At 56.3% G+C, this 56,022-nt stretch carries 55 protein-coding genes, 1 tRNA gene and 5 pseudogenes (1 of these 61 only partly in view); 31 read left to right on the plus strand and 30 right to left on the minus strand.

Annotation, left to right across the window (positions count from 1 at the left end; translation table 11 throughout):
- The coding region (locus ACP7E4_RS18480) for a transposase (RefSeq protein ID WP_426116770.1) at window positions 1-586 on the plus strand (586 nt) is incomplete at its 5' end.
- 421 nt (window positions 587-1,007) lie between these two features.
- Here ACP7E4_RS18480 and ACP7E4_RS18485 read toward each other — a convergent pair.
- Entirely contained in the window at window positions 1,008-1,928 is a 921-nt protein-coding gene (locus ACP7E4_RS18485) for a LysR substrate-binding domain-containing protein (protein ID WP_426116772.1), read from the minus strand.
- Between the two features lie 111 nt (window positions 1,929-2,039).
- On the opposite strand from ACP7E4_RS18485, the gene ACP7E4_RS18490 reads away from it, so the two are divergent.
- The 3 genes from ACP7E4_RS18490 to ACP7E4_RS18500 all read left to right on the plus strand — a co-directional run bounded on the left by ACP7E4_RS18490 (window position 2,040) and on the right by ACP7E4_RS18500 (window position 3,808).
- Complete coding sequence (locus ACP7E4_RS18490) at window positions 2,040-2,480, plus strand: carboxymuconolactone decarboxylase family protein (protein WP_426116774.1); 441 nt, start codon at window positions 2,040-2,042, stop codon at window positions 2,478-2,480.
- Window positions 2,481-2,485: 5 nt separating this feature from the next.
- A complete protein-coding gene (locus ACP7E4_RS18495; protein ID WP_426116776.1) occupies window positions 2,486-2,905 on the plus strand; it encodes a cupin domain-containing protein in 420 nt (139 codons plus the stop codon).
- Between the two features lie 255 nt (window positions 2,906-3,160).
- Window positions 3,161-3,808 carry an HD domain-containing protein gene (locus tag ACP7E4_RS18500; RefSeq protein ID WP_426116778.1) on the plus strand — a complete coding sequence of 216 codons (648 nt, stop codon included), beginning with the start codon at window positions 3,161-3,163 and terminating at the stop codon, window positions 3,806-3,808.
- A gap of 66 nt (window positions 3,809-3,874) precedes the next feature.
- Here the strand turns inward: ACP7E4_RS18500 and ACP7E4_RS18505 are convergent, their stop codons facing one another.
- Window positions 3,875-4,324, minus strand: coding sequence for a chorismate--pyruvate lyase family protein (locus ACP7E4_RS18505; protein WP_426116780.1), 450 nt, complete (start codon window positions 4,322-4,324; stop codon window positions 3,875-3,877).
- A gap of 241 nt (window positions 4,325-4,565) precedes the next feature.
- Window positions 4,566-5,153 (minus strand): TetR/AcrR family transcriptional regulator, encoded by a 588-nt coding sequence (locus tag ACP7E4_RS18510; RefSeq protein ID WP_426116782.1) that lies wholly within the window; start codon window positions 5,151-5,153, stop codon window positions 4,566-4,568.
- 100 nt (window positions 5,154-5,253) lie between these two features.
- Between ACP7E4_RS18510 and ACP7E4_RS18515 the strand changes: the two genes are divergently transcribed.
- The 3 genes and pseudogenes from ACP7E4_RS18515 to ACP7E4_RS18525 form a co-directional block, all read left to right on the plus strand.
- Window positions 5,254-6,012 carry an SDR family oxidoreductase gene (locus ACP7E4_RS18515; RefSeq protein ID WP_426116784.1) on the plus strand — a complete coding sequence of 253 codons (759 nt, stop codon included), beginning with the start codon at window positions 5,254-5,256 and terminating at the stop codon, window positions 6,010-6,012.
- A 237-nt stretch (window positions 6,013-6,249) separates the two neighbouring features.
- Window positions 6,250-6,990 (plus strand): NADPH-dependent F420 reductase, encoded by a 741-nt coding sequence (locus ACP7E4_RS18520; protein ID WP_426117011.1) that lies wholly within the window; start codon window positions 6,250-6,252, stop codon window positions 6,988-6,990.
- Window positions 6,991-7,192: 202 nt separating this feature from the next.
- Window positions 7,193-7,375: pseudogene (locus ACP7E4_RS18525) on the plus strand (integrase); the annotation flags it as partial.
- A gap of 410 nt (window positions 7,376-7,785) precedes the next feature.
- Here the strand turns inward: ACP7E4_RS18525 and ACP7E4_RS18530 are convergent.
- Together ACP7E4_RS18530 and ACP7E4_RS18535 are read right to left on the minus strand one after the other, a co-directional pair.
- On the minus strand, window positions 7,786-8,559 hold the full coding sequence (locus ACP7E4_RS18530) for a YkgJ family cysteine cluster protein (RefSeq protein WP_426116786.1): 774 nt from the start codon (window positions 8,557-8,559) through the stop codon (window positions 7,786-7,788).
- A 464-nt stretch (window positions 8,560-9,023) separates the two neighbouring features.
- Window positions 9,024-10,142 carry an NADH:flavin oxidoreductase gene (locus tag ACP7E4_RS18535; protein ID WP_426116788.1) on the minus strand — a complete coding sequence of 373 codons (1,119 nt, stop codon included), beginning with the start codon at window positions 10,140-10,142 and terminating at the stop codon, window positions 9,024-9,026.
- A gap of 102 nt (window positions 10,143-10,244) precedes the next feature.
- On the opposite strand from ACP7E4_RS18535, the gene ACP7E4_RS18540 reads away from it, so the two are divergent.
- Window positions 10,245-10,628, plus strand: a complete 384-nt coding sequence (locus ACP7E4_RS18540; RefSeq protein ID WP_426116790.1) for a winged helix-turn-helix transcriptional regulator — start codon at window positions 10,245-10,247, stop codon at window positions 10,626-10,628.
- Window positions 10,629-10,994: 366 nt separating this feature from the next.
- Window positions 10,995-11,105, plus strand: a complete 111-nt coding sequence (locus ACP7E4_RS18545) for a hypothetical protein (RefSeq protein WP_426116792.1) — start codon at window positions 10,995-10,997, stop codon at window positions 11,103-11,105.
- A gap of 296 nt (window positions 11,106-11,401) precedes the next feature.
- Here the strand turns inward: ACP7E4_RS18545 and ACP7E4_RS18550 are convergent.
- The 5 genes and pseudogenes from ACP7E4_RS18550 to ACP7E4_RS18570 all read right to left on the minus strand — a co-directional run.
- A pseudogene (locus ACP7E4_RS18550) lies at window positions 11,402-11,701 on the minus strand (transposase domain-containing protein); the annotation flags it as partial.
- A gap of 111 nt (window positions 11,702-11,812) precedes the next feature.
- Entirely contained in the window at window positions 11,813-12,220 is a 408-nt protein-coding gene (locus ACP7E4_RS18555; RefSeq protein ID WP_426116794.1) for a YybH family protein, read from the minus strand.
- Between the two features lie 212 nt (window positions 12,221-12,432).
- Window positions 12,433-12,684, minus strand: a pseudogene (locus ACP7E4_RS18560) (transposase domain-containing protein); the annotation flags it as partial.
- 154 nt (window positions 12,685-12,838) lie between these two features.
- Window positions 12,839-15,043, minus strand: coding sequence for a TonB-dependent siderophore receptor (locus tag ACP7E4_RS18565; protein WP_426116796.1), 2,205 nt, complete (start codon window positions 15,041-15,043; stop codon window positions 12,839-12,841).
- Window positions 15,044-15,496: 453 nt separating this feature from the next.
- Entirely contained in the window at window positions 15,497-16,354 is an 858-nt protein-coding gene (locus ACP7E4_RS18570; protein ID WP_426117013.1) for an AraC family transcriptional regulator, read from the minus strand.
- A gap of 153 nt (window positions 16,355-16,507) precedes the next feature.
- Here ACP7E4_RS18570 and ACP7E4_RS18575 point away from each other — a divergent pair, with 153 nt between their 5' ends.
- Entirely contained in the window at window positions 16,508-16,906 is a 399-nt protein-coding gene (locus ACP7E4_RS18575; protein ID WP_426116798.1) for a hypothetical protein, read from the plus strand.
- Window positions 16,907-16,978: 72 nt separating this feature from the next.
- Window positions 16,979-17,586 (plus strand): annotated as a pseudogene (locus ACP7E4_RS18580) (transposase); the annotation flags it as partial.
- Here ACP7E4_RS18580 and ACP7E4_RS18585 read toward each other — a convergent pair.
- The 6 genes and pseudogenes from ACP7E4_RS18585 to ACP7E4_RS18610 form a co-directional block, all read right to left on the minus strand.
- Window positions 17,554-17,778, minus strand: a pseudogene (locus ACP7E4_RS18585) (Arm DNA-binding domain-containing protein); the annotation flags it as partial. The pseudogenes ACP7E4_RS18580 and ACP7E4_RS18585 overlap by 33 nt on opposite strands.
- Window positions 17,779-18,014: 236 nt before the next feature.
- Window positions 18,015-18,090 (minus strand) — tRNA-Gly (locus tag ACP7E4_RS18590).
- A gap of 61 nt (window positions 18,091-18,151) precedes the next feature.
- Window positions 18,152-18,712, minus strand: a complete 561-nt coding sequence (gene pgsA / locus ACP7E4_RS18595; RefSeq protein ID WP_020290071.1) for a CDP-diacylglycerol--glycerol-3-phosphate 3-phosphatidyltransferase — start codon at window positions 18,710-18,712, stop codon at window positions 18,152-18,154.
- A 32-nt stretch (window positions 18,713-18,744) separates the two neighbouring features.
- Window positions 18,745-20,568 (minus strand): excinuclease ABC subunit UvrC, encoded by a 1,824-nt coding sequence (uvrC, locus tag ACP7E4_RS18600; protein WP_426117016.1) that lies wholly within the window; start codon window positions 20,566-20,568, stop codon window positions 18,745-18,747.
- Between the two features lies 1 nt (window position 20,569).
- Window positions 20,570-21,214 (minus strand): response regulator transcription factor GacA, encoded by a 645-nt coding sequence (gene gacA / locus ACP7E4_RS18605; RefSeq protein WP_020290069.1) that lies wholly within the window; start codon window positions 21,212-21,214, stop codon window positions 20,570-20,572.
- Window positions 21,215-21,396: 182 nt separating this feature from the next.
- Window positions 21,397-21,765: a helix-turn-helix domain-containing protein gene (locus ACP7E4_RS18610; protein WP_020290068.1), complete on the minus strand. Its 369-nt coding sequence runs from the start codon at window positions 21,763-21,765 to the stop codon at window positions 21,397-21,399.
- 81 nt (window positions 21,766-21,846) lie between these two features.
- Between ACP7E4_RS18610 and ACP7E4_RS18615 the strand changes: the two genes are divergently transcribed.
- From ACP7E4_RS18615 to ACP7E4_RS18660, 10 genes are all read left to right on the plus strand, one after another.
- A complete protein-coding gene (locus tag ACP7E4_RS18615) occupies window positions 21,847-22,080 on the plus strand; it encodes a DNA-binding protein (protein ID WP_065836543.1) in 234 nt (77 codons plus the stop codon).
- A gap of 619 nt (window positions 22,081-22,699) precedes the next feature.
- Entirely contained in the window at window positions 22,700-23,782 is a 1,083-nt protein-coding gene (locus ACP7E4_RS18620; RefSeq protein ID WP_426116801.1) for a 3-deoxy-7-phosphoheptulonate synthase, read from the plus strand.
- A gap of 208 nt (window positions 23,783-23,990) precedes the next feature.
- Window positions 23,991-24,272 (plus strand): peptidylprolyl isomerase, encoded by a 282-nt coding sequence (locus ACP7E4_RS18625; protein WP_341523901.1) that lies wholly within the window; start codon window positions 23,991-23,993, stop codon window positions 24,270-24,272.
- A 387-nt stretch (window positions 24,273-24,659) separates the two neighbouring features.
- Window positions 24,660-26,528, plus strand: coding sequence for an extracellular solute-binding protein (locus ACP7E4_RS18630; protein WP_426116803.1), 1,869 nt, complete (start codon window positions 24,660-24,662; stop codon window positions 26,526-26,528).
- Window positions 26,529-27,605, plus strand: a complete 1,077-nt coding sequence (locus ACP7E4_RS18635) for a microcin C ABC transporter permease YejB (RefSeq protein WP_426116805.1) — start codon at window positions 26,529-26,531, stop codon at window positions 27,603-27,605.
- The gene (locus tag ACP7E4_RS18640; RefSeq protein ID WP_426116807.1) at window positions 27,605-28,627 is read left to right on the plus strand and encodes an ABC transporter permease; all 1,023 of its coding nucleotides are present in this window, start codon (window positions 27,605-27,607) and stop codon (window positions 28,625-28,627) included. Before ACP7E4_RS18635 ends, ACP7E4_RS18640 begins: the two co-directional genes overlap by 1 nt.
- A gap of 1 nt (window position 28,628) precedes the next feature.
- Window positions 28,629-30,212, plus strand: a complete 1,584-nt coding sequence (locus tag ACP7E4_RS18645; RefSeq protein WP_426117018.1) for an ABC transporter ATP-binding protein — start codon at window positions 28,629-28,631, stop codon at window positions 30,210-30,212.
- Between the two features lie 52 nt (window positions 30,213-30,264).
- Complete coding sequence (locus ACP7E4_RS18650) at window positions 30,265-31,677, plus strand: sigma-54 interaction domain-containing protein (RefSeq protein ID WP_426116809.1); 1,413 nt, start codon at window positions 30,265-30,267, stop codon at window positions 31,675-31,677.
- 321 nt (window positions 31,678-31,998) lie between these two features.
- Window positions 31,999-33,390, plus strand: a complete 1,392-nt coding sequence (locus ACP7E4_RS18655) for a GntP family permease (RefSeq protein WP_426116811.1) — start codon at window positions 31,999-32,001, stop codon at window positions 33,388-33,390.
- Between the two features lie 10 nt (window positions 33,391-33,400).
- Window positions 33,401-34,171, plus strand: coding sequence for a 3-hydroxybutyrate dehydrogenase (locus tag ACP7E4_RS18660; RefSeq protein ID WP_426116813.1), 771 nt, complete (start codon window positions 33,401-33,403; stop codon window positions 34,169-34,171).
- A 1-nt stretch (window position 34,172) separates the two neighbouring features.
- Here the strand turns inward: ACP7E4_RS18660 and ACP7E4_RS18665 are convergent, their stop codons facing one another.
- Window positions 34,173-35,348 carry a PilT/PilU family type 4a pilus ATPase gene (locus ACP7E4_RS18665; protein WP_426116815.1) on the minus strand — a complete coding sequence of 392 codons (1,176 nt, stop codon included), beginning with the start codon at window positions 35,346-35,348 and terminating at the stop codon, window positions 34,173-34,175.
- 201 nt (window positions 35,349-35,549) lie between these two features.
- Between ACP7E4_RS18665 and ACP7E4_RS18670 the strand changes: the two genes are divergently transcribed.
- Entirely contained in the window at window positions 35,550-35,825 is a 276-nt protein-coding gene (locus tag ACP7E4_RS18670; protein WP_020290056.1) for a peptidylprolyl isomerase, read from the plus strand.
- Window positions 35,826-35,840: 15 nt separating this feature from the next.
- On the opposite strand, the gene ACP7E4_RS18675 is transcribed toward ACP7E4_RS18670, so the two are convergent.
- From ACP7E4_RS18675 to ACP7E4_RS18710, 8 genes are all read right to left on the minus strand, one after another.
- Entirely contained in the window at window positions 35,841-36,785 is a 945-nt protein-coding gene (locus ACP7E4_RS18675; RefSeq protein WP_426116817.1) for a sugar kinase, read from the minus strand.
- Between the two features lie 19 nt (window positions 36,786-36,804).
- Window positions 36,805-38,010 (minus strand): amino acid deaminase, encoded by a 1,206-nt coding sequence (locus ACP7E4_RS18680; protein WP_426116819.1) that lies wholly within the window; start codon window positions 38,008-38,010, stop codon window positions 36,805-36,807.
- Between the two features lie 17 nt (window positions 38,011-38,027).
- Complete coding sequence (locus ACP7E4_RS18685; RefSeq protein WP_426116821.1) at window positions 38,028-38,792, minus strand: IclR family transcriptional regulator; 765 nt, start codon at window positions 38,790-38,792, stop codon at window positions 38,028-38,030.
- A 105-nt stretch (window positions 38,793-38,897) separates the two neighbouring features.
- Window positions 38,898-39,284: a RidA family protein gene (locus tag ACP7E4_RS18690; protein ID WP_426116823.1), complete on the minus strand. Its 387-nt coding sequence runs from the start codon at window positions 39,282-39,284 to the stop codon at window positions 38,898-38,900.
- A 31-nt stretch (window positions 39,285-39,315) separates the two neighbouring features.
- Window positions 39,316-40,107, minus strand: a complete 792-nt coding sequence (locus tag ACP7E4_RS18695; protein ID WP_426116825.1) for an amino acid ABC transporter ATP-binding protein — start codon at window positions 40,105-40,107, stop codon at window positions 39,316-39,318.
- The gene (locus ACP7E4_RS18700; RefSeq protein ID WP_426116827.1) at window positions 40,104-40,766 is read right to left on the minus strand and encodes an amino acid ABC transporter permease; all 663 of its coding nucleotides are present in this window, start codon (window positions 40,764-40,766) and stop codon (window positions 40,104-40,106) included. Before ACP7E4_RS18700 ends, ACP7E4_RS18695 begins: the two co-directional genes overlap by 4 nt.
- 12 nt (window positions 40,767-40,778) lie before the next feature.
- Entirely contained in the window at window positions 40,779-41,441 is a 663-nt protein-coding gene (locus ACP7E4_RS18705; RefSeq protein WP_426116829.1) for an amino acid ABC transporter permease, read from the minus strand.
- Window positions 41,442-41,504: 63 nt separating this feature from the next.
- Window positions 41,505-42,305, minus strand: coding sequence for a transporter substrate-binding domain-containing protein (locus ACP7E4_RS18710; protein WP_426117020.1), 801 nt, complete (start codon window positions 42,303-42,305; stop codon window positions 41,505-41,507).
- A 375-nt stretch (window positions 42,306-42,680) separates the two neighbouring features.
- Here ACP7E4_RS18710 and ACP7E4_RS18715 point away from each other — a divergent pair, with 375 nt between their 5' ends.
- Entirely contained in the window at window positions 42,681-43,010 is a 330-nt protein-coding gene (locus ACP7E4_RS18715) for a DUF6388 family protein (RefSeq protein ID WP_426116831.1), read from the plus strand.
- 99 nt (window positions 43,011-43,109) lie between these two features.
- The gene (locus ACP7E4_RS18720; RefSeq protein WP_426116833.1) at window positions 43,110-43,445 is read left to right on the plus strand and encodes a hypothetical protein; all 336 of its coding nucleotides are present in this window, start codon (window positions 43,110-43,112) and stop codon (window positions 43,443-43,445) included.
- 68 nt (window positions 43,446-43,513) lie between these two features.
- On the opposite strand, the gene ACP7E4_RS18725 is transcribed toward ACP7E4_RS18720, so the two are convergent.
- From ACP7E4_RS18725 to ACP7E4_RS18735, 3 genes are all read right to left on the minus strand, one after another.
- The gene (locus ACP7E4_RS18725; protein ID WP_426116835.1) at window positions 43,514-43,858 is read right to left on the minus strand and encodes a 2-oxoacid ferredoxin oxidoreductase; all 345 of its coding nucleotides are present in this window, start codon (window positions 43,856-43,858) and stop codon (window positions 43,514-43,516) included.
- 82 nt (window positions 43,859-43,940) lie between these two features.
- Window positions 43,941-44,384, minus strand: a complete 444-nt coding sequence (locus ACP7E4_RS18730) for a hemerythrin domain-containing protein (RefSeq protein ID WP_426116836.1) — start codon at window positions 44,382-44,384, stop codon at window positions 43,941-43,943.
- Window positions 44,385-44,475: 91 nt separating this feature from the next.
- On the minus strand, window positions 44,476-44,616 hold the full coding sequence (locus ACP7E4_RS18735) for a hypothetical protein (RefSeq protein WP_426116838.1): 141 nt from the start codon (window positions 44,614-44,616) through the stop codon (window positions 44,476-44,478).
- A gap of 106 nt (window positions 44,617-44,722) precedes the next feature.
- Here ACP7E4_RS18735 and ACP7E4_RS18740 point away from each other — a divergent pair, with 106 nt between their 5' ends.
- The 4 genes from ACP7E4_RS18740 (at window position 44,723) to ACP7E4_RS18755 (ending at window position 47,524) form a co-directional block, all read left to right on the plus strand.
- Window positions 44,723-44,926, plus strand: coding sequence for a hypothetical protein (locus ACP7E4_RS18740; protein ID WP_426116840.1), 204 nt, complete (start codon window positions 44,723-44,725; stop codon window positions 44,924-44,926).
- 128 nt (window positions 44,927-45,054) lie between these two features.
- Window positions 45,055-45,333, plus strand: a complete 279-nt coding sequence (locus tag ACP7E4_RS18745) for a type II toxin-antitoxin system RelE/ParE family toxin (protein ID WP_426116841.1) — start codon at window positions 45,055-45,057, stop codon at window positions 45,331-45,333.
- A gap of 8 nt (window positions 45,334-45,341) precedes the next feature.
- Window positions 45,342-45,647, plus strand: coding sequence for a HigA family addiction module antitoxin (locus ACP7E4_RS18750; protein WP_341523880.1), 306 nt, complete (start codon window positions 45,342-45,344; stop codon window positions 45,645-45,647).
- Window positions 45,648-45,934: 287 nt separating this feature from the next.
- Window positions 45,935-47,524: an ABC-F family ATPase gene (locus ACP7E4_RS18755; RefSeq protein WP_426116844.1), complete on the plus strand. Its 1,590-nt coding sequence runs from the start codon at window positions 45,935-45,937 to the stop codon at window positions 47,522-47,524.
- Window positions 47,525-47,598: 74 nt separating this feature from the next.
- Here ACP7E4_RS18755 and ACP7E4_RS18760 read toward each other — a convergent pair whose 3' ends face one another.
- Window positions 47,599-48,732: a lactonase family protein gene (locus ACP7E4_RS18760; protein WP_426116846.1), complete on the minus strand. Its 1,134-nt coding sequence runs from the start codon at window positions 48,730-48,732 to the stop codon at window positions 47,599-47,601.
- 166 nt (window positions 48,733-48,898) lie between these two features.
- On the opposite strand from ACP7E4_RS18760, the gene ACP7E4_RS18765 reads away from it, so the two are divergent.
- From ACP7E4_RS18765 to ACP7E4_RS18775, 3 genes are all read left to right on the plus strand, one after another.
- Entirely contained in the window at window positions 48,899-50,098 is a 1,200-nt protein-coding gene (locus ACP7E4_RS18765) for an MFS transporter (RefSeq protein ID WP_426116848.1), read from the plus strand.
- A gap of 126 nt (window positions 50,099-50,224) precedes the next feature.
- Window positions 50,225-50,983 (plus strand): endonuclease/exonuclease/phosphatase family protein, encoded by a 759-nt coding sequence (locus ACP7E4_RS18770; RefSeq protein ID WP_426116850.1) that lies wholly within the window; start codon window positions 50,225-50,227, stop codon window positions 50,981-50,983.
- Window positions 50,984-51,188: 205 nt separating this feature from the next.
- Window positions 51,189-53,789, plus strand: a complete 2,601-nt coding sequence (locus tag ACP7E4_RS18775; RefSeq protein WP_426116852.1) for an autotransporter outer membrane beta-barrel domain-containing protein — start codon at window positions 51,189-51,191, stop codon at window positions 53,787-53,789.
- Window positions 53,790-53,847: 58 nt separating this feature from the next.
- On the opposite strand, the gene glgB is transcribed toward ACP7E4_RS18775, so the two are convergent.
- Window positions 53,848-56,022: the 3' portion of a 1,4-alpha-glucan branching protein GlgB gene (glgB, locus tag ACP7E4_RS18780; protein WP_426116854.1), read on the minus strand. The gene runs 51 nt beyond the window's last position; only the last 2,175 of its 2,226 coding nucleotides appear in the window; its start codon lies off the right edge, out of view; its stop codon occupies window positions 53,848-53,850.

Consider the following 56,022-nt stretch of genomic DNA (forward strand, 5'->3'; position numbering starts at 1 on the left):
GCCGGATCGGCTCATCGGCGATACCGCTTACGGAACCGCACCGATGCTGGCCTGGATGGTGAACGAAAAAGACATCGAGCCACATGTGCCGGTTTGGGACAAAACCGAGCGCAAGAACGGCAGCCTCGCGATCAGTGATTTTCAATGGGATGAAGAAGCGCAGGAATATCGTTGCCCCGCCGGACACGCTCTGCGTAGCGAGTGGCGGGCCTTCAAGAACCAGCGCTCACATGTCACGAAAGCCGACACCATCATCTTTCGATCCCGGCAAACAGACTGCTCTAAATGCTCAATGAAAGAGCGCTGCTGCCCAAACACCTCGTTCCGAAAAATCGCCCGTAGCGTCCATGAGGCGGCACGCAATGTTGCTCGGCGAATTGCCGCAACACCGCAATACGTGTGCTCTCGCCATGAGCGCAAGAAGGTCGAAATGTTGTTCGCTCACCTCAAACGAATCCTGAGACTGGATCGGTTACGACTACGAGGAATGACCGGTGCGAACGACGAATTCACCTTGGCGGCTGCGGTACAGAATCTAAGACGACTGGCGAAACTGACCTCACAAGGCCCACCGGCCACGGGATAGGTACGCCCGGAATCAGCAAAAACCCTCAAATCAACCCGCCGACCAAGCTGCAACGATCAACGCAGAACCAAAAAACCACGCAACGTGGTGAATAGGTTCTGAAGTGAGGACCAACGTCGACCTCTGCCAGCCTGAAATTCCGACTTTTTCAACAGAATCGTCCCCTAGCGGTCGTTCGGCGAGCTTGGTTTCAGGATGATGGTGTAGCGGCTACGGCGAAGTCGCCCGGTCACTCTCGCCAGTCTCTGCGCCAAATGATCGATGAATGTGGCACGTTGTGAACTAAAAAACACGTCGGATCGCTGGATGCTGCGTCGCTGTATCCAGCGCACACCCCAAGACCTGTCAGAGACAAGTTACCGCGCAAGTTCATCTGCTCGATGCTTGCGCCAAATTAGAGCTGCATCGAACTACTGGGTGGTCATGCGTTTATCTTCCAATGAGGATCGTCTGCCATCAGCGCTGCTGCCCAGTCTGCAAAGACCCTCACCCTGGCTGATAAATGCCGCGAGTAGGGATAGACAAGACTGATGGGCATGCCGCCTAAGATCCAGTCAGGTAGAACCGGTACCAGCTGTCCCGACTGAAGGTGCGGGTTTGCTTGCGCCAGAGGCACGGAAATAATTCCAAGTCCTGACAGCCCTGCCGTCATGTAAGCGTCCCCATGGTTAAAACGCATTGCCGGAAGTTGATCAATCGCGAACGTTCTATCCCCGTTCCGCAGCACAGGGGTCAGCTGTTTTCCAGAACCTGGAAATGTGAAACCAAGGTACCGGTGATGCATTAAATCCTCAGGCCTCAATATTGGGGGAGTATTCCTGAGGTACGTGGATGATGCGCATAAGCAGAAGCGCATCTGTCCCACCCGCCGGCAGACCAGTCCGTCATCCGTGATCGGCCCGCCTCGAAATGCACAATCAATGCCCTCCTGTATGAGATCGACCACCCGTTCACTACAGCCGATGTCCAGTTGAATATTCGGATGCAACTTCGAAAAGTCAGGTAGGGATGGAATAATGAGGCATGTCCCGACTGGAGAAGGCATCTCCACTCGCACCCTCCCGCGCGCCTCAGTACGACTCTGCGAAATGGACACTTCCAGTTCGTCGATATCATCGAGCACGGCGCGGGCACGCTGATAGTAAGCGGCACCATCTGTGGTAGGAGTTACCCTTCGAGTGGTCCTGTGCAACAGCTTTACCGACAACAGCGACTCAAGGCCCTGTATCTGGCCGGATATGGTCGTTTTCGCCACGTTCAACGCGTGCGCCGCGCGCGTAAAGCTTCCAGTTTCGACGATTCGGCAAAACGCACGCATCGCCTCCAATCGATCAAAAGCCATGATTATCCGAGTTCTCGTACAATGAAGTCGATTTCCCCCAGTTTATCTCGTTAGTTTCAGCCAATACAGTTGCTTCAGGACCGAAACCTTCGGTTGACTGGAGATAAAGAAATGACTTCAAAACGCCTTAACTATTACGCAGCTGCTCCACAGGTGATGAAGGCCATGATGGGGCTGGAAAAAGCCATTTCGGAATCGGTGCTTCCACTCGCTTTGCGGGAGTTGGTACGGATCCGGGCATCACAAATCAACGGCTGCGCCTACTGCGTTGATATGCATACCACCGATGCCGCTAACCAAGGTGAAACATTACGTCGCCTGACAGCTTTGAGTACCTGGAAGGAAACACCTTTTTTCAATCAGCAGGAACGTGCCGCCCTGTTATGGACCGAGACGCTGACGCTGGTCGCGACGACTCATGCACCAGATGACATCTACGAAGAAGTCGCCGCCGCCTTCAACGACCAGCAGCTGACCGAATTGACCTTTGTGATTGCCACGATCAACGCCTGGAATCGCTTTGGCGTTGGCTTCGCAATGCAGCCGGAGTAAACATCATGAACTTGCTCATCAAGGTAATCGGTGCAACTTTAGTAGGCATGCTCAGTACAGCTGCCCTGGCTCATGGAGGTGGCGCGGGAGATGAAATCGTTACTCCGATCGCTCAAGCTGTGTTGCCTCCACAGGCTTTTGAGAAGGCCACTGCCGTTCGTGTCGATTTCGCGTCCGGCGCTACTTCCACACCCCATCGACATCCAGGGCATGTTTTTGTTGTTGTACTGAGTGGTGAAATTGAGTCTGCGCTCGACGGCCAGCCGCCGCAGCTCTACAAAGCTGGACAAGCGTGGTATGAGGAGCCAGGTCAATTGCATCGGGTAACGCGCAATCCAAGCACCTCCCAGCCCGCCTCCCTCGTCGCCTGGTTGCTCTCCAATGATAAGGAGACACTCGTGCAACCCTCCGAATCAAAGCCATAAACCTTGGCGCCAGTGGCGGGGATTACGTCCTACACCCTCGACGTAACTCCGCCCGTGGCACTTTTTCGTAGCTGCTTGCCGCTGGCTTCTGAAGAGTTGGTGGTCTGCGGCATGGCGATGGGGTTTGGTGATCCGGCCCGGCGGTGTCCGCAAATGCCAAAGGCTTCAATCGAAGAGTTTGCTTCGCTTCACGGCTTCTAAACTTTTGTTAAGACCAACCAACACCTGTTTTGGCGTATTGGAGAGATAGCATTCATGCCACTGACCGAACGTTTCGATGTAAGAATTCCCGACAGCCAACTGGCCCGGGAAGTGACTCAACTCATTCGCGACACCGAAAGTGATTTACTGTTTTCACACTCCACACGCGTCTACTTTTGGGGGGCAATGACAGGTAAACGCAAGGACCTGATTTTTGACCCTGAACTGCTCTATACCGCGGCGATGTTCCATGATGTCGGTCTGACGTCGAAGTACAACGACAGCCAGCTCCGCTTTGAGGTAGACGGCGCCAATGCAGCGCGTGACTTTCTGCGCAGTCATGGAATTTGCGCCACGGACGTGGAAAAAGTCTGGAACGCAATCGCGCTTCATACCACTCCGGGCATTCCGGAACACATGCATTCCGAGATCGCCCTTCTACAGGCGGGTGCAGGAATGGACGTTGCGGGACGTGGATTTGAGGAGTTTACCGACGACCAACGAAATGAGGTGATTTTGGCCTATCCGCGGGAAGCCCGATTCGCTCACAAGATGATCGACGAATTTTACCTTGGAATGAAACATCGTCCCCAAACTACCTTCGGCACTTTCAACGATGACTTCCTCGCCTATAAGGACCCGGAATTCAAGCGCACGGATCTGTGCAGCATCATCCTCTGTTCACATTGGGAACATGGATAAGCAGACTGCTTCGCCCCGCTGTTTCAAAAAGATGTATTGAGGCGCGTAATAATCCATACGCGCTTCTTACTTCATAAACTCTGTCTTTCGCAGTTCATCCCAAAGTTCTGGCAGAACATTTCCTGGACAAGAATGCGATTTTTTTTGCCGACTGAATATTGATCGCCTGGCCCAAAGCGGTTCATCGTCTGGTTGACCGGTTTGACCGTTTTCCATGTACCGGCACACCTCAATCTCGCTTCTCTGATAAGGGGCGTTGCCAAATAATACAGTTCCAAAGGGAACCTCCCCTAATCCGAATAAAGGCGAATCACCCGCTTCACGATCAAGAGAAGTAATGATAGACCGTGCAAAAACCCAAGGACGCCCCAGCCCAGCCAGATACACCTCGCGTATCCAGCAGATGGCACCTGTTTCCAGCTCCAGGAGCTTGCACTCTTCTGGCAGGAGCGGCCCGGCCTCGTTCCGCAACAGAATGATTTGAAGTTCGTTACCGGACAAAAGCGTAATGGTCATTAAGCCAGCGTTCTATGTTTGCGCCAGCAGTCTTGTCTTTGATTTCAGACAGAAACTCAACACACCGCCTGATCAGTTCATCACGCTGTTTCATTACAATTACTCTCTCATGGGACGGTTTGGGCAATCTCCCATACATTCGTCATAACCAAAAGAGAACTTCCGGCACGATGCAAAATGCATAGCGTTCAGTCGATGCTGTACATAATTCAGGTCGCTGGCAATAGGGCCGTCCTAAAGGCTACACGTTTTTCTTCAGGCTTTCGGGGCTGCCAGCGCACAGACCATCCATCACCAGGTTCATCAATCTGGCGAGACGCAAGCGCCATTCGCTCTGGGCATCCATTTGCCATATGCCAGCAATGGCTAGAAAGAAATCGTCGTTAGTAATCCCGCTACGAATAGTTCCGGCCTTTTCATTCGCTCTCAAAAGCAACTCGGCAGCTGCCTGGACTGGAGCGTATCCCGACTTCCCTGGGAACTCGTAAACAGACGCAGCTTGTTGAATCGCAGCAGCGAGTCCTGCCTTTGTCATTGCGTATTCAGCGAGGCTGTCCATCCATTCCCGGAGGGCCTCCTTGGGCGGTTTTGTCGCGAGGAGCTGTTCCGCCAACGATGCCACCTGTTGCATCTCGAATTGATAGACCTCGAATACCAGCTTCTCTCGGGTGGCGAAGTGGCGATAGAACGTGCCCTGCCCCACCCCAGCCTTCTTCGCAATCGTGCTCAACGCAACTGCAGGATCGCTGGTCAGTTCTAGCACAGCGACCTCCAGTATGCGTTCCCGGTTTTTCTTGGCGTCAGAACGCATCACCAATTCGTCAGTCATGAGCAAAGTTGTCCTTCAATGCATTGCTAATCGGACAATTGTCCGGTAATTTTCTTCAAACGGACATCTGTCCGCTTAAGCGTCGCTTCTGGAGTTTACTATGAACAGCACTGGCAACACGATTCTGGTTACTGGCGGCACCTCAGGCATCGGCCTCGGTCTGGCGCTCAGGCTTCACAAGGCAGGCAACACCGTCATCATCGCGGGACGTCGCAAGGCTCTGCTCGACAAGATCGTGTCGGAGTATCCAGGTATCGAATCAGTCGTGCTGGACGTCTCCGATCCACAATCCATCCAATACAGCAGCAAAGCGCTTGCGATCAGCCATCCGAATCTGAACGTTCTCATAAACAACGCCGGGATCATGCACTGGGAGGATCTGACTGATCCACAAAGCCTGAGCACAGCCGAAGATATCGTGACAACGAACTTACTGGGAACGATTCGTATGGTTTACGCGTTCACTCCCCATCTGATCAAGCAGCCCAGTGCAACGATTGTGAATGTCAGTTCGGCCTTGGCATTTGTCCCGCTGCCTGCAACACCGACCTACAGCGCAACCAAAGCTGCAGTTCACTCGTTCACTCAAAGTCTTCGAGTGCAGCTAGAGAACTCGCCGATTGAGGTTATAGAGGTTGTGCCGCCGGGTGTGCGTACCACTTTACTTGGGCAGGAAAACGACGAACACGCCATGCCCTTGGAGGAGTTTCTGGATGAAATCTTCGAACTGCTCGAGATCTCTCCGACCCCACGCGAACTTGTCGTCGAGCGCGCCAAGCCCTTACGATTTGCTGAAGCGAGCGGGTCACATGATGATGCGTTGAAAATGCTTGCGGGATACAAACCAACGGCAGAATGATATCAACCGTGCGAGTAGCCTCTGCTACCATCGCTGTAACCCGATGGCATCCGCTTACCTGGGCACTCAGTGGGTTCTTGCTCAGCGTGCTCAAGTTTTAAACAGAGAAGTTCGACGTCGCCATGATGGATCTCGAGATGGGTGCTATGGAAAATCAATTTGAAGCTCTCATTCGCAGCGCTCAAGGATTGATCGGCCCCCTTAATAGCTTGATTATTGTTTGTAGGTGAGGATGCGATTGAAATGAAAATCGGAATTATCGGCGCAGGCAACATTGGGGCAACTCTTGCCCGTAAGCTCGCTGCGTGCGGCCATGAAGTCAAACTGGCAAACTCGAAGAGTCCTCATACCCTTGAGAACCTTGCCAACAAAATCGGTGTACACGCGGTGACCAAAGAAGACGCAGTGTCCGACGTGGATGCCGTAATCCTCTCGATCCCCTTTGCAAAGTACCAGGATCTGCGGCAAACATTGAGCAGTGTTCCCGAGAAGGTCGTCATCATCGACACCTCCAATTACTATCCAGGACGAGACGGGGCGATCAAAGAAGTGGACGACGGCAAGCCCGAAAGCGTATGGGTAAGCGAGCAGATTGGCCGCCCGGTTGTTAAGGCATGGAATGCCGTCCTCGCAGCAACTCTTGCCGACCACGGCCAACCGGTCGGGTCTTCCTCACGCATAGCCTTACCTGTCGCTGGCGGTGACATCAATGCTGAGGCAATCGCGCAAGATCTGGTAGAGGATACCGGCTTCACCGCGCTTGCCGCTGGTAGCCTTGAAGACTCATGGCGTCAGCAACCCGGTACACCTGCCTATTGCACCGAACTTAAGTTGCCAGAGTTGAAGTCGGCCTTGTGCGCGGCAGATAAGTTGAGGGCGCCTCAAAACCGGGATGCCCTGATGGCCAAGTTCATGACTCCCGGTGGCAATTTCACACACAAGGAAATTGTTGCCATGAATCGGGAACTGACCGCCTGACTATCGAGAGCCCCGCTAACCTCCATTTAGTAGCAGTCGGGAAGTACACTGAAAGCCACCCAGTTCCTTCTTGGTTTTCTGTCAGAAATCGCCGTTCGCGATCGCTTCTACACTCGGTGCGAATGGGGGCAAAAGTGGCGGCATAAATCGCTTTTTTCGAGCTTAAACTACCGCCCTAGAGCCCAGTCAAAATATTTTTTGGACAATAGCGCACGAGCATCTGGGTATTGACCCTATCGTGCTAGAGCTTTCACTGTCGCACCGGATGCCAGGTGCACCGGGCGCAGTGTACGCACGCGCCCCGCTGCTTAGTCAGCGGCAGGAGACGGCGCAATTGTGGGCGGACCATCTGGACCAACTGCGGAAAATCGCGGCGTTCAATTGATGTTCCTTAATTCTATTGATCAGTTCATGCCCATCTATGCGTCAATTCGCCACCAAGGGTGTCCAGATAAATTGCCCACATCTTGGACACCACATCCACCTCCTGATCGAAGTCACCAATCGTTAAGGCTGCTGCTGAACGACATTAATGAGCGCGGTGGAATGGGAAGCCCCCAAACAACACCCCTCCGACTAACAATGCCATGCTGGCTAGCACGGCCCACTTCAGAGCAAATTTCTGGTGGTCACCAAGATCAAACGTTGCAAGCGCAACCAACAGATAGAGCGAACCCTGAGCTCCGAGTACTGAAAGTACAATTTCACGGGTTAGCGCGTGCATCAGCCTGTACGCGACCTCAATAAACATCCTGTTCTCAAGAATAAAACCAGACACATAACTGAGCTCGTGGATTATACCGAGTGAAAGATATATTCAGTCTGTGCGCGAAGATCCAGTTCAAGGTCTGCTACATGCAGACGAGCGTGAAGGTCAGCATCGTCGACACGTACTTTCCAAGACACAGTTTCGGGTACATCCCCCCCCGACCTAACCAGACTGATTGCCTGGCGTAGTTGCATACGGTCGGCTAAGTAGACGGCCAGCGCATTGCCCTTCCAAGCGGCAACACTCATCCCCATCGCTGCGCACACTGAGACTTTAGCCTTGGCATCGTCACGGTCAGCCTGCCGGGAGCGTCGAATCTGATCCTCCAGGACAGGGTCAACTGCTCGGTCAGAACATAACACCTCTCCCGACTCCCACACTTCCGGTGGACAGACCTTTTCTTCGGGACGCACGGTTAGAAAAGGATTGATTTCCATCGGATAGATTCGGCAGACCAGCGGTCGATCTTCATAGATCCCGCAGCGGTTGTCCGCCCCTAAACTCGGACACTGTGTCAGTGCGTTGCCGGCGAAGATGGCTATTACCTGAATGTGTGCCTTTCCACTGACGACGTTTACCCCGCGCTGCACGCTATGAGCGTAATGCTCTGGCAAGGGAAAAACTGACCTGTCGAAAGCTTCGAGTATGACAGCGACGTTACCCCCCCGATTTAACCATTCCTCGGCCTCTTGAAGAGTCAGAGGGATAAGACGTCCCTTACAGCAAGTACCACATCCGTTGCAGGTAAACCTCATGACGTTGTTTATTGGCAGCGTCACTGATTCTCTTGTTTGCGTCATGATCAGTCCTGGCCTACTCCCCTTCAAGCTTCAAGTAGGCGATGGTTAAAAAACCAATGATATACATTAGATACCTGGTTTCAATTAGGCACCAAATCCATACTTGGTATACCTGAACATACCTTTACTCAGAAGGGCACTAACCATTTACAGATCGGTACGTTATTCAGTGGCTTGAGGAACCCATGACCAGCGCCGGAACAATTACTTTTTTTCATGGCGTACTGGTAGGCGTCACTGCCGCCGTTCTCTAAGATCTAGCTCGTGCATAAATGCTCGGGCCACACTGGAACCTTGTCATGATTAACGCGGGTGTCGAGTGGCCTCAACATGTTCGGTCATTCAAACAGTCAAGGCGCACTCAACAACAGATTATGATCTAGACCTCGTAACATCCAAGGCTAGATCTCTGACGCCTTCAGACTGCAGCCTGTGTGCATCCAATCTCCATCTCGCATTACGGCTCAAACCAATTCGGCTAACGATGCCGGATTAAAGCCCTTCAGATCTGCGTAATCGCCTTTTTCCACTTTGGCGGCCCAATCCTTGTCACTCAGCAGAACGCGCCCTACAGCGATGAGATCAAACTCTTCGCGTTCCATGCGCTCGACGAGCTTGTCCAGACTTGCAGGGGTTGATCCCTGCCCAGCGAATGCGTGAGTAACATCATTATCCAGCCCAACCGAACCGACGCTGATGGTTGTGGCTCCAGTGACCTTCTTTGCCCAGCCAGCGCAATTGAGACCGTTCTCACCGTCAATTTCGGGAAACTCAGGGTCCCAGAAGCGTCGCTGCGAGCAATGCAGAACATCAACACCCGCCTCAACCAACGGCAGCAGCCAGTCTTCCATCAATGCTGGGGTCTCTGCGAGGCGCACTCCAAAGTCCTGCTGCTTCCACTGGCTAACGCGCATGATGATAGGGAATTCCGGGCCGACCGCATGACGAACCGCAGATACGATCTCAGCGGCAAAGCGCGAGCGCTCTTTAATTGTTGGTCCACCGTAACGATCGGTGCGCTGATTGGTACCCGCCCAGAAGAACTGATCGATCAAATAACCATGAGCGCCATGAATCTCTACTGTATCGAAGCCCAGCCGTTTGGCATCTGCCGCCGCCTTAGCGAACGCACCAACTGCGTCCGCAATATCCTCTTCGCTCATCACCACACCGCGCGGGTCATTTGGCGAATCGAGGCCAGATGGGCTTTCGACGGAAGCATCAGGCTCCCAGCCGCTGACGTCACGCACTGCACCGGTGTGCCAGATTTGCGGCCCCATGCGACCACCAGCGTTGTGAACAGAATCGATCACGTTCTTCCATCCGGCCAGCGCTGCCTCACCGTGAAAAAAAGGAATGCCGGGGCTGTTACGTGAAGCAGGACGATCAACCACGGTCCCTTCGGACAGGATCAACCCAACTCGACCCTCTGCCCGCCGACGGTAGTATGCAGCGCTCCCTTCACCAGGAATGCCCTCAGGCGAAAATTGCCTGGTCATCGGAGCCATGACAATCCGGTTTTTCAGTTCAAGCGAGCGGATGGAAAGAGGACGAAATAAAATGCTGGTATCGAGGTTGGACATTGGATGGACTCCATTTGCTTTCGGAAGCCATATAAGTATATTTTGTAGACCTAATGTCAATTAGGCACCTAGAGTCGCCTAGGTATACATGAGGAAACTTCGATGCTGGAATTAAAGCCGCAATGTTTTTCGTCGGACTGCCCAAGCCGGGCGCTGTTCGACCAAATCGCAGATAAGTGGTCGATGATGGTTCTGGCTGTGCTTGATGACGGGCCGCATCGCTTTAACGCAATTAAGCGCCGCCTGGAGGGCGTAACTCAGAAGGCACTTACACAGTCCCTGCGGCGACTGGAACGAAATGGTCTCGTCTCGCGCCAGGTCATTTCGTTCTCGCCCGTGGCAGTGCAGTATGAGATCACTCCACTTGGTCGAACACTGCAGCAGCCATTTCGCGAATTGCATAAATGGACGCTCGACAAATTGCCTGATGTTGAAGCCGCCCGATTGAGGTTTGATGAGGTCGCAGACGTAAAGCTGACTATGTGATTCTTTTTAACGACTCCCCGCTACTGCCACCCTGCAACGCATTACTTGATAGATCTCCTGGCGGTATACCTAAACCTACCAACGCTATATCAAGTGCCTAATTGACTCTAGGTTTATCGCGGGTCAACATTGATTGTTTCGCTCGATGCGCCATTTCGACCTTTGAGCGACGCTTCTCCAATTCTCAACGATTGGCCAAGCGCCTTCAATATCGACGCCGGGTGCATTGATCCAGCGGCCTGGCCTTTTTTGAAAGCTCAATATGACAAGACTAAAATGCGTAAAAATCTTTAGTTTTACATCGATGGTTCGTGGGTGAGGCCCGTAGGCAATACCGTAATTGATGTAATTAATCCGGCTGACGAAATGGTTGCCGGCCAGGTCGCGCTCGGCGGCACCATTGACGTCGATAAAGCGGTCGCAGCGGCGAGAGCCGCCTTCCAGTCCTTCTCGCGGATATCGGTTGCGCACACATGACCTCGCAATAGCAGTCTCCGACGAAATGGGCGCACCCGCTGTGGCTTGCCGAGCAATTGCAAGTCACGGCCGGCCTCGCCCACATTCAAATCGCTCGCATCGCGTTGACCGAATACAGTTTTGAACACGAAATGGGTAGCCAGATTCGGCCGGCCATGACGCATTAAGATAATTTCTTTGCCCACTGGAATCTCGTCCTTGATTTGCTACTGAGCGGTTTAGTGGAGTGCACTCAGTGAGTAGCGAACGGAATGCTCGTGCCTGGGCAATCCTGCTCAACGGAGTGCAATAATAACTTATGCATCCGCGCGATACATTTCGCGTGGTCGAACGGGCGTCCATCGATGCGGCAGCAGTTCGGCAATTTCAGGCGTCCGTTGCCTTGGCGGGCGCGTGAGAACTTCTTTGAAATACGCATACGGATCGTGACTATTCAGCCGCGCAGACTGGATCAAGCTCATGATTGCCGCAGCCCGTTTTCCTCTGGGTAGCGATCCTGCAAAGAGCCAGTTCTTGAGTCCAAGAGCCCAAGGCCGCATCTGGTTCTCGCACCCGTTATTATCAATGGGGACAGCGCAGTCATTGCGATAGCGCGACGCAAGCGTCTGGTAGGTAGACACACCTTGCTGATAGCTAAACTGCCACCTTTCGTTTGTGGATGATGGAGCCTACTTACAGGGGTAGGCACCACCGGATTTGAAGGCCTACTATTCGACGACGCTATCCAGCAGCGTAGTCCCATAGGAATTGTCCACTACGCATAGCCATTTTTCCGAGATTTGTCGAAACACGTAGGTGGCCCTGCGCGAAATCTCAGTTTTCACACCGGCCTTATCCGTGGCCTGTAGCAGAGTTTCCATGATAACGAGAGCTACATCACCTCCTTGTATAACCTGCATTTCCCCCTGTGTGACGACGATGCTGTTATTGAAATGCTCCGCAATGGCGACAAAAGCTCGGCGGATGCTGTCTTTGCCTGCGACTGTCAATCCTGGTTTGACCACGAGACTTGCGTCATCCGCGTAAAACTTCATCAGTTCGTCGAAGTCTTCGGCTGTGATGGCTCGATCAGCGGCTTCGATTGTCTCTTTGAGAGTTCGGGTAAGTGCGTCCATTCTTGTGCTCCTGGGTGAGCCTCAGAAGCAGGAATGAAAAACCCCGCTTCTGAGGCGGGGTTTGGCATATCGCGCGCAGTCCCACCGCCTAGGTGAAGGTGGTAATAATTGAATTTGCGCAACGGAAACGGTAACTGTTCATGGCATGAATCTGCCGGATAAAGCCAAGAAAATCAACTGATACGACTCTGTATTGACACACCTGTTGGCCACTACGCCGGTCGCCAGTGATCGGGTAACAATCGACTAATCTCACTCGTTCGCAGCGTCGGCAGACGAGTCAACACGTCCTTTAGATACGCATACGGATCATGACCATTCAGCCGCGCAGACTGGATCAAACTCCTAATCGCCGACGCCCGTTTTCCGCTGCGTAGCGATCCTGCGAAGAGCCAGTTTTTACGTCCAGAAGCCAAAGGCCGGATCTGATTCGCTGCCCAATTATTATCAATGGGTATGGCCCCCGTCATCGGCTCACCACTGTTGACACTAGATATAGCTTGAAAAGACCTCAGCTCGCACGGAAGAAATTAAGAAGCCTCATCGTTGAAACACTTGCCCGTTTCCTAGGCCTATTCGAGGGTGCAATAGTTAGGTCGTGGCGGTTACCCGCGCGAGCTAAAGCTTATAGTTCAATGTCATCAGTGTATTACGCGGAGCCCCATAACTTACAGTATCGAAGTCACCTTTTTGCGTTGCATATTTTTTATCAAACACGTTATTAACATTGATTGATACGTCCATACTCCTTGTCAGCTCATATCGCGCCAGCAGTGACGTCAACGCATAGGGGTCTTGTTCTGCCACTCTTGTGCTAGTACTGCTGCTCAAGAATCGGCTTTGCCATCTGACGCCTCCGCCCAGCGTCAGCTTTTCCAGCATTCCAGGTAATTTGTACGTAGTGAACATCTGAGCGGTAGTGCGTGGCACCTGTGCATTTAGCCTGGCGTCGTTGCCATCTTTGGCTGTGAATGCGGCGACGCCAGCATAGATGTTCCAATTGGGAGCAACTTCACCCTGCATGTCAAACTCGATTCCACGGGATTTGGTGCCATCGACACCTTTGTAAGCCTGCGCACCGGCTGGCGTAAGAAGACTGCCGTCCATCTGTGCAGCATTGTCCAGTTCGGTGTCAAACAATGCGACAGACGCATTCAGTCGACCATCCAGGTATTCAGCCTTGAGGCCAATCTCTTTCGTCTTGCCTTCAGTAGGCGTGAGGACGTTACCGTTACTGTCTCGGAACGATGTTTGCGGGTTGAATATACCGGTGTAGCTGATATATACAGAGTACGTACTATTAATGTCATATATCAGACCTGCATAAGGCGTAAACTCATTACTCTTCTTATAATTGAACGACGTTCCGCCCGCGGCCTCGTCGATCTCGTATCGACTGAACCGACCGCCGACAATTAACTTTAAGGGATCGGCCAACGAAAATCTCACTGTGCTATAGAAGCCGCGCTGTTTGACCTCGGTATCGGTCGGTATGGGGGTCATTGCATCAAAATTGGGCTTGGGGAAATGACTATTCCAATCGTAGATATTGCCGGGCGTGAACCCTTGAAAAGAGGGGCTAATGTCGTCTTTGTTCGAGGTGTATCGAGAGCTCATACCGCCCACTACCAGGTCATGTTGGCGGCCCATTAAATCAAAAGGACCGCTCGCCATCACATCAAAGGTGTTTTGACGGCTTTTCCCTTTGCCGGCCAACGCGACCGGATAGGCGCCATTAGGGAAAATGCCTAATCCAGTATCTTGGTCGGGCGTACCAAAACCTCCTAACAATTGGGAGTCATACTCAGTACGGTACTGGTTCACCACACCGTGAACTTTCCAACCGTTATCAAAGCGTTGTTCGAGTTCGGCAAAAGCAGTCTGCCGGGTACTGTCCCAGCGGTTCCAGTCCGCGGCCATAGATTTGGAACGCGACCATTCTGCCTCTGAGCCGTTGCTGAACCATAGAGGAACACCGCCCCATGTCGGTCGCTTAGGGGAGCTATTCTGATAGTCGTACCCTATATCGAAGGTGGTGTCTTCGGTGAGATCTGCCTCAATGATCCCGTAGAATGCTTGCTTTTGTGCTTGATAGCCTTCGATGTAGGAGTGACCATCGTTATTGACCCCTACCATACGAGCTCGGACGCGACCGTCTGTTGTCAACGGTACGGAAATATCCCCCATCTCTCGGAAACTGTCCCAAGACCCCGCACTGATAGAGGTGGCGGCCGAGAATTCTGACGTTGGTCTCTTGCGTACCAGGTTGACCGCAGCCGACGGATTGCCCGTGCCGGTGAGAAGTCCGTTAGCCCCGCGCACAATTTCGACACGGTCGTAAAATGCAGTTTCCAGATCGCTGATACCGCTGCCGTTTATGACGTCGCCGATGACGGCCGGTATGCCGTCATACTGGATATTGTCGATCAGAAAGCCTCGGGAATAAAAACTCGTGCGTTGGCTATCTGATTGGTAAGACGAGATGCCGGTCGTGTTTTCCAGCACCCCCTGAACTGAATCCAGCTTTTGATCGTCCATACGCTGACGCGTTACCACGGAAACTGATTGCGGCGTCTCCTGCAGCGTCAGGGGCAGACGAGTTGCTGCCGTAGTCTGGCCGGTGGTGTAAAGCCCCGTCCCTTCCGTATTGGCGGCATCGGGTGTGCCTGTCCCGTTTATCGTCACCGATGGGAGGATCATCACGCCCTGATACTGAGCGCTCTCATCGGCTTCAACAGTATCCTGCGCCATCACACAACTCGAACTACCTAAAAAAACAAACAGCGCTGCAGCAACTGGGGTTGTCACCAGACGCTGAGGCATGCAATGGCGCCTCTCACCGCAGTAAGTCAACGAAGTCCACATCAGCCATTCCTTATTAAGAAAAAACAGACAGCGGCCGACCGTCGAGAGACGGATTTGACGAAGGGCCGACAACTCAACCGGAACGAAACCGGAGAAAAGAATCACGAATCAATTTCAAGTGAAACTGATTAGCATTCGTTGTCGCGCAATTTAGCAACAAGCAGCCATTGCCAGATATCGAGATATGGCCAGATTATTTTCCAGTTCAGCCAATGTTAGCGATTGGTCGTTTTCCAGCCGGAATGAGAAAACTGGCAAACATTGAAGAAACTGGCAGCGTCACACCGGCCATCCCGAACAGCTCGATGCCTTTGAAAGCTATAGAGGTCTCGGGTCGTCCGCTAAGGATCTCTGGCCGGTCGCTGTCTAACCCAGATAATTTGCTTTTTCTTAAACAGGCTTACTATCCCGTTACACGTCATCAGGAAACAGGATTGAAGGCAAATGCAATGATTCACCTGCAATAAGAGCGCTGGCTGAGCGCGCGGACAGATATTGCGCAGGCGGCTTGCCTACGGTTTTGCGGAACATCGTGATAAAGCCACTGGATCCCTCATAACCGAACTCCGATGCAACTGTTTGAACGCTCTCTCCTTTGCTCATGCGTTGCAGTGACAGAATCACATGCAACTGCCGACGCCAACGCCCAAAACTCATCCCTATTTCCTGCAGCAAAAGCCGACTCATGCTGCGCTCACTCATACCGATGCGAGTGGCCCAGTCGTGAACTGAAATCTTAACCGCGGGGTCGGCCAAGAGCATTTCAGCGAGCCTACGCAGACGCTTGTCGCGAGGCATCGGCAAATGCAAGTCCTGCACGGGGGCTGCCGACAGTTCGTCCAACAACGTTGCGATCAGGCGGTCTTCGCGCGCGACAGAGACAGCGTCTTCCGAGAAGCCCGTCGCCTTCAGCAGCAACTCACGCAACAGCGGCGATACGCCAATCGTGCAGCAGCCTCGCGGAAGATCCGGGGCGGCATCAGGTTCAACAAACAGGCAATAACATTCTGTTTCTCCCGAGCCACGTGTCGCATGTGACAAACCACCGGGTATCCATACGGCACATTGCGGTGGAACGATCCAGATTCCATCTTCTATTTCACAATTGAGGATGCCGCGCACGGAGTAAAGCAGTTGTGCCTTACGATGTTGATGGCTGGCTTGCTCCCAGTCTTTACTAATCATCGAAGCGCTGATTGCAACGACAGGCCGCGAAATGCTATCGACATCCCACCTGGGAACCGTGTCTTTATTAGCAATGTTCGCCATAGCTGGTTTGCGCCCCTCTTTACGCCAAAAAAGGATCTGGCTGAATCGAACAATATTATGGCCGGCCTGTGAAATCACGCCGGCGCGCATACAGGGTATCCTGAAATTGCAGGACATCACAGAGGTCCAGCAACTCGTCGAGGGACTATAGACATGCGTATAGATGCCACCCAATTTCCGTTCGTTTGGTTGCAAAAAACCACGCTGGACAATAGCCAGGAAGAGTCACTTGGCGCGTTCGAGGCGTTGCTTGCTCGCAATGAACCTTTCGTACTTCTTAGCGACGAAAGTCTAGATAAAGAAAAAACGGACCACTCACCGAGCGAAATGAAACAAATAGCTCTTTGGATGAAGCGCCATAAGACCGAGCTCAAGACTTATGTCAAAGCTTCGGTCCATATCGAACCAAGTCTCACCAAACGCTTAGCAGGAAAAGCGTTCGCAGTTGTTTACGAAAAATTTTGGGGCTACCCCATGCTAATGGCGGCTACCAAAGACGAGGCTTTGGCGCTGGCACAGACATTATTGGGGCGTGAGCCCTTAAAAAGTTGACTTCTAGTTGTAGTGGTCTAATGAAACCGGACACCCATTTAGGCGAGAATGCTCGCCAGATAGAGGTGTCTGATGACCAAACAACGTCGTTCCTTTTCCGCTGAAATCAAACGCGAGGCCGCTGGCCTCGTGCTCGATCAAGGCTATAGCCATATCGAAGCCTGTCGCTCACTCGGGGTGGTCGAGTCTGCGCTACGTCGCTGGGTCAACCAGCTTCAACAAGAGCGCAACGGTGTAACTCCACAGAGCAAAGCCTTGACGCCCGAGCAGCAGAAAATCCAAGAGCTGGAAGCCCGAATTGCTCGTCTTGAGCGGGAGAAATCCATTTTAAAAAAGGCTACCGCGCTCTTGATGTCTGAAGAGCACGAGCGCATGCGCTGATTGATCAGCTAAGTGCCCGTGAATCGGTTGAATTACTGTGCGAAGCCTTCGAAGTACCTCGCTCGTGCTACTACAACCATCGCCTCAGACGCCGGACTCCAGACGTTGAACGGATTCGGTTACGCAGTCGCGTCAACGAGTTGTTCTCGCAAAGTCGAAGCGCTGCCGGCAGCCGCAGTATCGTGTCGATGATGCAGGAAGATGGCGAGCAGATCGGCCGGTTCAAGGTAGGTGGTCTGATGCGAGAACTGGGATTGATCAGCAAGCAACCGGGCTCGCGCCTCATCACGGCGTCCACGCGCGTCTCTGAGACTTATCTGCGGGTAGCTGCCCAGGGACATGCGCTTCTGCTTGCCTGCCAAGAAGTACCTGAAATACCAGATCTTTCCCCCGCGGGCCGTCACATTGAGCGCAAGCCCATCCGTATCCCCGAGGGAGTAATCGTTGCCGGTAATTCTGGCTTGCCGAACGGTCGTATCCGAGAGTGCCATAGCGAGCTCCTGATCAGAGTCAGGGCCAGATACTCATCTCCATATCCAAGCTGCTCCAGCAACATACCGATTCAGTGCGCGTCCGAATTCAAGACTCTCATTCGGGACTCGATTCAGGACTTAAAAGCACTGGTTGGTGCTGGATTTCAGTGGTTCCCGCCGGAACGAAAAAAGGACCCGAAGGTCCTTTTTTCAATCACTTACAGAACCCAGTGGAATTCTGTAAGTGCTATGTTTGGAGCGGGAAACGAGACTCGAACTCGCGACCCCGACCTTGGCAAGGTCGTGCTCTACCAACTGAGCTATTCCCGCATCTTGGTGACGGGGCCATTCTATAGATTCAAATAGCCGCGTCAACCCTTTGATTCAAAACTTATTTTTTATCTGTCGTGGTTCTCAGATGCGGCCAGGCCGCTCTCATGTATTGCACCATGGACCATAGCGTCAGGCCGGCCGCCAGTAACAGCAATACGTAGCCCACGATCACCCAAAAAGTAAACGCTGGTGGATTGGCAAGGAGGATGACCAGCGCCAGCATCTGCGCCGCCGTCTTCCATTTGCCCAGGTTGGAGACCGCAACCTGCGCCCTCGCCCCCAATTCAGCCATCCATTCGCGCAGAGCCGAGATCACGATCTCGCGACCGATAATCACCGCGGCAGGCAACGTGAGCCAAAGATTGGCGTGGGCCTGAACCAGCAACACCAGCGCGACCGCGACCATCAATTTATCGGCAACAGGGTCGAGAAACGCACCAAACGGGGTGCTTTGCTCAAGACGCCGGGCCAGATATCCATCGAGCCAATCCGTTGCCGCCGCAAAAGCGAAGACCGAACTGGCCGCCATGTAGCTCCAGTGATAAGGCAGATAAAACAGCAAAATGAAGATCGGAATCAGGAGGACACGTAGAACGGTGATCAGATTAGGAATATTCATCGGCACAACTGGCTACGAGGTGAGCGGGCATTCTACTCGCTGTGCAGGTTTGCATAAATCGACTCTGCGAGCTTTTTACTGATTCCGGGTGCTTTGGCTATTTCTTCGATGCTTGCGCGTGACAATTCCTGTAACCCTCCGAAGTGTTTGAGCAGGTCCCGACGGCGCGTAGGCCCAACCCCCGCGACGCCTTCAAGCGTCGAGGTACGACGGGTTTTCCCGCGCCGCGCACGGTGTCCGGTAATCGCAAAACGGTGGGCTTCATCCCGAATCTGCTGGATTAGGTGCAATGCCGGCGAATCCCCCGGCAAGGTGAACTCGTGCGCGGCGTCGTTGAGGTACAGGGTTTCGAAACCGGCTTTGCGCGTCGCACCTTTGGCCACACCCAGAAGAATCAGGTCAGGTACCGCCAATTCATTGAGCACGTCCCGCGCCATGGACAACTGGCCCTTGCCGCCGTCGACCAGCAGGATGTCCGGCAACTTGCCCTCGCCGTCCTTGAGTCTACTGAAGCGTCGGGTCAGCGCCTGGTGCATGGCGGCATAATCGTCGCCGGCGGTAATACCTTCAATGTTGTAGCGTCGGTAATCCGATTTGATCGGCCCTTCCGGACCAAACACCACGCACGATGCGACCGTTGCCTCTCCGCTTGAATGGCTGATGTCGTAACACTCAAGGCGCAGCGGCGGCTCGTCGAGCTTCAACACCTTCGCCAGCGCGTCGAAACGGGCCGCGACATGCTGGCGGTTGGCAAGACGTGCCGATAAGGCCTGTTCTGCGTTGGTTACAGCCATTTGCTGCCAGCGCGCGCGCGTTCCGCGTACACGATGGCTGATGATCAGTTCGCGACCACGAGACTCTTCGATGGCATCTATCAGTGTCGGGAAATCATCGTGAAGCACATTGACGATGACTTCACCGGGCAGCTCACGATCCACACCGCCCAGGAAATACTGAGAAAGAAACGCAGACATGACCTCGCCCACCTCCTCCTCGATACCCACCTGAGGAAAGAAATTCTTGCTGCCCAGAACGCGCCCGCCACGCACGCTGATCAGGTGCACACAGGCGCCGCCGGGATTGACGAAAGCAGCAACCACATCCACATCGCCGGTGCCGCCGTCCATGCTTTGCTGATCCTGCACACGCCGCAGCAATGCGATCTGGTCACGCAACTCAGCCGCGCGCTCAAAGTCCAGGCTCATGGCGGCCTTTTCCATCAAGGCGTTCAACTCGTCGGTCAGCGTGTTGCTGCGACCTTCGAGGAACATGACGGAGTGACGAACGTCTTCGGCGTAGACCTGCGGCTCGACAAGGCCGACACATGGCCCCTTACAGCGCTTGATCTGGTATTGCAGGCAAGGACGTGTACGGTTCTTGTAGTAACTGTCTTCGCACTGGCGGACCAGAAAGGTCTTCTGCATCAGGCTCAGGCTTTCGCGAACCGCCCCGGCGCTGGGGTACGGGCCGAAATAGCGACCTTTGGTTTTTTTCGCGCCTCGGTGAATGCTCAGGCGCGGAAAATCGCCGTCCGACAGGTACACGTACGGGTAGGATTTATCGTCGCGCAGCAGAATGTTGTACGGCGGTCGCCACTCTTTGATAAGTGTCTGCTCAAGGAGCAGCGCTTCGGTTTCATTGGCGGTAATCGTTGTCTCGATCTGGGCGATACGAGCAACGAGCGCGCTGGTCTTGGGTGCGTGGCCGGTTTTGCGGAAATAACTGGCGAGGCGGTTCTTAAGATTCTTGGCCTTGCCCACATAAAGCAGGCGAGCCTCGGCATCGAACATGCGATACACGCCGGGACGGCCGCTGCAGGTAGAAAGAAAAGCACTGGGATCGAACGGTTGATTCATTTCAGGCGCTGGCATCGACCATGCCGTGACGTACTGCCAATAAAGCCAACTCAACATCGCTGCTGATTGAAAGCTTCTCAAAGATACGGTAACGGTAGGTATTGACGGTTTTAGGTGACAGACAAAGTTTGTCGGATATGACCTGGACCTTCTGACAGCCCACGATCATCAAGGCGATCTGTATTTCACGCTCGGAAAGTAAATCGAACGGAGAATTGTTCACTTGCGGCTGGAATGACTTGATCGCCAACTGCTGGGCTATCTGCGGGCTGATGTAGCGCTGACCGGCAAAGACAAGACGAATGGCCTGGACCATTTCGGCCAGTCCGGCGCCTTTGGTCATGTACCCGGCGGCACCGGCTTGCAGCAGACGCGTAGGGAATGGATCGTCCTCGCAAACGGTCACCGCAACAACTTTTATTTCCGGGTGGCTGCGCAGCATTTTGCGGGTGGCCTCAAGACCACCGATGCCAGGCATCTTCACGTCCATCAGAACCACATCGGGTTTTAGCTCGCGCGCCTTCTTCAGCGACTCCTCTCCAGAGTCAGCCTGACCGACGACCTGCAGACCATCTATATCGGCCAGCATGCGTGTGATGCCCGTCCGAACAAGATCATGGTCATCGACAACTAGCACCTTAATCAAGCGGACACCTCGCGAAACGGTCATGACGAATGCTCGTCACCATAGCAAAAACAGTGAGTCAGACCTAGCCAAAAGCGAAGTCTGACTCATATAGAGGTGGTAACGGCAGATATAGCTTTTTGCTACTGATACGGTTGAACGACTTGATTTCCCAGCTTCAACCCGTAATTACGGGCCAAGGCTCAGTTGCCATCGCGATTTCCGGGCTTGCCATGAATTGCATAAGACGCCGACAGTTCCGCCATGGTCGTCGTCAGACGTCTAATGGCATCCTGATCTTCCTTGAGTAGTGATCTATAACTTCCCAGTACCTTCTCCTCGGCATTGCTCAAATTATCGACAGGGATGGGTGTCGGCGTGCCCGTCAGGACGTAAAGCACATCAACGCCTTTGGCCGCAACTGCTGCGAGGTAGTCGGCCTTGGGAGCACGATCACCGCTTTCGTATTTGCCTTGAGCGTTCGCTTCGACACCACCGATTTCTCCGAAGGCACGCTGAGAAAGCCCCAGTCGTTCTCTTTCTTTTCTAAGTCGGTAACCAATTCCACTCATTTGAATGCATAATCCTGTTGACCCCATCCTTACGAATGGTAGAATCTAGATAAATTAAACTGATTTGAACGGTTTTGAACTATGCCCGGAATACGTACCGCTGCACAAGCCAAGGCCTGGCTAGAACAACAAGGTAAATCTGTTCAAGAGTTTGCGCGCGAGAACAGCATCGACCCTGCGACCACCTATCAAGTGCTGGCTGGCCGCAAAAAAGGCCGACGTGGGGAAGCCCACAAAGTCGCGGTATTGCTGGGCATGAAGATCGGCAGCATCCCCACTGCTGTCGAGGCGCAGCCTCAGCAAATGGCCGACTGACCGCAATCAGTCGTACGGTCATGCGGCAACGATGCCTGACGTCCGGTGCTATCAAATAGATAGCGGCTCTGGCGTCGATTGGATTTTCTGATTGAATCCGCACCGCAGGCTGCAGTAAGCTCGCAGCACCTTAACGGAGATGCTCCATGTCCCAGCCAACCTCATCGATGCACCACTCTGCCAGCGTAGATCGCTCGGTAGCGTGCTTCATCGCGTGCGACGGGCTGAACGGCGTTGATCTCCCGAACAGCTTTTATTTTGGGTATTGGTATAGCCACTGGCGCGCCTGATACCTACCTGGCGCCCACACTAAAGGGGACGCCAACCAGAGAAATCTCTACCCCCGGTCGGCTACCCGACCGGGGGTTTTGTTTTTTCAGCCCCTGAACTTTTTTCCCTGAACACTGAATCCATCGAGGAATACGACATGACTTACAGCACTTATTACCGTTACGACAGCCGCTTCGCCTGGCGATTTAGCAACCTCCGCTCGGGACAGCCAGCCGCCTCCGATCGGTCACTTATGGGTGGCAGCCAGTTGCACACAGCCAATACGGCAAATTGTCGAACACATCAGTAGGACCTGAGCGGGAGCGCCCGCCAGTCCAGGAAGCCCAATATGAATTCCTCTGTCTCAGTCAAATCGTCGGACCTGTCGCCCAGCAATCTCACGGTGCTCGACAGCATCCCGGCGCCCCGGCGCTTGCCCAGCCCGCTGCAGCTCAAGTCCCAATTGCCGCTCGATCTTGCCCTTACCGAGCAAGTCGCGGCCCATCGTCGAGCGATACGCGCAATTCTCAACGGCGATGATTCGCGCCTGCTGGTGGTCGTTGGCCCCTGCTCGATTCATGACCCGCAATCCGCCCTGGAATACGCGCAGCGCCTGGCCGATCTGGCCGCGCAAGTCAGCGACCAGATGCTGCTGGTGATGCGTGCCTACGTGGAAAAACCGCGCACGACTGTCGGTTGGAAAGGCCTGGCCTACGATCCACTGCTCGATGGCAGTGACGATATGGCGGGCGGTTTGACGCTTTCCCGGCAATTGATGCGGGAAATGTTGCGCCTGGGCCTGCCCATTGCGACGGAAATTCTGCAACCCATGGCTGCCGGCTATTTCGACGATTTGCTCGGCTGGGTGGCAATTGGCGCCCGCACCACCGAATCACAGATTCACCGGGAGATGGCCAGCGGTTTGCCAATGCCTGTGGGCTTCAAGAACGGGACGGATGGCGGTGTTGCAGTCGCCAGCGATGCCATGCGCTCCGCGGCTCACCCGCATCGCCATTTCGGCATGGACCGCCAGGGCCACCCGGCAATTATCGAGACTCCGGGCAATCGCGATACGCATATTGTCCTGCGCGGAGGCCACGGCGGACCGAACTTCGACCGTCAGAGCGTCGCCAGAATACGAGACAGACTGGAGAAGAATGCGCTCAGCGCCCGAATCATGGTGGATTGCAGTCACGCCAACAGTGGCAAAGACCCGCTGCGCCAACCTCAGGTATTCCGCGACGTGCTGGCTCAACGCCTGCAAGGCGATACATCGCTGGTCGGCATGATGCTGGAAAGCCATTTGTTCGAGGGCTGCCAGCCGTTGAGCGAATCCCTGCGCTACGGCGTCTCGGTAACCGACGGCTGCCTGGGCTGGGACGACACCGAGCAGTTGCTACGCGACGCCGTGGACAAGCTGCGTTACAGATAAGAATGCAGAAATCGCAGCCTTGATCTGACGGCTGGTTTTGCCGCGCTGCGCGTTGATGCGACCGCGCAGGGACGGGGCTTTTTCGGCATTTGAGGCGTAAATGCCTGGCGCCGATGGTCACGTGCCCCGTAACACATTCGGAACTTTTAGCAGGAAAAGCGTCCCTTAATCCGGTAGGCTTTCCCTTTTTTAACAGGAGCAACTTCCCATGGCTAAAGCCACTGCCCGCCACATCCTTGTTTCCGATGAAGCAAAATGCAACGCACTCAAAGCGGAAATCGAAAGCGGTGCTGATTTTGCAGAAGTAGCAAAAGCCAATTCGAGCTGCCCTTCGAGCCGTCAAGGCGGCGATCTGGGTTCGTTCGGTCCTGGCCAGATGGTCAAGGAATTCGACACCGTAGTTTTCAGTGCTCCAGTGAACGTCGTACAAGGTCCGGTCAAGACCCAGTTCGGCTATCACTTGCTGGAAGTCACCAGCCGCCAGGACTGATCGTCCTGTTGCGCGATGATTGAAAAACGGCCCGCCTCAAGCGGGCCGTTTTTGTTCAAGCCGATCATTCCTGGCCCATTATTTTCTCTGGCCGGCTAATACCTCCTGCCCCGCCCCGCAACACGGCAAGTAAATTGCTAACAACGCTATCAGCTGCTCAATGCTGGCTGATTCCTCGTTTGTGTTACTGCCCGCACCGATGGCATCGTATTCCCACCGCCACTTGCGCATCATCTGGTTACAAAGGTGCCCGGTATCCGGTACCTTGAGCGCAGCGGTATTTACCTGTAGATACCTGTGCTGCGTCGGACAACGTGTAAGACATTTCGTCGATCATGACCCTTAACCCTGATGTCCGCCTGCGGAGGTCAGTCCAGGATTCGAGTAATGCGTTTTGTTTTTTCATCGCTGATCGTTGCAACGCTGACCTTGCTGTCCGGCCTTCAAATTTCGTCCGCCGCTCCCCTGCACGCGCTGACCGTCTACGGTGAAGCGCCACGCTATCCCGCTGATTTCAAACACTTCGACTACGTCAATCCAGACGCGCCAAAAGGGGGCAGCATGCGCCGCTCGGCGCAGGAAATCGGTCAGTTCGATCACCTGATGCCCTATCTCGACAAAGGCACCGGTGTTTCGCAGCTCAACGGCATGGTGTACTCGCCCCTGGCCGTGAAGTCCCTCGACGAACCCAATACGGTGTACGGCCTGGTCGCACAAAGCATGGAGCGCGGCGACGACGGCCTGTCCTTGAGGTTCTTTCTGAACCCCAAGGCTCGCTTCGCCGATGGCACGCCAATCACCGCCGAAGATGTGCGCTACACCTACGATTTGCTGATGACCCAAGGCAGCCTGTCATACCGCACTGAATTTCAGGACGTAAAGGCCGTCGAGGTGGAATCGCCGACCCAGATCCGTTTCGACTTCAAAAGTGCCGAGAGCCGCAGCCTGCCTCTGGACCTCGCATCGCTGCCGGTCTTCCCTGAGCACTGGTGGAAAAACCGGGACTTCGCGGGCGGCGGCGGGTTTGAAATCCCCCTCGGCAGCGGGCCTTACAAAGTCGCCAAGGTCGATCCTGGCCGCAGCATCACCTTTGCCCGCGATCCGGACTGGTGGGGCAAGGATCTGCCGGTCAACAAGGGTTTTTATAACTTTGATTCGTTCAGCGTGGAGTATTTCGGCGACACCGACGTCGCCCGCCAGGTACTCAAAGGCGGCGCCTACGATTACAACCGTGAATATTCCGCCACTGCTTACTCGATTCTTTACGACAGCCCGGCGCTGGATGAGGGCCGGTTGCAGAAAGCGCATCTGGCCAAAGGTGCCGTGCAGAGCTCCCAGGGCTTTGTGTTCAATCTGGATCGGCCAATGTTTCAGGACCGTCGTGTGCGGCAGGCACTGGCCATGCTCTGGGACTTCGAGTGGACCAACCGGCAGATGATGCGCAACATGTACATCCGCCAGAACAGTTACTTTTCCAACTCGCCCTTGGCCGCGACGCAATTGCCCAGCGAATCCGAGCTGAAGATTCTTGAACCGCTGCGCGGCAAGATTCCTCCAGAGGTATTCAGTGAGGTGTTCCGCACCCCGAAAACCGACGGCACAGGTTTTATCCGTGACAAACAGCTTCAGGCGCTGGCGCTTCTGGAGGAAGCTGGCTGGATGCCCAAAGGCGACCAACTGGTCAATGCCAAGGGCGAACCGCTCAGTTTCACCTTCCTCAACGGTCAGGCCGGCTTCGAGAAAATCCTCCTGCCTTACAAGCGCAACCTGGCGCAGATCGGCGTCACTTTCGAGATTCGCCGCATTGATGCCGCGCAATACCTGAACCGGGTCATGGCCCGGGATTACGACATGATTGTCACTGGCTATTCGGTTTCGTCGTCTCCCGGTATGGAGTTGTACAACAACTTCGGCTCCAAGGGAGCCCGCGATCCCGGTTCCAGCAACTATATGGTCTTGCAGGACCCGGCCATCGACAGCTTGATTGAAGGCGTCGTTAAAGCTGACAACAAAGCGACGATGGTCGATTACGCACATTGCCTGGATCGCGTTCTGCAATGGGGCTATTACTGGATTCCCAATTATTATCCGCCGGGCGCATCGACCCTTTGGTGGAACCGCTTCGGCATTCCGAAAGTTCAGGCCAGCAATGCGGAGGCCATCGACACCTGGTGGGAAATCAGCCCGACCCCGCTGACCAACGAGCAATTCGCGGCAAAACGCGGTGTTTCAGCCATTGCCTCGGAGATGAAGTGAATGCTCGGCTATCTATTGCGACGACTGTTGCTGATCATTCCTACGTTGCTGTGCATTCTGCTGGTCAATTTTTTCATCGTTCAGGCCGCCCCGGGTGGACCGGTTGAGCAAGCCATCGCCCGCCTGCAAGGCATCGGCGGCGCCAACGCCAGTGTTGGCAGTGCACCTGCCGAGTCGATCAACGCCAATCAATCCCAATCACGTGCCTCCCGGGGACTTGACCCGAAGCTGATCAAGGAAATCGAACGCCAGTACGGTTTCGACAAGCCATTGCATGAGCGCATGTGGCTGATGCTCAAGAGCTATGCCCAGCTGGATTTCGGCAACAGTTTTTTCCGTGGCGCCAAAGTGACGGACCTGATTCTGCAAAAAATGCCGGTTTCGATCTCCCTCGGGTTATGGGCAACACTGCTGACGTATCTGATTTCCATCCCGCTGGGCATTCGCAAGGCCGTCAAGCACGGCAGCCAGTTCGACATATGGAGCAGCACGGCAATCATCATTGGCTACGCCATGCCCGCTTTTCTGTTTGCGATGTTGTTGGTCGTGGTCTTTGCTGGCGGGACTTCACTTAACTGGTTCCCGGTGCGCGGACTGGTGTCGGAAAACTTCGACCAGCTCAGTACCGTGGGCAAGATCGCCGACTATTTCTGGCATCTGGTACTGCCAGTTTCGTCTCTGGTGATCGGTGGATTCGCCACCCTGACGATTCTTACCAAGAACTCATTTCTCAACGAGATCACTCGTCAATACGTGGTGACCGCCCGCGCCAAGGGGCTCAGCGAACGCCGGGTGTTGTATGGCCACGTGTTCCGCAATGCAATGTTATTGGTGGTTGCCGGTATCCCGCAGGCCTTCATCAGCGTGTTTTTCGCCGGTTCGCTGCTGATCGAAGTGATTTTTTCCCTCGATGGTCTCGGACGCATGAGTTATGAAGCCGCAGTGTCACGGGATTATCCCGTGGTCTTCGGCTCGTTGTTCATCTTTACGCTGTTTGGCCTGCTGATAAAACTGGTCGGAGACATCTGCTACACCGTGGTCGATCCGCGAATTGACTTCAGCGCGAGGAATGCCTGATGAACAGACTTTCTCCGCTGGCCCAGCGTCGTCTGGACCGTTTTCGCAACAATCGGCGCGGCTGGTGGTCGTTGTGGCTGTTTTGCGGCCTGTTCCTGCTGAGTTTGGGAGGCGAAATCATCGCCAACGACAAACCGTTGCTGCTCAGCTATCAGCACGGCCTGTACTTCCCGGCCTTCAAGCGCTACACCGAACAGGAATTCGGCGGACAGCTGCCCTTCCAGCCCGACTATCGCAGCGATTACGTGCGTGAGCTGATCAAAAAAGGCGATGGCTGGATGGTCTTTCCGCCGATTCCGTTCAGCGATGACACGCCCAATTACGACCTGAACCGCCCTGCCCCGAGCCCGCCCAGCGAAACCAACTGGCTGGGCACGGACGATCAGGCCAGGGACGTGCTGGCGCGGGTGATCTTCGGGGCGCGGGTGTCGATCCTGTTTGCCCTGGCGCTGACCGTTATCAGCGCGTTGATCGGCATCGCCGCCGGTGCCTTGCAAGGGTATTACGGCGGCTGGGTGGATCTGATCGGGCAGCGCTTGCTGGAAGTCTGGTCCGGCTTGCCCGTGCTGTACCTGCTGATCATTCTGTCGGGCTTTGTCGAACCCAACTTCTGGTGGCTGCTGGGCATCATGGCGTTGTTTTCGTGGCTGGCCCTGGTGGATGTGGTACGCGCCGAGTTCCTGCGCGGGCGCAACCTTGAATATGTCAAAGCCGCCCGCGCGCTGGGCCTGAACGACCGCAAAGTGATTCTGCGGCACATTCTGCCCAACGCCATGAATGCGACGCTGAGCTACTTGCCGTTCATTCTGACCGGGGCAATTTCAACCTTGACCGCCCTGGATTTTCTCGGCTTCGGCATGCCTGCCGGCAGCGCTTCCTTGGGCGAGTTGATCGCCCAGGGCAAGCAGAACCTGCAAGCTCCCTGGTTGGGACTGACCGCCTTCTTTACTCTGGCGCTGATCCTCTCGCTGTTGGTTTTCATTGGCGAGGCGCTGCGTGATGCCTTCGACCCGAGGTCTTGAAATGACGGATAACCTGATCGAAATCCGCGACCTCAACGTCGCGTTCAACGACCAGACCGTGGTCAAGAGCCTGTGCCTGGATATCCGTGCCGGTGAATGCCTGGCGTTGGTGGGCGAGTCCGGCTCAGGCAAATCGGTGACGGCGCACTCCATTTTGCAGTTGCTGCCCACCAGCGGCACGGTAAGTACCGGCAGCATTCTTTATCGCGGGCAGCAACTGCTCGGCGCTGACAGCAAAACGCTGCGCCAGCTGCGTGGCAATCAGATTGCCATGATCTTTCAGGAGCCGATGACCTCGCTAAACCCGTTGCATACGGTGTCCAAGCAGATCGGCGAAACCTTGTTGCTGCACAAAGGCTTGAGTGGCCGGGCGGCGCAAAAACGTATTGTCGAACTCCTTGAGCTGGTGGGCATCCAGCACCCGCAAAAACGTCTCAAGGCTTATCCTCACGAACTCTCCGGCGGGCAGCGGCAACGGGTAATGATCGCCATGGCCCTGGCCTGCGAGCCGGAGTTGCTGATTGCCGACGAACCGACTACCGCCCTGGATGTAACAGTGCAGCGCAAAATCCTGCTGTTGCTCAAGGAGCTGCAGCAGCGCCTTAACATGTCGCTGCTGCTGATCAGCCATGACTTGAACCTCGTGCACAGTGTGGCCCAGCGGGTTTGTGTGATGCGCGCCGGGGAAATCGTCGAGCAGTCCAATTGCCAGACGCTGTTCAAAGCTCCGCAACATCCTTACAGCAAGCTGTTGCTCGATGCCGAACCCGCTGGCGAACCGCTGCCGCGCGATAGCCGTGAAAAAGTACTGCAAGTCGACAACCTGCGCGTCTGGTTCTCCCTGGGCGGCGGCATCTTGCGTCGGCACAACGAATACCTCAAGGCGGTGGATGACATCAGCTTGAGCATCGAACGGGGTAAAACCCTCGGAATCGTTGGGGAATCCGGCTCGGGAAAATCGACACTTGGTCAGGCAATCCTGCGCTTGCTGGAATCGCGTGGCAGTATTCGTTTCCAGGGGCACGCACTGGAGGGACTCACTCAGAAGCAAATGCGGCCTTGGCGTAAACAGATGCAGGTGGTGTTTCAGGACCCCTACGGCAGTCTCAGCCCGCGCATGTCGGTGGCGCAGATCATCAGCGAAGGGCTCGAAGTCCATAGCGAGCTTGATCCGCTGCAGTGTGAAGTCGAGGTGATACGGGTACTGGAAGAGGTCGGGATCGATCCGCAAAGCCGTCATCGCTACCCCCACGAGTTTTCCGGAGGGCAGCGTCAGCGTATCGCCATCGCCCGCGCCCTGGTGCTCAAACCCGCTCTGATTCTGCTGGACGAGCCGACTTCGGCGCTGGACCGGACGGTACAGAAACAAGTTGTCGCGTTATTGCGCCAATTGCAGGAAAAACATGGACTGACTTATCTGTTTATCAGTCATGACCTTGCAGTGGTCAGGGCGCTCGCCCATGACCTGATCGTGGTCAAGGACGGCAAAGTGGTTGAACGTGGCGCCAGCCATGACGTATTCGATGCGCCTCAGCACCCTTACACCAGGGAATTGCTGGCAGCGGCGCATCCGGGCTTTAATTAAAAAACGGGCATTCTGTGCGGCCAGACGCCGGATACAAACAACGGAACACCCCATGAAAGACAGCGACAGCCTCCACGATTATCGGCGGGTACGACAACTGGCGATCCGTTCGCTGTTTGAAATCATCGAGCAATCCAGCGAAGGCACTGTGATCGTCGACAAGGACGCGCGCATCGTCTGGATCAACGAACGCTACGCGCGGCGTTTTGGCCTTGAGGACCCAAGCGCGGCGCTGGGCCAGCCCTGTGAAAAGGTCATCCCCGGCAGTCTGTTGCGACAGGTCGCAACCAACGGCCGCCCGATCCTGCTGGACATGATGGACACCGCCAAAGACCCGTTGGTGGTCATGCGCCTGCCCATCCACGATGTATCGGGCGACCTGATCGGCGCAATCGGTTTCGCCTTGTTCGACGAACTGCACGCCCTGACACCGCTGCTCAAGCGCTACCTGAGCATGCAGGAGGAACTGGCCTCCACTCGTTCGTTGCTCCGGGCGCGTCAGGCCAAATACAGTTTTGCTCACTTCATCGGCACCAGTGCGGCCAGCCTGGAGGTCAAGCGTCGCGCTCGGCGCAGCGCGGGTGCCGATTCGCCGGTGTTGCTGCTCGGCGAGACCGGCACGGGCAAAGAATTGCTGGCCCATGCGATTCACAGCGCATCTCCTCGGGCGCATAAAGCCTTTGTCAGCATCAACAGCGCAGCTATCCCGGAAACCTTGCTGGAGGCGGAGTTCTTCGGCACCGCGCCGGGCGCCTTCACTGGCGCGGATCGCAAGGGACGAGCGGGCAAGCTGCAAATCGCCCAGGGCGGCACGTTGTTTCTCGATGAAATCGGCGACATGCCGCTCGCGCTGCAAAGCAAGCTGCTCAGGGTCTTGCAGGAAAAGGAATACGAGCCGGTCGGCTCCAATGACGTCATTCAGAGTGATATTCGCCTGATTGCCGCCACTTCGATTGATCTCGAAGCGGCCATCAAGCGTGGGGAGTTTCGCGCCGACCTTTATTACCGCCTGAGCGTCCTGCCGATTCGGGTCCCGCCATTGCGGGAACGCCTGGACGATTTGCCGTCCCTCAGCGAAGCGATTCTTGAGGAGTTGCACAGCCAGCACGAACTGGACAGCGGCGCGCTGACCCTACTCGGGCAGCATGCGTGGCCAGGAAATATCCGGGAACTGCGCAACGTACTTGAACGCGCAGCCTTGCTCAGCGATGAGCTGATGCTCAATGCGCGAGATATTCGCGCTGCAATCGGCCAGATAATTCCCTTGCACCCTTGCTTTAGCACAGCAGAGCCATTGGTCTTCGAGACCTTCAGCCAGGCGCGACAGCGGTTCGATCGGCAATTGATCGAACAGGCGTTGATGAATTGCTCGGGCAGCGTCGTTGAAGCTGCCAGCCAATTGGGCTTGGGCCGTTCGACGCTGTACAAGAAAATGGCCGCGTTGGGGATTGCCGAGTCTCAATAGGGAGACTGGGTCTCGTTAATGAGATTGCCGCGCAATCCTGGTGTCTTGCCTGTATTTGCCAGGGGTTAACCCAACCAGCGGCTATTCATGCCCACTGCCTGTCTCTTTATAGAGACTTAAAGGGCGAATTCGTCCTGCACCACAGAAAATTATCGATATAAAACAATAGCTTAGCGATATGGCATGAAACCCGCTATACCCATTACGCGGCCCTTGCCGCTGCCGAAAACAATAACAATATGCCGACCGGATTCAGCGATCCATGCAGAGCGCCCTCGGCAGCCTCTGAGTTCGTTGTAGTCCCAGGCCAGGAGACACTCAATGAGTGTGATCATTGCCTTGGCAGCCCTCGCGCTGTTGATGCTTGCTGCGTACCGTGGTTATAGCGTTATCCTCTTCGCCCCCATCGCCGCCATGGGGGCGGTATTGCTCACCGACCCTTCGGCCGTAGCCCCCGCCTTTACCGGGGTGTTCATGGACAAGATGGTCGGCTTCGTCAAGTTGTACTTCCCCGTGTTCCTGTTAGGCGCCGTATTCGGCAAGCTCATCGAGCTGTCCGGATTTTCCCGGGCCATCGTTGCCGCTGCCATCGGGGTTCTCGGTACTCGGCAAGCGATGCTGGTGATCGTGCTGGTCTGCGCATTGCTCACCTACGGCGGCGTTTCGCTGTTTGTGGTGGTGTTCGCGGTCTACCCGTTTGCTGCGGAAATGTTTCGCCAGAGTGATATTCCCAAACGGCTGATACCGGCGACCATCGCACTCGGGGCGTTTTCCTTCACCATGGACGCCCTCCCCGGCACGCCGCAGATCCAGAACATCATCCCTACAACCTTCTTCAACACCACCGCCTGGGCTGCACCGTGGCTGGGTTTGATCGGCACGATTTTCGTGTTTTGCGCCGGCATGCTCTATCTGCAGCGTCAGCGCAACAAGGCGCAAAAGGCCGGTGAAGGTTACGGCACTGAGCTGCGCAACGAGCCGGAAACCGCGGAAGACATCAGGCTGCCGCATCCACTGATTGCTCTGTCACCACTGCTTCTGGTGGGCTTGGCGAATCTATTGTTCACCTGGTGGATTCCCCAACTGTATGGCAAAACTCACACCCTGGCGCTGCCGGGCATGGCTACGCCGATCCAGACCGAGATCGCCAAACTGACCGCAATCTGGGCCGTGGAAGCCGCGTTGCTCATAGGCATCCTGATGGTGCTGGTGTGTGGCTTCGCCGCGATACGCAGTCGTCTGGCCGAAGGCAGCAAAAGCGCAGTCAGCGGCGCATTGCTTGCAGCCATGAACACCGCATCGGAATACGGCTTCGGCGCGGTCATCGCCTCGTTACCAGGCTTTCTGGTGCTGGCGGACTGGCTGAAAAGCATTCCCAACCCGCTGGTTAACGAAGCAATCACGGTTACCTTGCTGGCAGGCATAACCGGCTCGGCTTCGGGTGGCATGAGCATCGCGCTGGCGGCCATGTCCGAGAGCTTTATCAGTGCCGCCCATGCGGCCAATATCCCGCTGGAAGTGCTGCACCGCGTGGCCTCCATGGCCAGTGGCGGTATGGATACCCTGCCGCACAACGGCGCGGTGATCACCTTGCTGGCGGTCACCGGCCTCACGCACCGCGAAGCGTATCGGGACATTTTCGGCATCACCATTATCAAGACCCTGGCCGTGTTCGTCGTCATCGGCACGTTCTACGCCACGGGCATCGTTTGAGGTACACAACATGAGTCTGCAAGGTAAAACGGCACTGGTCACCGGTTCCACCAGCGGCATTGGCCTGGGTATCGCCATGAGTCTGGCCAAGGCTGGCGCGAACCTGATCCTCAACGGCTTCGGGGATGTCACTGCGGTGATCGCCGAGGTCGAACAATTCGGCGGCAAGGTTGGGCATCATCCCGCAGACGTCAGCAAACCCGAGCAGATCGCGGACATGGTTGCCTACGCGCAGCGTGAGTTCGGCGGCGTCGATATTCTGGTCAACAATGCCGGGATTCAACACGTCGATTCGGTGGAGGATTTCCCGATTGAACGCTGGGACTCGATCATCGCGATCAACTTGTCGTCGGTGTTCCACAGCACGCGGTTGTGCTTACCAGGGATGCGCGACAAAGACTGGGGGCGCATCGTCAATATCGCCTCGGTGCATGGACTGGTCGGCTCGACCGGCAAAGCCGCCTACGTCGCCGCCAAACATGGCGTCATCGGCCTGACCAAAGTCGTGGGCCTGGAAACTGCGACCAGCAACGTGACCTGCAACGCCATCTGCCCCGGCTGGGTGTTGACCCCGCTGGTGCAGCAGCAAATCGATGATCGCGCCGCAGCCAGCGGCGACGCGCAGCAGGCCAGGCACGATCTGCTGGCCGAAAAACAACCGTCGCTGGAGTTCGTCACCCCGTCACAGCTCGGCGAACTGGTGTTGTTCCTGTGCAGCGACGCCGCCGTTCAGGTACGCGGCGCGGCGTGGAATGTCGACGGCGGGTGGCTGGCGCGCTAAGTCAGGCGTCCCGCTTGCCGTCGTCACGCTCATCCACCAATCCCCAATCCGCCACTTTCACGCTGACTGCTGGCGTAGGTGGCGGTGGCGGCGTGGTCAGTTGACCGGTAACGCCGCCTTCCCCATGCAGCTTGAGGCGCAGACGCACGTTGTTCAGTGAGTCGGCGTGCTTGAGCGCCTCTTCTTCGCTGATGACCCCCTCAATCGCCAACTCGTAAAGCGCGGTATCAAAGGTCTGCATGCCCAAACCGCCGGACTTTTCCATGATGCCTTTGAGTTCGTTGAGCTCATTGCGCTGGATCAGATCGCGAATGGTCGGCGTGCCCATCATCACTTCCACCGCCGCGCGGCGCTTGCCGTCGGTGGTTCTGACCAGCCGCTGGGAGACGAACGCCTTGAGGTTGTTGCCCAGATCGTGCAGCAGTTGATTGCGGCGTTCTTCGGGGAAAAAGTTGATGATGCGGTCCAGCGCCTGATTGGCATTGTTGGCGTGCAACGTCGAAATCGCCAAATGGCCGGTATCGGCGAATGCCAGGGCATGCTCCATGGTTTCCCGGTCGCGGATCTCACCGATCAGAATCACGTCCGGCGCCTGGCGCAGGGTATTTTTCAAGGCCGAATGGAAACTGCGCGTGTCGACGCCCACTTCGCGCTGATTGATGATCGATTTTTTGTGGCGATGAATGAACTCCACCGGATCTTCAATGGTAATGATGTGGCCGCTGGCGTGGCGATTGCGGTAATCGATCAGCGCCGCCAATGACGTGGACTTGCCCGAACCCGTGCCGCCAACGAACAGCACCAGCCCGTGTTTTTCCATGATCACATCGAGCAGCACCGGCGGCAGGAACAGATCCTCGAAGCGCGGAATGTCCAGTTTGATATTGCGAGCCACGATGGACACTTCGTTGCGCTGCATGAAAATGTTGATCCGGAACCGGCCGATGCCGGCCATGGAAACCGCGAGGTTCATCTCCAGCTCACGATGAAATTCCAGCTTTTGCTCGGCATCCATGATGCCTTGTGCAACAGCGGCAATTTCACCCGGCTTCAGGGTTTCGGTGCCCAACGGCTTGAGTACGCCGTTGAACTTGGCGCACGGCGGCGCACCGGTAGAAAGATAAAGGTCCGATCCATCCTGGCTGGCCAGAATCTTTAACAACGCCGGAAAATCCATAATCAGCACCGCACGAAATAAGGTAAATGAGGATGGGTCACTTGCATGCGACGCTTGCCCCGAACAACAGTTCATCAATCGAAGGCGTGTAGCTTGGCCGCAGAAGGTCACCGGACGCAATCACTGATGCGCCAGGTTTTGAAAAACCGTTTCGCTTGATGTGTGATAATGGCCGCCGTTTTTTCTTCAGGCGTCCGTCACATGAAAGCCCAAGCCCGTCACATTCTGGTGAAGACCGCCGAAGAGGCCGAGCAACTCAAGGTGCGTATCGCCAAGGGTGAAGCCTTCGACGTACTGGCAAAAAAACACTCGACCTGCCCGTCCGGCAAGCGCGGCGGCGATCTGGGTGAAGTCAGACCCGGCCAGATGGTGGGAGCCATCGACCAGGTCATTTTCAAAAAGCCGCTGCGGGTGGTACATGGCCCGATCAAAAGCAAGTTTGGTTATCACCTTGTTCAGGTCTTTTATCGGGATTGAGCCGCCCGGAAACCCTCAGAGATTCGGCATGACACTCGCTGGAATCAACGCACCAGGATGCTGAATCACCAGACTGGCCAAGTGATGCCCGGCATCGGCCGCTTCTACCGGACTCGCGCCCCGCAGGCGCATCGACAGATAACCTGCGCTGAATGAATCACCCGCCGCCGTGGTGTCCACCACATGTTTTACCGGGCGAGCAGCGACTTCGAAGCGCTCGCCGCCAGATTCCACCAGACAACTCTGCGCACCGCGCTTGACCACCACTTCACTGATACCCAATTCCCGATAGGCCGTGAGCAGCTCTTCGCTGTCGGTATAGCCAAACAGCGCCTGCTCGTCGTCCTCGGTCAATAGCGCCAGATCGACGCAGGCCATGCAGGCGCGATACGCCTCACGGGCCTGCTCGACGCTTTCCCACAAGCGCGGCCGATAGTTGTTGTCGAACACCACCCGAACGCCCTGCGCCCGGACTTGCGCAAGCCGTGCCAGCAGCCGCTTGCGACCACGCTCGCCGAGCACCGCCAGGGTTATCCCGCTGAGGTACACCACGTCGTAGTTTTGCAGCTCATTGAGAATGACGTCGGACTCGGGCGTGTTGAAACAATCACGCACCGCCGCTTCATTACGCCAGTACAGAAAGCGCCGCTCGCCATTGGCATCGGTCTGGATGCAATACAAACCTGGCAAACGTCCCGGCAGGCGCTGCACCTGGCTCAGGCCAATACCTTCCTGTTCCCAGACGCGGCACATGGCGTCGCTGAAGCTGTCGTCGCCCAGCGCCGTGACGTAGTCCACCTGAGCCGTGCGCCCCAGCAGGCGCGCGATATACACCGCCGTATTCAGCGTATCTCCGCCAAAACTCTGTTGCAGGCTGCCGTTAGCGTGCTGCTGCAACTCGATCATGCACTCACCGATCAGGGCGATGCGCGGATGACTGTGGCTGACCAGTTCGCTCATGTTGAGGTTCTCCCGGTCATCAAAAGCAGGTATCGAACGTTTCGATGACTTGCAATTGTTCATCGACCAGGCATCCGCTGCGCCATTTATCGAAGGTCAGGCACGGGTGTGAGGTGCCGAAGGATATGATGTCGCCTACCTTCAACTCGCAACCGGGCGCGATGGTCATGAACGCGTGCTGGTCCATGACCGCCGTGACCTTGCAGGCGCTGACGTCATCGCCATTGGCAGGCAGCTCGCCAGCCTTGTAGCGTTTGAGCGGATTGGGCAGTCCGGCGTCAAACGCCACATCACGCTTGCCCATCGCGACCACGGCGAAACCCGGCTCTGGCAGCGATTGCACATGGGCCCAGACTTCCAGGGCCGGACGCAGCCCTTCAGTCAGTTCACTGCGCCGGTCGAGCACGCAACACTGTGCGTCTTTATAGATACCGTGGTCATGCACCACGTAACTGCCGGGGCGCAGCACGCCGAGAAAACGTTCACGCACCTGACGTTCGTCGAACGCTTCGGCAATCAAGTCGTACCAGGCCGAGCCGGATGCCGTGACAATCGGCCGATCCAGGGCGAAAGCACCTTTGTCCTGCAGCTCCACGGCCAGTCGTACCAGCGAAGCGGCAAAGGCGCGGATGTCGTTGACCGCCTTGTCACCATGGATCACACCTTCGTAACCCTCGATGCCGGTCAACGCCAGAGACGGTTGCGCCGCGATGGCGTCGGCAAGGTCCAGAACCTCCTGTTCACTGCGACAGCCGCAGCGTCCGCCCGGCACGCCGTATTCGATCATCACGTTCAGGCGTAAACCGCGCGAGGCGAAAAACTCGCCAAGCGCCGCGACGTTGTCCGGATGATCGACCATGCAGTGGAAATCGAACATCGAGTCACCAAGCAGGTCAGCGATCAGCGCCATGTTCGGCGTGCCGACCAGCTGGTTGGCCATCAGCACCCGCCGCACGCCATGAGCATACGCAGCATGGGTCTGCACGGCGGTCGCCAGAGTCATGCCCCACGCGCCCTCCTCCAGTTGGCGGCGAAACAGGGCCGGGACCATGCTGGTCTTGCCATGGGGCGCCAGTTCCGCGCCGCTGTTGCTGACGAATGCCTGCATCCAGCGAATGTTGTGGTCCAGCGCCTCGCGGTGGATGACCAGCGCGGGAAGGCTGACGTCGCGAACCAGATGATCGCCCGGCGCGGCGGCGCCCTTTTCTACCACTGCAATGCCCATGAGAATTCTCCAGGGTTTTATTCGTTGATTCGACGAGCGAGGCCATTGGCACTGGCAATCAGCACTCGACGATAGTCGTTGTAATTGTTTTTCGCGTCGGCCCGAGGCGCAACGATACACAGCGTGGCAATGCACACGCCCTTGTCGTCTTTGACCGGCGCGGCGAAGCAATGGGTGAAGGTGTCGGCGACACTGTCGAAGGAAAAGAACCCCTCTTGCCCGGCCTGGCGAATCTCGGCGAGAAACCTGTCCATGGGCAGCCGCTCACCGTCCGGCAGGATGAAATCCTCAGGATCGATCAGATCGGCAATTTCCTGATCGCTTAGATGGCACAACAGCAGCCGCCCCGAAGCGGTCCAGGGGATCGGCGCGTTTTCGCCAATGTCCGATGAAATCCGAAAATGCCGCTCACCTTCTTTCATTAACGCGACGGTGTATTTTCGGCCGTTGAGCAGGCACATTTGCGCGGTTTCCCGGGTCTGGCTGACGATGTAAGTCAGGCAGCTCTCCGCTTCCCGGGTGAAATCGAAATGCCGCAGGTGCGCCTGGCCAAGGAAGTACAACTGCCGACCCAGGTAGACATGCCCATCCTTGCCGACAGCTTCGAGAATCCGCCGCTCAAGCAATGAGCTGACCAGTTCATACACCGTCGACTTCGGGCTGCCGATGCCGCTGGCGATTTCATTCGGACGCAGCGGTGTGCCCTTTTCCTTGAGGAAATCGAGAATATCGAACGCCCGGTCCAGACCGCGGGCCCTGCGTTTGATCGTATCTTCACTCATGTCTGGCTCGTCCGTAGCGCACTCAGGCGCAGTAAAAGGTGACGCAGTTTCAAGCTACGAGCTTCGGGCTGCAAGGATCGCGACCTGCGCCTGCAACTTGCTGCTTCACTTTTTCTTGTAAGCGATGCAATCGATCTCGACCTTGCAATCGACCATCATGTTGGCCTGCACACAGGCGCGGGCCGGGGCGTGTTCGGGGGTGAAATATTCGCCGAAGACTTTATTGAAACTCCAGAAGTCGCGCGGATCTTCCAGCCACACGCCAACGCGGACCACATCTTCGAGGCCGTAACCGGCTTCAGTGAGAATGGCGACCAGGTTGTCCATGGTCTTGCGGGTCTGTTCGACAATGCCGCCGATGATGATCTCGCCGTTTTCAGCCGGCACCTGACCGGACACATGCAACCAGCCATCGGCCTCGACAGCGCGGGCAAAAGGACGCGGCTGACCGCCACCGGCGACGCTGCCTGCGCCGTAACGAGTAATACTCATGATGTTTCTCCTCTACAAACGTGGTTAACACTCAAAAACGGATGTTCTTCAAAAATTCGCCCAGGCGCGCCGATTTTGGCTGCTCGAACAGTTGCTTGGGTGGACCTTGCTCCTCGATACGTCCCTGATTCATGAACACGATCTGGTCCGACACCTCATAAGCAAAGCGCATTTCGTGGGTCACCAGCAGCATGGTCATGCCGTCTTCCGCCAAGCCCTTGATGACACTGAGCACTTCGCCGACCAGTTCCGGGTCCAGGGCCGACGTCACTTCATCGAACAGCATCAGGCTGGGATTCATCGCGATGGCACGGGCAATCGCCACGCGCTGCTGCTGGCCGCCGGAAAGCTGCCCCGGAAAGTGATTGCGCCGCTCCAGCAGGCCGACGCGATCCAGCCATTTTTCGGCCAGCGCCACTGCCTGATCCCTGGGCAGCTTCTTGACCTTGAGCAGGCCCAGCGTCACGTTCTGCAACGCGCTCAGGTGCGGGAACAGATTGAACTGCTGGAAAGCCATGCCGGTCATGGCCCGATGGCTGGCGATAACTTTTTCCGGATGGCGCACGCGCTTGCCGTCGATGTCGCTGTAGCCGATGTCCTGGCCTTCCAGACGAATATGTCCGCCCTGAAACTCTTCGAGCAGGTTGACGCACCGCAGCAGCGTGGTTTTACCCGAGCCACTGGAGCCGATCAGCGTCACCACGTTGCCCTTTTGCATGCGCAGATCGACGCCTTTGAGCACTTCCACTGCGCCGTAGGATTTATGCAGCCCTTCGATGCTCAGCAATGCTGGCTCGGTAATCACGGTTTGAGACTGTGTCATGGCAAGGCCACCCGTTTTTCGATTTGCCGTCCAAGAAGCTCGATGGCGTAGTTGATGACGAAGAATAGAAAGCCGGCGAACAGATAGAACTCCAGAGTCATGAAGGTCCGGGCGATTACCTGTTGGGTACTGAGCAGCAGCTCAGCCACGCCGATCACTGACAGCAGCGTCGAGGCCTTGACGATCTCGGTGGACGAGTTGACCCAGGTGGGCAAAATCTGCCGCAACGCTTGAGGCAAGAGGACGTACATCAAGGACTGGGGGAATGTCAGGCCGATGGCTTTGCCCGCTTCCAGTTGCCCACGCGCAATAGATTGCAACGCGCCGCGCACGATCTCCGCGACGTGAGAACCGCAGAACAGCGTCAGGCCCAGGGCTCCGGCCTGGAACGCAGTAATCGGCCAGCCCAGCGCGGGCGCCATGTAAAACACCGCCAGGACCAGAACGAAGACCGGCGTGCCGCGAATCAGATCGACATAGATGCGAAACGGCAGCCGCGCCCAGACATTGCCGTAAGTCAGGGCCAACCCGGCGAACACCCCGATAAGGGTGCCGCAGACGATAGCCAGGGCCGAGCACTGCACGCTGGTCAAGAAACCAGCCCATAAAGTTTCCCGGGCGATCCACAGTTCGTGCAGCCAGGAAGGTTGTTCGTACATAAGTCAGGCCTCCTAGCGGCGAATGGCCAAGCGTTGTTCGAGGTAACGCAGCAGCATGGCGATCGCATAGCAGGCCACCACATACAGCCCGGTAGTCACCAGCCAGGTTTCAATGACCCGATAGCTCTCGACATTGATCTTGCGCGCGTAATAGGTCAGTTCCGGCACCGCGATGGCAGCCGCCAGCGACGTGTCCTTGAACAGCGAAATGAAGTTGTTAGACAAGGCTGGCAACACATTGCGCAGCATCACCGGCACAACGATGTAAGCCTTGACCTGCCACTCCCCGAGACCGATTGCCAGCCCGGCTTCGCGCTGGCCCTTGTGAATGCTCAACAGCCCGGCGCGGAACACTTCGGTCAGGTAAGCCCCGGCATACAGCGACAGGGTCACGATGAACGACGCCAGTTTGTCCAGGCGAATGCCCAGGCCAGGCAGCGCGAAGTAGATCAACAGGATCAGCACCAGAATCGGCGTGTTGCGGACCACCGTCACATACACCGAAGCGACAAAGCGCAACGCGCGATGCCGGGACAGCAGCGCAAACGCCGTCATCAGGCCGATCACGCAGCCGATGGCGATGGAAATCAGGGCCAGTTCCAGCCCCAATCCCAGGCCCGCCAGCAGGCTGGGAAAGTCACGCCAGACCGCTGCAAAATTCAATTGATAATTCATGGTCAGCAATACCTGGAACGGGACGACGGCCTTGTCATCCCTGCCCCGTCAGTCAGGTTCTGATTACTTGTATTCCATCGGAAAACCAATCGACGGCACTGGCAGATCCACCCCGAACCACTGCTTGAACGATGCCGCATACGTCGGGAACTCAACGCCGGTCATGGCTTCATGCAGGGCGGTATTGACGAAGTTCAGCCAGTCCTGATCGCCACGCTTGACGGCGCAGGCATAGGTTTGCGGGCTCCAGGCGAAAGCCGGCGAGCGATAACGACCAGGGTTTTGCACCATCAGGTATTTCACCGATGACTGATCGGTCGCGGCGGCATCGGCACGGCCGGAATTGATCGCCTGGTACATCAAGTCAACGCTGTCGTATTGATCGACCTTGGCTTGCGGCAGTGCCTGATGCACCAGTTCTTCGGCATACACGTTTTGCAGCACGGCGACGATGACGCCTGATCCGGCGGATTTCAGGTCGTCAATTTCCTTGTACTTGCTATTGGCTGGCAGCAGCAGCGCCACGCCTTCACGGTAATACGGCAAGGTGAAAGCCACTTGCTGAGCGCGACTTGCGGTGACCGTGATGAACTGACAGCTGATATCGACTTTGTCGGTCAACAGGTTGGGGATTCGCGCATCCGAGGACTGCACGACGAACTCGACTTTGCTCGGGTCATTGAACAAACCTTTGGCAATGATCCGGCCGATGTCGATATCAAAACCCTGCAACTTGCCATCCGCGCCCTGAAAGTGCCATGGCGCATTGGTGCTGCCCGTGCCCACGACCAGCTTGCCGCGCTGCAACACGCTGTCCAGTTTGCTGCCATCCGCTGCTTGCGCCGCGCCGATCAGTACGGCCATCGTCGCAACGACACATGCACACGCTTTTAGAGAGAAAAGTCCGCTACCCATGACATGAACTCCACCGAAGAATGAGTTAATTCCGCTATAGCGGAACATAGTATGTAACAACGGAATGGACAGCAGGAAGTGTGCCACGGCTGGCGATGAAAAAACATGGGTAGGGAAATTCCATCGAGATCATAGAGATAGCTTTGTGAAGCCGCCGCGGGATGCAGTTACCATGCGCTACCGATTTGCTACTGTTGGCCACATCCGGGTAGCAAGGCCTCAATGCAGTGCACAAAGCGCTACAACCGCACACGGCACTGATCCGCCTTGAGGCTTGACGAAGCTTGCTCCCGGTTTCTGCGAATTGCCTCTTTTGGAGCCTGCATGACTCAAACCGAACATCCACACCAGATTGCCCTGACCCGATTCCTCGCGGCTCATCCGCAACTTCAGGACGAACTCAACCACCTCAATCCTCTTGCCGCTCAGGCAGCGGGCGTCACCAAGGAGCAATATCGTGAAGAGCGCCTGCATGAAGCTTTCGAGGAAGAAGCCCAGCGCCTGGGGTTCTTCGCCTGGGAATTGACCTTGCAACTCACCGCCGAGTCGTCTGAAGAATTCGAGAGTCAGCGTCGCGAGGTGCACAAGGAAGTGGCCGAAATGGCCGGTATGGAATGGTCGCAATACTGTGAAATGCACGGGATTGAGCCCTGAAGCGATGCAACGCAGATGACCGTTCGTCGCCGTCAGGGCACGATGGGGCGGGGAGAATTGACCAATATCAGGTAACGCTCATAACCAGGAGACGTACCCATGATGAAGTCAAAGATGACTAGCCTTGTTCTGACCGGCCTGCTTTCCATCTCTTGCATGTCCGCATTCGCGGCGTCAGGCGAGTCGAATACCGGGCCAGCCAAACCTGAAACTGGTGGCGCCACCCAAAGCGGTTCCGCCATGCCGCCCGGCACCCATCCAAGCGCCCCGACCGGTAGTAAAGATGCCGATGCCTATGGCCGCGGTACTGGAACCGGAGCAGGTAAATCGACTGATGGCGGTGATACTGGCAGCGGCGTCGGCAAGACTGGCGGCCCGAACAAGAATGGCGCCAATGGCACCGGTGGTGGTGCGTCAGGTTCTGACGACAACTGACAGGCGTGCAACAAAAAATGGCCCGGAATTATCCCGGGCCATTTTTTTTGTGCATTGGACAGTGCGTTCTACAGGCAAGTCGCCAAGGCTGCGCCGCGCCGGTCAGCCGGCATGGTGTCCGGCGCGGCGTAGAAGTTGAGCACGGTCTTTCCACCTTGAGGCTTCACATCGACGAAATATTCGGCGCCGGTCGTGTAGACGGTAAAGCCGTCAGCACTGGAGCGCATGAACGCTTCCGGGTCAGGGCCCACCATGGCCACGTCCTGCCAGGCATATTCCACACATTGTGCAACCACATTAGCGGCCTTCTGCGTGGTGTAAACCTTGTAAGGCCCGACAGCGCGGGCCTGATTTGACGGTGAAGTACAGCCAACCAGCAGCACCGCCGCAACAGCCCCAATCAACAGCTTCATGGCATTCCTTGAAGGCGAAAAACGCCGATTCTACACCTTCGTCGTCACTGCATCGCTCGTCCGGCGAGCCATGATGGCGCTGTCAGGCTTCAGCCAGCTGCTCTTCGTACTCTTTTACGTACTGACCGGCCAATGATTCCTTCTGCTTTTCATCCAGAAGTTTGCCGGCCATTTGAAAGAATTTCTGCTCTTCTTCCTTCAAATGGTGATGCACTTTCTCGGAAAGCTTCTTGGCGGTGGCGAGCCAGCTCGGGCTGGACATCTCTGTTTCGTCCAGTTCTTCCATCAGCTCATCCATCGCATGATGCTCGGAAATCGCATGGCGACTCAGGTCCACGCCATTGTCATGGGCCATCAGCGGTATATAGAAGAAGCGCTCTTCGGCGGTTTCATGGGCCTGCAGCTCAGCCTTGAGTTGCTTGTAGGCGTCTACGCGTTCCTGACTATCGCCACTGGTGCGGACCAGATTCTCTGCATAACCACGCTGGCGATCATGACTTTCACGCAAGGCTTCAAAAATATTCAATGGCGCTACTCCAGACTGGCTTCCCAAGGGTGGAAGCGATAAGCACTAGACATCCACGCAAGATCAGCGTTCCACCCTTCAGCGCCACGAATCAGTAAACGCCAGGCGGAATTCCGTCCTTGTTGAAGTCTTTGAGCCGCTCTTTTTCTTCAGGTGTCGAGTGCGCTGGCGTGTTCTGCTTGGGCGCATCTTTAGGAGATTCTTTGGGCGCTTCTTTCTTGTGCTCGCTCATCAGCGGATCCTCTTTTAATGGCTGGTATTCATGAGGCCACAATGGCTGGATTGAGTTCCTTGCTGTTGAACTGAACGCGGGAACGAACGACAAGGATGTGCAAGTAATGCTCGAGGCAATAGCTGAAGTCCTGGCACGTGTAGTGTGCTACCCCGTTGGCTGGCTTTTCATACGTCTGGTTACGCTGGGGAAATACCCGTCCAAATGGGAGTGGTTCGACGAAACGGTTGCTGCGCAATGGACACTCGGGATTGGCTGCGCGGTGCTGGTGGTCACGCTGATGGCGGTCTTGCATCAGTTTGTGCTGTGAGTTGGCCGGTCCAGGCAAGAGGACTCTGGCACAGGCTTTTCGGCCGAGTTTTTTTGATGCGCCTGACTGTTGAAAATTGGCTGGGACGCTATATACTTGCCTTTAACGCATAACGTTAAGCATTAACAATGATCCAAAGTTTTCGTTGTTCTCATGCCGAAACGCTTTTCACCACAGGCAAGACACGAAGGTGGAGCGCTATAAAAAACGTCGCTGAACGAAAACTTGTGATGCTCGATGCGGCAGTTGAACTGCACGACCTGAAATCACCACCCGGTAATAGATTGGAAGAGCTTGATGGTGACCGAGAAGGAGAGCACAGCATCCGCATCAATGCTCAGTTTCGTATCTGCTTCATATGGGGCAAAAACGGACCGGAAAACGTTGAAATAGTTGACTATCACTGAGGTGAACCATGCATACGAACGGCATGCGCCCGATACATCCGGGAGAGATACTCAAAGAGGAATTCCTGGACCCTCTGGGAGTTACGCCAGCGGCACTGGCCCGAGCACTCCATGTCTCTGCCCCAACGGTTAATGACATTGTTCGCGAGCGGAGGAATGTGAGCGCAGACGTTGCTTTGCGTCTGGCACAAGCGCTGGGCACCACTGCGCAATTTTGGTTGAACCTCCAGGCTTCCTATGATCTACGCAAGGCAGAAATCGAAAGCGGTGAAGAGATCATCCGAGACGTACATCTACTGGAGTGCTGTGCCTGATCAACACCTGAGCCCGGCTACACGCGACCAGTTATCCGACAGCAATCGGCCTGACGTACAGACCGCCATACAACTGCCATCCAGTCTGTGCGACAATGCGCGCCAAATTCGGCATGAATCCCGCATTCATTTGCAGCAGTCCGACACATAGGTCGCAGATTGCTGAATAGATATGGCCCAAAGAAAGGCCTCAGACTCGGGTCAAACACCCTGAGCAAAGACGGAAACGGGTATCAAATCGGTATCGGCTGCATTCAGCCAACTCCAAGTCATTGAAGGTAAGGTAATTGATCTCCACAGCAAACATCACGATGCAGTTCGGCGCGAAACCCTTGTTCGAGAACGTCTCGGTCAAGTTTGGTGCCGGTAACCGTTATGGCCTGATCGGCGCCAACGGCTGCGGTAAATCCACCTTCATGAAGATCCTCGGCGATGATCTGGAGCCTTCGGGTGGGCAGGTGATGCTGGAGCCGAACGTGCGTCTGGGTAAATTGCGCCAGGACCAGTTCGCTTACGAAGAGTATTCCGTGCTCGACACCGTGATCATGGGTCACGAAGAGCTGTGGAAGGTGAAGGCCGAGCGTGATCGCATCTATTCGCTGCCGGAAATGACCGAAGACGACGGCATGGCCGTTGCCGAGCTGGAAACCGAGTTCGCGGAAATGGACGGTTACACCGCCGAATCCCGCGCCGGCGAGTTGCTGCTGGGCCTGGGTATCGGCATCGAGCAGCACAGCGGGCCGATGAGTGAAGTGTCGCCGGGCTGGAAACTGCGAGTGCTATTGGCGCAGGCGCTGTTCTCCGACCCTGAAGTGCTGTTGCTCGACGAACCGACCAACCACTTGGACATCAACACGATTCGCTGGCTGGAAAACATCCTGACCCAGCGCAACAGCCTGATGATCATCATCTCCCACGATAGGCACTTCCTGAACAGTGTCTGCACGCACATGGCCGACCTGGATTACGGCGAGCTGCGTCTGTTCCCGGGTAACTACGACGAGTACATGACCGTAGCGACCCAGTCCCGCGAGCAACTGCTGTCGGACAACGCCAAGAAGAAAGCGCAGATCAACGAACTCCAAGCGTTCGTCAGCCGCTTCTCCGCTAACGCCTCGAAATCCAAGCAGGCCAGTTCCCGCGCCAAGCAGATCGACAAGATCCACCTGGCCGAGGTCAAGCCTTCGAGCCGTGTCAGCCCGTTCATTCGTTTCGAGCAGACCAAAAAGCTGCACCGTCAGGCGGTCATCGTCGAGCGCATGGCGAAAGGCTTTGACGGCAAAGCGCTGTTCAAGGACTTCAGCTTCACCGTTGAAGCGGGCGAGCGCGTTGCGATCATCGGCCCGAACGGCATCGGTAAGACTACCCTGCTGCGCACCTTGGTCAACGAGCTGTCGCCGGATGCCGGTACGGTCAAATGGACGGATGCGGCCGAGCTGGGTTACTACGCTCAGGATCACGCTTCTGACTTCGAAGATGAATCCAACCTGTTCGACTGGATGGGTCGCTGGACTCAAGGCGGCGAGCAAGTCGTTCGCGGTACCTTGGGGCGCATGCTGTTCTCCAACGACGACATCCTCAAGTCGGTCAAAGTGATTTCCGGTGGTGAGCAAGGTCGCATGTTGTTCGGCAAGCTGATCCTGCAAAAGCCGAACGTGCTGATCATGGACGAACCGACCAACCACTTGGACATGGAATCCATCGAAGCGCTGAACCTGGCGCTGGAAAACTATCCGGGTACGCTGATTTTTGTCAGCCACGACCGTGAGTTCGTTTCCTCGCTGGCAACCCGCATTATCGAGCTGAGCCCAAGCGGCGTGGTCGACTTCAGCGGCACCTACGACGATTACCTGCGTAGCCAAGGCGTCGTGTTCTGATTTGATTTGATCAGAGCGTTGACAAACAAAAGCCCCGTCCTGTGTGACGGGGCTTTTGCGTTCAAGCGCGAAGCTTATTCAGCAGATTGTTGCAGGACCTCAATCCACAACGCGCCCTTGCCCGACGGTGCTTCGCTGACACGCTTGAGCGCCCCATCGCTGCCCACCGCATAAGCACCGACCGTGGCCGACTTTTCGCCAGTCACGAGCAGCCATTTGCCATTCGGTGAAAAGGCGATATTGCGCGGTTGCTTCTCCTCGACCGGATAGTTTTCAAGGAAGGTCAGCGCGCCACTGTTGGCGTCCACGGCAAATGCCGACACCGAACTGGTGGTGCGTTCGGTCATCAGTAACAGCTTGCCGTCGGGCGAAAGGCGCAGGTCCGCAGCCCAGATGCGCGGTGTCGGGTCATCTTTCAGATCATTGTTGCTCGCGTCGCGCGCTTCACCGTGGACCAGGTTCAAGCGTGGCGGAATGCCATTGACCGATGAAACCTGAGTCAACGCCCCGCTCTGCGCATCGATGGAGAAGGCCGTCACCGTTCCGCTCATTTCGCCGACAAAATAGACAAACTTGCCGTCTGCGGAGAACGCCAGATGCCTTGGCCCGGTTTTGGTCGGCACGCTGACGTAGCCGTCGCCAATGGGCGTAAGCGTGCCAGCCTTGTCATCCAGACGGAACTGCAACACGCGGTCGGAACCCAGGTTGCCCGCATAGGCAAAACGGTTGCTCGGGTCGGTGCGTACCGAGTGCGCATGCCGGCCGGTCTTGATGGTCTGAATATTGTCGCTGGGCTGATGATCCTTGTCGATGGCCTGCACGCTGAGCAGGTCCCCGCCATACGAGGCACCTAACAGGAACTTGCCGGACCGATCCGTCGACAGATAGGCCAGGCTCTCGGCCAGCGGCCCTTTGGAAATCTGGCTCAGGTGGCCAGTCTTGGGATCAATACTGAAACCCACCACCTGATAAGGTTTGACCCGCAGTGCAGCAAACAACACTTTGCCGTCCGGGGTGAGCGCCATGGGATTGACCTGGCTTCCGGCCGGGGTCTGCTCGATGAGGTTGAGCGCACCGGTTTTCTCGTCAAGACCGTATTGGGAGATGAAGCCGTCGCCAGGGCTGGAAATGTAGGCGAACGTAGCGCCATGGGCTTGAAAACTGAGACCGCAGGCCACCGCAGCAGCCAGAAGAAGGGGTTTACTCACGAGAGATCCTTTATTTTTATGTTTGTGGTCAGTCATCCTATGACTGCCCGCAGCCCTCGGCAATATTTGTTTACATAAAAATAAACTACATCGTTAGCATGCTTTCATTTCCCGGATTCTCGGGCCATGATGTGCCACTCCCTACCGCTTGCCAGCGAACGAGCCCATGTCCTCCGCCTTCACCCCCCCGCCGTCAGTTGAAGTCAGTTCCATGACGATCACGTTGCAGATCGTTTCCATTGTGCTCTATACCTTTATCGCGTTCCTGTGCATTGGCCTGCCGATCGCCGTGTTGCCGGGTTACGTTCACGACCAGCTGGGATTCAGCGCAGTCATCGCAGGTCTGACGATTGGTTCGCAATACCTGGCCACCCTGCTCAGCCGTCCACTGGCAGGCAGGGTCTGCGACACCATCGGCACCAAGCTGGCAATCGTTTACGGCATGTCCGGAATTGCAATCAGCGGAGTGCTGACTTCGGTTGCGACGCTGCTGGAAAGCGTGCCCTTGATAAGCCTGACCATTCTAATCATCGCGCGTTTGTTCATTGGGGTTTCTCAAGGCCTGATCGGTGTCGGAAGCATCAGTTGGTGCATCGGCAAAGTCGGGCCGGACCATACGGCCCGGGCGATTTCCTGGAACGGAATTGCTTCGTATGGGGCCATCGCCATCGGCGCGCCGCTGGGTTATGTGATGACTCGCGAACTGGGTTTCTTCAGCCTGGGCATTGCTTTGACAGCGATGGCTGTTGTGGCCTTGGTGATCATTCGCAACAAACCTTCGATCCCTGTAATCAAGGGCGAACGTCTGCCGTTCTGGTCGGTGTTCGGACGCATCGCGCCTTATGGCGTAAGCCTGACGCTGGCGTCAATCGGCTATGGCACGATGACCACGTTCATCACGCTGTTCTACGTCAGCCGCGGATGGGAAGGCGCCGCTTATTGCCTGAGCGTCTTCGGGATTTGTTTCATCCTTGCCCGCTTGCTGTTCATCGGCGCGATCAACCGTCTTGGCGGCTTCACCTCGGCCATTGTCTGCATGGGCGTAGAAACTCTGGGCCTGGTCCTGTTGTGGCTTTCGCCCAATACGGGTTTTGCCCTGGCGGGCGCAGGTTTGACGGGCCTTGGATTGTCTCTGGTGTACCCGGCGCTGGGCGTTGAAGCAATCAAGCAAGTGCCGATTTCCAGTCGCAGTGCCGGCTTGAGTGCTTACGCGGTGTTCTTCGATCTCGCCCTGGCGATTGCCGGACCGGTGATGGGCGCAATCGCCTTGGGCATGGGGTACGCCTCGATCTTTTTCTTCGCGTCACTGCTATCGATAGGCGGCCTGATGCTTACGGTCATGCTGTCGCGCCGCCCGAGGATTTGAGGAAATATCTGCGGCCAAAAAAGATGAACTGCCAGCGTACGCATCAGTCCCATTTAGACATTTACCGTCCTTAGGAGCGTTCGTGTGCCCCCTGATCCTGCTGGTATAAATGGTAATGCAGTGGACATGAGCAACAGCCCGGACGTCCACAAGCTGCGTGTCCTGACCGTCAATACCCACAAGGGATTCACCGCGTTCAATCGACGCTTCATCCTCCCGGAACTACGTGAAGCGGTGCGTAGCACTGGCGCTGATCTGGTGTTCCTGCAGGAAGTGCTGGGTAGCCACGACGGTCACGCGTCACGCCATCATGACTGGCCGGTGACTTCCCACTACGAATTTCTCGCCGATAGCATGTGGAGTGATTTTGCCTACGGCCGCAATGCGGTTTATCCCGACGGTCATCACGGCAACGCCCTGCTCTCCAAATACCCGATTCTGAGCCATCGCAATCTCGACATTTCCATCACCGGACCCGAACGGCGCGGCCTGCTGCATTGCGTATTGCAGGTGCCGGGGCACGATGAGGTGCATGCGATCTGCGTACATTTGAGCCTGCTGGAAAGTCATCGGCAATTGCAGCTGGACCTGCTGTGCAAACTGCTGGATTCCCTGCCAAGCCACGCGCCGGTCATCATCGCAGGCGATTTCAACGACTGGCAGCTGCGGGGCAATGCCACGTTGGCTCGCTGTGATTATCTGCACGAAGCCTTCGAGCGCCATCACGGTTTATTAGCCAAGACCTACCCCGCGCGCTTCCCGCTGCTGCGTCTGGATCGTGTGTATCTGCGCAATGCCAGCAGCCACTCACCGAAAATCCTCGGTCACCGGCCCTGGACACATTTGTCCGATCATCTGCCACTGGCGGTTGAAGTTCATCTCTGAAACCATGCAAAAATCGGTGGCTGCGCGTCAACCACCCGTCGGTCATTTACTTGACGGGTGGTTGGATCGCTTCTCTACTGAAGATGCAACTACTTATTAAACATGGAAAAACGCAATGTCGCTGGTCTGACATGTCGTGCGTTTAGCGTGGGCCGCAGGCACGATCTGACCGCCTCCCTGACTACGCTACTCAGGGAGAGACATCATGAAGCACCTCCGTGGCAACGCATGCCCATGGCGTTTTGCCGTCGTGCCCATCGCAATACTTGGCGTGTTATGCAATCAGGCACGAGCTGCCTGTGATCTGAACTCGACTATTGGCAGCGACGTGCAGATTTGCGATAGCGGCAGCAGTGGCCCGCTCACTAATCCCGGCGGCAACAACACATTGGTTTTCCCCGCGGGGGGCAGCGGCGCAATCGTTGGAGATGTCTCATTTGGTGCAGGTCATGACCGCATCGACATGAATTCCGGCAGCATTGTCGGCGACTTCAATCAAGGTGCCGGAGTTGACGAGTTCAGAATCACCGCAGGCACCATCACCGGCGACGTCAATCAAAGCTTCGATCCAGATGACTTCTTCATGAGCGGCGGGACCCTGCGTTCCCTGACTCAAGGCGACGGACATGACACATTCCTCATGACCGGAGGCACCATCAACAACGCTTTCGAAGACGGCGACATTGCTCACATGACGGGCGGCAGCATTGGCCGGGTCGACATGAAACTGGACGACAACGTGTTCGACATGTCGGGCGGCAATATCATCAATAACCTGGTGACCGGCTTTGGCAAGGACACCATCATCATCTCCGGTGGCACCATCGGCGGCGTGGTCAGCGTCAGCGGTGGCGACGACCGCATCACCGTCAGTGGCGGCGAATTGCGTGGAGGCGTGCGAGCCAGCTTTGGCAATGACATCTTTGCCTGGCACGACGGGGGGCTGATACGCGGCGCTGTATTGATGGCCGACGGCAATGACACCGCCACGCTGACCAACCTCACTGAAATGTTCTTCGGTTCGAACCCATTGCTTGACGGCGGAGCGGGCACCGACACCCTGACCTTCGACGCTTCGACGACTGCAGTTCCGGGTCGCTACGCCAATTGGGAAACCGTCAACCTTAGCAATGGATCGCGCATGGATCTGGCCGGGGAACTGGTCGTCGGCGACGCCACCAGCGGCACGGGCGTGTTCAACATCGACGCAAGCAGCACCGTCACGTCTAGTGCCGGAACCTTGCGCCCCTTTGCAGCCGGGCAACTGGCAACCCTGAACAACGCCGGAGCCCTGGACATGACCACCGGCAGCAGCCTGGCAACCGACACCCTGACGGTGCGCGGCAACTACGTCGGCAACAGTGGCAAGTTGCTGCTGCAATCGGTTTTGGGCGATGATTCTTCCGCCAGCGACAAGCTGGTTGTGGCCCAGGGCGCGATCAGCGGGACTACGCAGATCAACGTCGCCAACCTTGGCGGGCTGGGCGCGGTTACGCAACAAAACGGTATTCAAGTGGTGCAGGCCAGCGAGGGAGCAACCAGCAACAACAGTGCCTTCACGCTGGGCAATTCTTTGCCGGTCGGGGCCTACGAGTACTATTTATTCAAAGGCGGCGCGACAGCAGGATCGGAAAACAGCTGGTTCCTGCGCTCGACCGTGCTCTCACAACCCTTGGCGCTGGCAGTACCGCCCACTGCGCCAGAACCACCGGTTACGCCAACCGAACCGACAACGCCGACCACACCTACAACGCCAACCACCCCAACCGTGCAGCCTGCCGCGACTCCTCCAGTCGCCGCCATCGGCACCCCGCCGCTGCCGACGCCAGTCCTCGGCGCGGCACCGATTACGCTGTACCGCATGGAAGTGCCCAACTACGCCGTGGTGCCACCCGCCGCCGCGATGCTGACCCAGATGTCACTGGGCACCTTTCATGATCGTCAGGGTGAGCAAAGCCTGCTGACCGAGTCCGGCTTTGTGCCAGCGGGATGGGCGCGAGCGTTCGGCAATGACTTCAAGCGCAGCTGGTCCGGCACTGTCGATCCAAGTCTGGACGCTTCGCTCAAGGGCTATCAGATCGGCCATGACCTGTACGCGTCCGAAACTGCGGGCGGCCGTTCCCAGCGCAGCGGTTTCTTCGTCGGCCACAGTCGTCTGGACGGGCATGTGGACGGCTTTGCTGGCGGGTTCAAGGACAACCGCACCGGCAAAGTCAAAATCGAAGGCGATAGCCTGGGCTTGTACTGGACACTGGTCGATCCGCAAGGCTGGTACGTCGATGCCGTGGCGATGGGTACACGCCTGGATGGTTACAGCCGCTCGGACCGAGGGGTAAGGATCGACACTGAAGGCCGGGCGCTGAGTCTGTCCCTGGAAGCCGGGTATCCCATTCCGGTCTCTGCGAACTGGGTCGTCGAACCCCAGGCGCAAGTGATCAACCAGCACATTGATCTGGACAGCCAGAATGACGGAATTTCCCACGTGTCGTTTGATTCCCAGTCCTACACCACTGGCCGGGTCGGCGCGCGTTTGAAAGGTCGGTATAGGGTCGGCGGCATGCCACTGGAACCCTATCTGCGCAGCAATCTATGGCACACCTTCGGCGGATCGGACACGGTGACCTTTGATCACGTGGACAGAATCAAGACCGAGCACAGGTCCACCACCGCTGACTTGGGTGTGGGTCTGGTGGCGAAAGTGTCGAAGGAAGTGAGTCTGTATGTCAGCGCCGATTACAGCGGCAACGTCGACGATGACAATCTGGAAGGCTTGATGGGCAATCTGGGGATGAGGATCAGTTGGTAATATGGCTCGCCAAAAACCACAACGCGGCGCTCATATCGAACGCCGCGTTGCCTGTCGATTACTCGGCGTAAGGCTTGAGAATCAACACTGCCAGCGGCGGCAGGTTCAGTTCCAGCGAAGCCGGCATGCCATGGCTTTTGCTGTCTTGCGTCTGCACCGCGCCGCCATTGCCGAAGTTGGAACCGGCATAGGTTTCCGCGTCGCTGTTAAGCAGCTCGCTCCACTTGCCTGCGAACGGCACGCCGACGCGATAGTTCACGCGCGGCACAGGCGTCAGGTTGGCGACCACCAGCAGCGGCTCGCCTTCCTTGCTCCAGCGCAACCAGGCGAAAACGCTGTTGGCGGCATCGTCGCCGATCAACCACTGGAAGCCCATCGGCTCGGTATCGCGCTCGTGCAGCGCTTTCTCGTCGCGATAGATCCGGTTCAGATCGCTGACCAGGGTCTTCACGCCGATGTGCTCAGCGTATTGCAGCAGGTACCAATCCAGCTGTTCGTCGTGGTTCCACTCACGCCATTGACCGAACTCGCAGCCCATGAACAGCAATTTCTTGCCCGGATGAGTCCACATAAACGTCAGGTAGGCACGCAGGTTGGCAAATTTCTGCCAGCGATCACCGGGCATTTTGTCGATTAACGAATGCTTGCCGTGCACCACTTCGTCATGGGAGATCGGCAGGATGAATTTCTCCGACCAGGCATACATCAAGCCGAAGCTCAGCTCGCTATGGTGATGGGCACGATGAATCGGATCCTGCTGCATGTAATGCAGGGTGTCGTGCATCCAGCCCATATTCCATTTGTAGGCAAAGCCCAAACCACCTTGTTGCGTGGTCTGACTCACGCCCGGCCAGGCGGTGGACTCTTCGGCAATCACCAATGCGCCCGGAACTTCGAGATTGACCACGTCATTGAGGTGACGCAGGAAGTCGATGGCTTCCAGATTCTCACGACCGCCAAAACGGTTAGGCACCCACTCCCCGGCTTTACGCGAATAATCGCGATACAGCATCGAGGCAACAGCATCCACGCGCAGGCCGTCGACGTGGAAGTGCTTGAGCCAGTGCAGCCCGGAAGCCAGCATGAAGCCATGCACTTCGGTACGACCCAGGTTGTAGATCAGCGTGTCCCAATCCTGGTGAAAGCCTTCCTGAGGGTTGGCATATTCGTACAGCGCGGTGCCGTCGAACTGCGCCAGACCGTGCGTATCGGTCGGAAAATGCGCCGGTACCCAGTCAAGAATCACGCCGATCTCCGCCTCGTGGCAGGCGTTGACGAAGGCGGCAAAATCTTCCGGTGAACCGTAGCGGGCAGTCGGCGCGAATTGCGCTAACAGTTGATAGCCCCAAGAACCACCGAACGGGTGTTCCATGATCGGCATCAGCTCGATATGGGTGAAGCCCAGTTCCTTAATGTACGGAATCAGCCGTTCGCCCAACTCATGCCAGTTGTACTGGCGCCACTCGCCTTCTTCATTCTGCTCTTTCTGCCACGAACCGGCGTGCAGCTCGTAAATCGACAAGGGCGCATTGGCCGCATGACGCTCCGCACGGGAGGCCAGCCAGGCATCGTCCTTCCAGTCGAATTGCAATGGCGCGGCGACTTTCGAGGCCGTATCCGGTGGCATGGTGGTCGCCAGAGCCATGGGATCGGCTTTCAGCGGCAGGATGCCATCGGCGCCAAGAATCTCGTACTTGTAGACTTCGCCGGGCTTCAAGCGCGGAACAAACACTTCCCAGACACCGGTCGGATGACGCAGGCGCATGGTGTGACGACGACCGTCCCAGTTGTTGAAACCGCCGACGACCGAGACACGCCGCGCGTTCGGCGCCCAGACCGAGAAGCGCACGCCGTCGATGCCATCGACATTCTTCACCTGCGCACCCAGACAGCTGCTCAAGTCGCGATGGTTGCCTTCGGCAAACAGGTAAAGGTCCATCTCGCCCAGCAACGGGCCAAAGCTGTACGGGTCTTCAGTGATCTGCTCACCGCCGGCCCAGTTGACTTTCAGCAAGTACGGTTGGGCGTCGGTGAAGTGACCGACGAAAAACCCCGGCACTTCGCTCATTTGCAGCGGACCCAGTTCACGTTCGCCATCACGGGCCAACACACTGACGCTCAAGGCATCCGGCAGGTAAGCCCGAATGAACTGACCGTTGGCGCCATCGCCATGAGGGCCGAGTACAGAGAATGGGTCACGGTGTTCAGCACGGATCAACGCATCCATGTCCGC

The organism is Pseudomonas sp. DSP3-2-3, assembly GCF_049898225.1.
In the GTDB taxonomy this organism is placed as follows: domain Bacteria; phylum Pseudomonadota; class Gammaproteobacteria; order Pseudomonadales; family Pseudomonadaceae; genus Aquipseudomonas.

What these genes read in the sequence shown, in the direction of transcription:
- ACP7E4_RS18505 (WP_426116780.1), bottom strand. Translation starts at nt 4,324, where the DNA reads ATGACCATTACGCTTTTGTCCGGTAACGAACTTCAAATCATTCTGTTG.
- ACP7E4_RS18510 (WP_426116782.1), bottom strand. Translation starts at nt 5,153, where the DNA reads ATGACTGACGAATTGGTGATGCGTTCTGACGCCAAGAAAAACCGGGAA.
- ACP7E4_RS18725 (WP_426116835.1), bottom strand. Translation starts at nt 43,858, where the DNA reads ATGAAGCTGTTGATTGGGGCTGTTGCGGCGGTGCTGCTGGTTGGCTGT.
- ACP7E4_RS18665 (WP_426116815.1), bottom strand. Translation starts at nt 35,348, where the DNA reads ATGGATTTTCCGGCGTTGTTAAAGATTCTGGCCAGCCAGGATGGATCG.
- ACP7E4_RS18740 (WP_426116840.1), top strand. Translation starts at nt 44,723, where the DNA reads ATGCTCGAGGCAATAGCTGAAGTCCTGGCACGTGTAGTGTGCTACCCC.
- ACP7E4_RS18635 (WP_426116805.1), top strand. Translation starts at nt 26,529, where the DNA reads ATGCTCGGCTATCTATTGCGACGACTGTTGCTGATCATTCCTACGTTG.
- ACP7E4_RS18705 (WP_426116829.1), bottom strand. Translation starts at nt 41,441, where the DNA reads ATGAATTATCAATTGAATTTTGCAGCGGTCTGGCGTGACTTTCCCAGC.
- ACP7E4_RS18610 (WP_020290068.1), bottom strand. Translation starts at nt 21,765, where the DNA reads ATGAGTGGAATTGGTTACCGACTTAGAAAAGAAAGAGAACGACTGGGG.
- ACP7E4_RS18770 (WP_426116850.1), top strand. Translation starts at nt 50,225, where the DNA reads ATGAGCAACAGCCCGGACGTCCACAAGCTGCGTGTCCTGACCGTCAAT.
- ACP7E4_RS18675 (WP_426116817.1), bottom strand. Translation starts at nt 36,785, where the DNA reads ATGAGCGAACTGGTCAGCCACAGTCATCCGCGCATCGCCCTGATCGGT.
- ACP7E4_RS18670 (WP_020290056.1), top strand. Translation starts at nt 35,550, where the DNA reads ATGAAAGCCCAAGCCCGTCACATTCTGGTGAAGACCGCCGAAGAGGCC.
- ACP7E4_RS18750 (WP_341523880.1), top strand. Translation starts at nt 45,342, where the DNA reads ATGCATACGAACGGCATGCGCCCGATACATCCGGGAGAGATACTCAAA.
- ACP7E4_RS18620 (WP_426116801.1), top strand. Translation starts at nt 22,700, where the DNA reads ATGAATTCCTCTGTCTCAGTCAAATCGTCGGACCTGTCGCCCAGCAAT.
- ACP7E4_RS18655 (WP_426116811.1), top strand. Translation starts at nt 31,999, where the DNA reads ATGAGTGTGATCATTGCCTTGGCAGCCCTCGCGCTGTTGATGCTTGCT.
- ACP7E4_RS18615 (WP_065836543.1), top strand. Translation starts at nt 21,847, where the DNA reads ATGCCCGGAATACGTACCGCTGCACAAGCCAAGGCCTGGCTAGAACAA.
- ACP7E4_RS18690 (WP_426116823.1), bottom strand. Translation starts at nt 39,284, where the DNA reads ATGAGTATTACTCGTTACGGCGCAGGCAGCGTCGCCGGTGGCGGTCAG.
- pgsA (WP_020290071.1), bottom strand. Translation starts at nt 18,712, where the DNA reads ATGAATATTCCTAATCTGATCACCGTTCTACGTGTCCTCCTGATTCCG.
- ACP7E4_RS18570 (WP_426117013.1), bottom strand. Translation starts at nt 16,354, where the DNA reads ATGGCGAACATTGCTAATAAAGACACGGTTCCCAGGTGGGATGTCGAT.
- ACP7E4_RS18495 (WP_426116776.1), top strand. Translation starts at nt 2,486, where the DNA reads ATGAACTTGCTCATCAAGGTAATCGGTGCAACTTTAGTAGGCATGCTC.
- ACP7E4_RS18660 (WP_426116813.1), top strand. Translation starts at nt 33,401, where the DNA reads ATGAGTCTGCAAGGTAAAACGGCACTGGTCACCGGTTCCACCAGCGGC.
- ACP7E4_RS18630 (WP_426116803.1), top strand. Translation starts at nt 24,660, where the DNA reads ATGCGTTTTGTTTTTTCATCGCTGATCGTTGCAACGCTGACCTTGCTG.
- ACP7E4_RS18745 (WP_426116841.1), top strand. Translation starts at nt 45,055, where the DNA reads ATGATCCAAAGTTTTCGTTGTTCTCATGCCGAAACGCTTTTCACCACA.
- ACP7E4_RS18545 (WP_426116792.1), top strand. Translation starts at nt 10,995, where the DNA reads ATGGTTGCCGGCCAGGTCGCGCTCGGCGGCACCATTGACGTCGATAAA.
- ACP7E4_RS18680 (WP_426116819.1), bottom strand. Translation starts at nt 38,010, where the DNA reads ATGGGCATTGCAGTGGTAGAAAAGGGCGCCGCCGCGCCGGGCGATCAT.
- ACP7E4_RS18575 (WP_426116798.1), top strand. Translation starts at nt 16,508, where the DNA reads ATGCGTATAGATGCCACCCAATTTCCGTTCGTTTGGTTGCAAAAAACC.
- ACP7E4_RS18540 (WP_426116790.1), top strand. Translation starts at nt 10,245, where the DNA reads ATGCTGGAATTAAAGCCGCAATGTTTTTCGTCGGACTGCCCAAGCCGG.
- ACP7E4_RS18625 (WP_341523901.1), top strand. Translation starts at nt 23,991, where the DNA reads ATGGCTAAAGCCACTGCCCGCCACATCCTTGTTTCCGATGAAGCAAAA.
- ACP7E4_RS18765 (WP_426116848.1), top strand. Translation starts at nt 48,899, where the DNA reads ATGTCCTCCGCCTTCACCCCCCCGCCGTCAGTTGAAGTCAGTTCCATG.
- ACP7E4_RS18700 (WP_426116827.1), bottom strand. Translation starts at nt 40,766, where the DNA reads ATGTACGAACAACCTTCCTGGCTGCACGAACTGTGGATCGCCCGGGAA.
- ACP7E4_RS18485 (WP_426116772.1), bottom strand. Translation starts at nt 1,928, where the DNA reads ATGGCTTTTGATCGATTGGAGGCGATGCGTGCGTTTTGCCGAATCGTC.
- uvrC (WP_426117016.1), bottom strand. Translation starts at nt 20,568, where the DNA reads ATGAATCAACCGTTCGATCCCAGTGCTTTTCTTTCTACCTGCAGCGGC.
- ACP7E4_RS18535 (WP_426116788.1), bottom strand. Translation starts at nt 10,142, where the DNA reads ATGTCCAACCTCGATACCAGCATTTTATTTCGTCCTCTTTCCATCCGC.
- ACP7E4_RS18530 (WP_426116786.1), bottom strand. Translation starts at nt 8,559, where the DNA reads ATGACGCAAACAAGAGAATCAGTGACGCTGCCAATAAACAACGTCATG.
- ACP7E4_RS18775 (WP_426116852.1), top strand. Translation starts at nt 51,189, where the DNA reads ATGAAGCACCTCCGTGGCAACGCATGCCCATGGCGTTTTGCCGTCGTG.
- ACP7E4_RS18555 (WP_426116794.1), bottom strand. Translation starts at nt 12,220, where the DNA reads ATGGACGCACTTACCCGAACTCTCAAAGAGACAATCGAAGCCGCTGAT.
- ACP7E4_RS18720 (WP_426116833.1), top strand. Translation starts at nt 43,110, where the DNA reads ATGATGAAGTCAAAGATGACTAGCCTTGTTCTGACCGGCCTGCTTTCC.
- ACP7E4_RS18645 (WP_426117018.1), top strand. Translation starts at nt 28,629, where the DNA reads ATGACGGATAACCTGATCGAAATCCGCGACCTCAACGTCGCGTTCAAC.
- ACP7E4_RS18640 (WP_426116807.1), top strand. Translation starts at nt 27,605, where the DNA reads ATGAACAGACTTTCTCCGCTGGCCCAGCGTCGTCTGGACCGTTTTCGC.
- ACP7E4_RS18500 (WP_426116778.1), top strand. Translation starts at nt 3,161, where the DNA reads ATGCCACTGACCGAACGTTTCGATGTAAGAATTCCCGACAGCCAACTG.
- ACP7E4_RS18650 (WP_426116809.1), top strand. Translation starts at nt 30,265, where the DNA reads ATGAAAGACAGCGACAGCCTCCACGATTATCGGCGGGTACGACAACTG.
- ACP7E4_RS18685 (WP_426116821.1), bottom strand. Translation starts at nt 38,792, where the DNA reads ATGAGTGAAGATACGATCAAACGCAGGGCCCGCGGTCTGGACCGGGCG.
- ACP7E4_RS18715 (WP_426116831.1), top strand. Translation starts at nt 42,681, where the DNA reads ATGACTCAAACCGAACATCCACACCAGATTGCCCTGACCCGATTCCTC.
- ACP7E4_RS18695 (WP_426116825.1), bottom strand. Translation starts at nt 40,107, where the DNA reads ATGACACAGTCTCAAACCGTGATTACCGAGCCAGCATTGCTGAGCATC.
- ACP7E4_RS18490 (WP_426116774.1), top strand. Translation starts at nt 2,040, where the DNA reads ATGACTTCAAAACGCCTTAACTATTACGCAGCTGCTCCACAGGTGATG.
- ACP7E4_RS18565 (WP_426116796.1), bottom strand. Translation starts at nt 15,043, where the DNA reads ATGCCTCAGCGTCTGGTGACAACCCCAGTTGCTGCAGCGCTGTTTGTT.
- ACP7E4_RS18710 (WP_426117020.1), bottom strand. Translation starts at nt 42,305, where the DNA reads ATGGCCGTACTGATCGGCGCGGCGCAAGCAGCGGATGGCAGCAAACTG.
- ACP7E4_RS18515 (WP_426116784.1), top strand. Translation starts at nt 5,254, where the DNA reads ATGAACAGCACTGGCAACACGATTCTGGTTACTGGCGGCACCTCAGGC.
- ACP7E4_RS18735 (WP_426116838.1), bottom strand. Translation starts at nt 44,616, where the DNA reads ATGAGCGAGCACAAGAAAGAAGCGCCCAAAGAATCTCCTAAAGATGCG.